Annotated in this window: 51 protein-coding genes and 1 pseudogene; 23 read left to right on the top strand and 29 right to left on the bottom strand. The window is 71.0% G+C overall.

All coding sequences use genetic code 11. From position 1 onward, the window contains the following. From VQ02_RS11925 to VQ02_RS11915, 3 genes are all read left to right on the top strand, one after another. On the top strand, nt 1-841 hold an 841-nt coding region (locus tag VQ02_RS11925; protein ID WP_048444415.1), incomplete at its 5' end, for an ABC transporter permease. Beyond that, nucleotides 838-1,638, top strand: a complete 801-nt coding sequence (locus tag VQ02_RS11920; RefSeq protein WP_048444407.1) for an ABC transporter permease — start codon at nt 838-840, stop codon at nt 1,636-1,638. The genes VQ02_RS11925 and VQ02_RS11920, both read left to right, overlap by 4 nt. 4 nt (nt 1,639-1,642) lie before the next feature. Beyond that, nucleotides 1,643-2,581 (top strand): polysaccharide deacetylase family protein, encoded by a 939-nt coding sequence (locus tag VQ02_RS11915; protein WP_048444406.1) that lies wholly within the window; start codon nt 1,643-1,645, stop codon nt 2,579-2,581. 152 nt (nt 2,582-2,733) lie between these two features. On the opposite strand, the gene VQ02_RS11910 is transcribed toward VQ02_RS11915, so the two are convergent. Then, nucleotides 2,734-3,111: a hypothetical protein gene (locus VQ02_RS11910; protein WP_053080344.1), complete on the bottom strand. Its 378-nt coding sequence runs from the start codon at nt 3,109-3,111 to the stop codon at nt 2,734-2,736. Nucleotides 3,112-3,440: 329 nt separating this feature from the next. Here VQ02_RS11910 and VQ02_RS11905 point away from each other — a divergent pair, with 329 nt between their 5' ends. The 4 genes from VQ02_RS11905 (at nt 3,441) to VQ02_RS36995 (ending at nt 10,219) form a co-directional block, all read left to right on the top strand. After that, nucleotides 3,441-4,709: an NHLP bacteriocin system secretion protein gene (locus VQ02_RS11905; protein ID WP_048444405.1), complete on the top strand. Its 1,269-nt coding sequence runs from the start codon at nt 3,441-3,443 to the stop codon at nt 4,707-4,709. Then, on the top strand, nt 4,706-6,913 hold the full coding sequence (locus VQ02_RS11900; protein ID WP_342447818.1) for an NHLP family bacteriocin export ABC transporter peptidase/permease/ATPase subunit: 2,208 nt from the start codon (nt 4,706-4,708) through the stop codon (nt 6,911-6,913). Before VQ02_RS11905 ends, VQ02_RS11900 begins: the two co-directional genes overlap by 4 nt. Further along, on the top strand, nt 6,910-9,762 hold the full coding sequence (locus VQ02_RS11895; RefSeq protein WP_048444404.1) for an NHLP bacteriocin export ABC transporter permease/ATPase subunit: 2,853 nt from the start codon (nt 6,910-6,912) through the stop codon (nt 9,760-9,762). The genes VQ02_RS11900 and VQ02_RS11895 overlap by 4 nt, the downstream gene beginning before the upstream one ends. 310 nt (nt 9,763-10,072) lie before the next feature. Beyond that, entirely contained in the window at nt 10,073-10,219 is a 147-nt protein-coding gene (locus VQ02_RS36995) for a hypothetical protein (protein WP_157080597.1), read from the top strand. Between the two features lie 455 nt (nt 10,220-10,674). Here VQ02_RS36995 and VQ02_RS36990 read toward each other — a convergent pair whose 3' ends face one another. The 3 genes from VQ02_RS36990 to VQ02_RS11885 all read right to left on the bottom strand — a co-directional run bounded on the left by VQ02_RS36990 (nt 10,675) and on the right by VQ02_RS11885 (nt 13,552). Then, nucleotides 10,675-11,226, bottom strand: a complete 552-nt coding sequence (locus VQ02_RS36990) for a hypothetical protein (protein ID WP_157080596.1) — start codon at nt 11,224-11,226, stop codon at nt 10,675-10,677. Between the two features lie 264 nt (nt 11,227-11,490). Beyond that, nucleotides 11,491-11,997: an Ivy family c-type lysozyme inhibitor gene (locus tag VQ02_RS35565; protein ID WP_167350726.1), complete on the bottom strand. Its 507-nt coding sequence runs from the start codon at nt 11,995-11,997 to the stop codon at nt 11,491-11,493. 445 nt (nt 11,998-12,442) lie between these two features. Next, nucleotides 12,443-13,552, bottom strand: coding sequence for a GntR family transcriptional regulator (locus tag VQ02_RS11885; RefSeq protein ID WP_083469172.1), 1,110 nt, complete (start codon nt 13,550-13,552; stop codon nt 12,443-12,445). Between the two features lie 117 nt (nt 13,553-13,669). Here VQ02_RS11885 and VQ02_RS11880 point away from each other — a divergent pair, with 117 nt between their 5' ends. The 5 genes from VQ02_RS11880 to VQ02_RS11860 all read left to right on the top strand — a co-directional run bounded on the left by VQ02_RS11880 (nt 13,670) and on the right by VQ02_RS11860 (nt 18,709). Then, nucleotides 13,670-14,713 carry an Ldh family oxidoreductase gene (locus VQ02_RS11880; RefSeq protein WP_048444412.1) on the top strand — a complete coding sequence of 348 codons (1,044 nt, stop codon included), beginning with the start codon at nt 13,670-13,672 and terminating at the stop codon, nt 14,711-14,713. Between the two features lie 163 nt (nt 14,714-14,876). Beyond that, nucleotides 14,877-16,196 carry an ABC transporter substrate-binding protein gene (locus VQ02_RS11875; protein ID WP_048444402.1) on the top strand — a complete coding sequence of 440 codons (1,320 nt, stop codon included), beginning with the start codon at nt 14,877-14,879 and terminating at the stop codon, nt 16,194-16,196. An 8-nt stretch (nt 16,197-16,204) separates the two neighbouring features. Then, nucleotides 16,205-17,101 carry a carbohydrate ABC transporter permease gene (locus tag VQ02_RS11870; RefSeq protein WP_048444401.1) on the top strand — a complete coding sequence of 299 codons (897 nt, stop codon included), beginning with the start codon at nt 16,205-16,207 and terminating at the stop codon, nt 17,099-17,101. A gap of 2 nt (nt 17,102-17,103) precedes the next feature. After that, on the top strand, nt 17,104-17,928 hold the full coding sequence (locus VQ02_RS11865) for a carbohydrate ABC transporter permease (RefSeq protein ID WP_048444400.1): 825 nt from the start codon (nt 17,104-17,106) through the stop codon (nt 17,926-17,928). Nucleotides 17,929-17,932: 4 nt separating this feature from the next. Beyond that, nucleotides 17,933-18,709, top strand: coding sequence for an SDR family NAD(P)-dependent oxidoreductase (locus tag VQ02_RS11860; protein ID WP_048444399.1), 777 nt, complete (start codon nt 17,933-17,935; stop codon nt 18,707-18,709). A gap of 131 nt (nt 18,710-18,840) precedes the next feature. Here the strand turns inward: VQ02_RS11860 and VQ02_RS11855 are convergent, their stop codons facing one another. Continuing rightward, nucleotides 18,841-19,722, bottom strand: coding sequence for a LysR family transcriptional regulator (locus VQ02_RS11855; RefSeq protein ID WP_048444398.1), 882 nt, complete (start codon nt 19,720-19,722; stop codon nt 18,841-18,843). 149 nt (nt 19,723-19,871) lie between these two features. On the opposite strand from VQ02_RS11855, the gene VQ02_RS11850 reads away from it, so the two are divergent. Further along, on the top strand, nt 19,872-20,525 hold the full coding sequence (locus VQ02_RS11850; protein ID WP_048444411.1) for a hydrolase: 654 nt from the start codon (nt 19,872-19,874) through the stop codon (nt 20,523-20,525). A gap of 505 nt (nt 20,526-21,030) precedes the next feature. Here VQ02_RS11850 and VQ02_RS36985 read toward each other — a convergent pair. Continuing rightward, nucleotides 21,031-21,291, bottom strand: coding sequence for a hypothetical protein (locus VQ02_RS36985; protein WP_157080595.1), 261 nt, complete (start codon nt 21,289-21,291; stop codon nt 21,031-21,033). An 89-nt stretch (nt 21,292-21,380) separates the two neighbouring features. On the opposite strand from VQ02_RS36985, the gene VQ02_RS11845 reads away from it, so the two are divergent. Further along, nucleotides 21,381-23,081, top strand: coding sequence for a sigma-54-dependent Fis family transcriptional regulator (locus tag VQ02_RS11845; RefSeq protein WP_053080343.1), 1,701 nt, complete (start codon nt 21,381-21,383; stop codon nt 23,079-23,081). Here VQ02_RS11845 and VQ02_RS11840 read toward each other — a convergent pair. Then, nucleotides 23,071-23,616, bottom strand: a complete 546-nt coding sequence (locus tag VQ02_RS11840) for a hypothetical protein (protein ID WP_048444397.1) — start codon at nt 23,614-23,616, stop codon at nt 23,071-23,073. The two genes, VQ02_RS11845 and VQ02_RS11840, sit on opposite strands and share 11 nt — an antisense overlap. A 192-nt stretch (nt 23,617-23,808) precedes the next feature. On the opposite strand from VQ02_RS11840, the gene VQ02_RS11835 reads away from it, so the two are divergent. The 8 genes from VQ02_RS11835 (at nt 23,809) to VQ02_RS11800 (ending at nt 31,878) form a co-directional block, all read left to right on the top strand. Then, nucleotides 23,809-24,687: a branched-chain amino acid ABC transporter permease gene (locus VQ02_RS11835; protein WP_048444396.1), complete on the top strand. Its 879-nt coding sequence runs from the start codon at nt 23,809-23,811 to the stop codon at nt 24,685-24,687. Continuing rightward, nucleotides 24,684-25,706: a branched-chain amino acid ABC transporter permease gene (locus VQ02_RS11830; RefSeq protein ID WP_048444395.1), complete on the top strand. Its 1,023-nt coding sequence runs from the start codon at nt 24,684-24,686 to the stop codon at nt 25,704-25,706. The genes VQ02_RS11835 and VQ02_RS11830 overlap by 4 nt, the downstream gene beginning before the upstream one ends. An 85-nt stretch (nt 25,707-25,791) precedes the next feature. Beyond that, nucleotides 25,792-27,063, top strand: coding sequence for an ABC transporter substrate-binding protein (locus VQ02_RS11825; protein ID WP_048444394.1), 1,272 nt, complete (start codon nt 25,792-25,794; stop codon nt 27,061-27,063). Nucleotides 27,064-27,379: 316 nt separating this feature from the next. After that, complete coding sequence (locus tag VQ02_RS11820; protein WP_048444393.1) at nt 27,380-28,129, top strand: ABC transporter ATP-binding protein; 750 nt, start codon at nt 27,380-27,382, stop codon at nt 28,127-28,129. 1 nt (nt 28,130) lies between these two features. Then, nucleotides 28,131-28,832: an ABC transporter ATP-binding protein gene (locus VQ02_RS11815; RefSeq protein ID WP_048444392.1), complete on the top strand. Its 702-nt coding sequence runs from the start codon at nt 28,131-28,133 to the stop codon at nt 28,830-28,832. A gap of 58 nt (nt 28,833-28,890) precedes the next feature. After that, nucleotides 28,891-30,096, top strand: a complete 1,206-nt coding sequence (locus VQ02_RS11810; protein WP_048444391.1) for a Tm-1-like ATP-binding domain-containing protein — start codon at nt 28,891-28,893, stop codon at nt 30,094-30,096. Nucleotides 30,097-30,100: 4 nt separating this feature from the next. Then, on the top strand, nt 30,101-30,943 hold the full coding sequence (locus VQ02_RS11805) for a phosphoenolpyruvate hydrolase family protein (protein WP_048444390.1): 843 nt from the start codon (nt 30,101-30,103) through the stop codon (nt 30,941-30,943). Next, nucleotides 30,943-31,878, top strand: a complete 936-nt coding sequence (locus VQ02_RS11800; RefSeq protein ID WP_048444389.1) for an SRPBCC family protein — start codon at nt 30,943-30,945, stop codon at nt 31,876-31,878. Before VQ02_RS11805 ends, VQ02_RS11800 begins: the two co-directional genes overlap by 1 nt. Nucleotides 31,879-32,014: 136 nt before the next feature. Here VQ02_RS11800 and VQ02_RS11795 read toward each other — a convergent pair whose 3' ends face one another. Both VQ02_RS11795 and VQ02_RS35560 read right to left on the bottom strand, forming a co-directional pair. Continuing rightward, nucleotides 32,015-32,428 carry a CopD family protein gene (locus VQ02_RS11795; protein ID WP_048444388.1) on the bottom strand — a complete coding sequence of 138 codons (414 nt, stop codon included), beginning with the start codon at nt 32,426-32,428 and terminating at the stop codon, nt 32,015-32,017. Then, complete coding sequence (locus VQ02_RS35560) at nt 32,425-32,730, bottom strand: DUF3817 domain-containing protein (RefSeq protein ID WP_280818939.1); 306 nt, start codon at nt 32,728-32,730, stop codon at nt 32,425-32,427. The genes VQ02_RS11795 and VQ02_RS35560 overlap by 4 nt, the downstream gene beginning before the upstream one ends. Before the next feature lie 241 nt (nt 32,731-32,971). Between VQ02_RS35560 and VQ02_RS11785 the strand changes: the two genes are divergently transcribed. After that, on the top strand, nt 32,972-33,955 hold the full coding sequence (locus VQ02_RS11785; RefSeq protein WP_048444387.1) for a GlxA family transcriptional regulator: 984 nt from the start codon (nt 32,972-32,974) through the stop codon (nt 33,953-33,955). Between the two features lie 114 nt (nt 33,956-34,069). On the opposite strand, the gene VQ02_RS11780 is transcribed toward VQ02_RS11785, so the two are convergent. From VQ02_RS11780 to VQ02_RS40005, 20 genes and pseudogenes are all read right to left on the bottom strand, one after another. Beyond that, nucleotides 34,070-35,053 (bottom strand): NAD(P)H-quinone oxidoreductase, encoded by a 984-nt coding sequence (locus tag VQ02_RS11780; RefSeq protein ID WP_048444386.1) that lies wholly within the window; start codon nt 35,051-35,053, stop codon nt 34,070-34,072. A gap of 61 nt (nt 35,054-35,114) precedes the next feature. Further along, on the bottom strand, nt 35,115-36,032 hold the full coding sequence (locus VQ02_RS11775) for an MBL fold metallo-hydrolase (RefSeq protein WP_048444385.1): 918 nt from the start codon (nt 36,030-36,032) through the stop codon (nt 35,115-35,117). Continuing rightward, nucleotides 36,029-37,588 (bottom strand): class I adenylate-forming enzyme family protein, encoded by a 1,560-nt coding sequence (locus VQ02_RS11770; RefSeq protein WP_048444384.1) that lies wholly within the window; start codon nt 37,586-37,588, stop codon nt 36,029-36,031. The genes VQ02_RS11775 and VQ02_RS11770 overlap by 4 nt, the downstream gene beginning before the upstream one ends. A 13-nt stretch (nt 37,589-37,601) precedes the next feature. Further along, complete coding sequence (locus VQ02_RS11765) at nt 37,602-38,816, bottom strand: NADH:flavin oxidoreductase/NADH oxidase (protein WP_048444383.1); 1,215 nt, start codon at nt 38,814-38,816, stop codon at nt 37,602-37,604. Continuing rightward, the gene (locus VQ02_RS38140) at nt 38,813-40,189 is read right to left on the bottom strand and encodes an MmgE/PrpD family protein (RefSeq protein WP_053080342.1); all 1,377 of its coding nucleotides are present in this window, start codon (nt 40,187-40,189) and stop codon (nt 38,813-38,815) included. Before VQ02_RS38140 ends, VQ02_RS11765 begins: the two co-directional genes overlap by 4 nt. A gap of 32 nt (nt 40,190-40,221) precedes the next feature. Next, nucleotides 40,222-40,977 (bottom strand): aspartate/glutamate racemase family protein, encoded by a 756-nt coding sequence (locus tag VQ02_RS38135; protein ID WP_048444382.1) that lies wholly within the window; start codon nt 40,975-40,977, stop codon nt 40,222-40,224. Nucleotides 40,978-41,003: 26 nt separating this feature from the next. After that, nucleotides 41,004-42,212, bottom strand: a complete 1,209-nt coding sequence (locus VQ02_RS11750) for an NADH:flavin oxidoreductase/NADH oxidase (protein WP_048444381.1) — start codon at nt 42,210-42,212, stop codon at nt 41,004-41,006. Between the two features lie 86 nt (nt 42,213-42,298). Continuing rightward, nucleotides 42,299-43,357 (bottom strand): LacI family DNA-binding transcriptional regulator, encoded by a 1,059-nt coding sequence (locus VQ02_RS11745; protein WP_048444380.1) that lies wholly within the window; start codon nt 43,355-43,357, stop codon nt 42,299-42,301. Beyond that, on the bottom strand, nt 43,354-44,241 hold the full coding sequence (locus tag VQ02_RS11740) for an MBL fold metallo-hydrolase (RefSeq protein ID WP_048444379.1): 888 nt from the start codon (nt 44,239-44,241) through the stop codon (nt 43,354-43,356). Before VQ02_RS11740 ends, VQ02_RS11745 begins: the two co-directional genes overlap by 4 nt. Before the next feature lie 192 nt (nt 44,242-44,433). Beyond that, nucleotides 44,434-45,789, bottom strand: coding sequence for an MmgE/PrpD family protein (locus tag VQ02_RS11735; protein ID WP_048444378.1), 1,356 nt, complete (start codon nt 45,787-45,789; stop codon nt 44,434-44,436). Between the two features lie 7 nt (nt 45,790-45,796). After that, nucleotides 45,797-46,975 (bottom strand): acyl-CoA dehydrogenase family protein, encoded by a 1,179-nt coding sequence (locus tag VQ02_RS11730; protein ID WP_048444377.1) that lies wholly within the window; start codon nt 46,973-46,975, stop codon nt 45,797-45,799. A gap of 8 nt (nt 46,976-46,983) precedes the next feature. Continuing rightward, nucleotides 46,984-47,937: a hydroxymethylglutaryl-CoA lyase gene (locus tag VQ02_RS11725; RefSeq protein WP_048444376.1), complete on the bottom strand. Its 954-nt coding sequence runs from the start codon at nt 47,935-47,937 to the stop codon at nt 46,984-46,986. Nucleotides 47,938-47,940: 3 nt separating this feature from the next. Further along, entirely contained in the window at nt 47,941-48,735 is a 795-nt protein-coding gene (locus tag VQ02_RS11720) for an enoyl-CoA hydratase/isomerase family protein (RefSeq protein ID WP_048444375.1), read from the bottom strand. Further along, nucleotides 48,732-49,868, bottom strand: a complete 1,137-nt coding sequence (locus tag VQ02_RS11715; RefSeq protein ID WP_245239703.1) for a CaiB/BaiF CoA transferase family protein — start codon at nt 49,866-49,868, stop codon at nt 48,732-48,734. Before VQ02_RS11715 ends, VQ02_RS11720 begins: the two co-directional genes overlap by 4 nt. Before the next feature lie 41 nt (nt 49,869-49,909). Further along, complete coding sequence (locus VQ02_RS11710; RefSeq protein WP_048444373.1) at nt 49,910-50,602, bottom strand: ABC transporter ATP-binding protein; 693 nt, start codon at nt 50,600-50,602, stop codon at nt 49,910-49,912. Further along, entirely contained in the window at nt 50,586-51,353 is a 768-nt protein-coding gene (locus tag VQ02_RS11705; protein WP_048444372.1) for an ABC transporter ATP-binding protein, read from the bottom strand. The genes VQ02_RS11710 and VQ02_RS11705 overlap by 17 nt, the downstream gene beginning before the upstream one ends. Beyond that, nucleotides 51,350-52,402, bottom strand: coding sequence for a branched-chain amino acid ABC transporter permease (locus tag VQ02_RS11700; protein ID WP_048444371.1), 1,053 nt, complete (start codon nt 52,400-52,402; stop codon nt 51,350-51,352). The genes VQ02_RS11705 and VQ02_RS11700 overlap by 4 nt, the downstream gene beginning before the upstream one ends. After that, a complete protein-coding gene (locus tag VQ02_RS11695) occupies nt 52,399-53,265 on the bottom strand; it encodes a branched-chain amino acid ABC transporter permease (protein WP_048444370.1) in 867 nt (288 codons plus the stop codon). The genes VQ02_RS11700 and VQ02_RS11695 overlap by 4 nt, the downstream gene beginning before the upstream one ends. Nucleotides 53,266-53,279: 14 nt before the next feature. Beyond that, entirely contained in the window at nt 53,280-54,455 is a 1,176-nt protein-coding gene (locus VQ02_RS11690) for an ABC transporter substrate-binding protein (RefSeq protein ID WP_048444369.1), read from the bottom strand. A gap of 508 nt (nt 54,456-54,963) precedes the next feature. Further along, nucleotides 54,964-55,113 (bottom strand): annotated as a pseudogene (locus VQ02_RS40005) (IS3 family transposase); the annotation flags it as partial. Nucleotides 55,114-55,174: the final 61 nt, after the last annotated feature.

The raw sequence follows: 55,174 nt of genomic DNA, 5'->3' as shown, positions 1-55,174 counted from the left end.
GCCGCTCCCCGTCCGGGCCGATCCGGTGGCGCTGCTGGCGCTCCCGGCCTTCGCCTACCTCGCGGCGGCCTATGGCTGGCCGCTCCTCGTCCTGCTCGGGCGCAGCCTCTCGGGCCCGCAGGGGATCAGCCTCGCGCCGCTCGGCCAGTTCCTGTCCGATCCGTTCAGCTGGCGGGTGATCGGCAACACGGTGCGGACCGCGCTCCTCGTCACCCTCGTCTGCCTCCTCGCCGGCTATCCGGCGGCTCTCGCCCTGGCGCGGGCCCGCGGCGCGGTGCAGGGGCTCCTGCTCCTGTCCGTCATCCTGCCGCTCTCGGTCGGGGTCGTGGTTAAGGCCTATGCGTGGCAGATCGTGCTGCGCCGCGACGGGGTGATGTCGCAAGCCCTCGTCGGCCTCGGGATCTGGGACGCGCCGCAGCGCCTGCTGTTCACCGAGGCCGGGCTCGTCATCGGCGCCGCCAACGTCTTCCTGCCGTTCATGATCCTGCCGATCTACGCGGTGATCCGCCTGATCGACCCGCGCCTGCCCGAGGCCGCCGCGACCCTGGGGGCGAGCCCCCTGCGCCGCTTGCTCACCGTGACCCTGCCCCTGACCCTGCCGGGCATCGTCTCCGGCGTCGCCTTCGTGTTCTCCCTCGCGGTGTCGATGTACGTCGTGCCGAGCCTCGTCATCGGCGACCGCTTCCAGACCCTGGCGACGCTCACCGGCCGCGCCTTCCTGTTCATGCGCGACGAGCAGCTCGGCTCGACCACCGCGGTGATCCTGCTGGCCGTCGCGGTCGCCGTCGTGGTGGGCTCGACGGCGCTCGCCCGGCGCCTCGGCGGCGGAGGGCACGCATGACCGCGATCGAGCGCACGGCCCTCGCCGTGGTCTGGATGCTCGCTGCCGCCTCCGCCGTCTTCCTGATGGCGCCGCTGGTGGTGACGGTGGCGGTCTCGTTCGGGTCGAGCGCGGTCTTCACCCTGCCGCCGCCGTCCTGGTCGACGCGCTGGTACGAGCGGCTCTGGGCCTCGCGCGACCTCTGGCCCGCGGTCTGGACCTCGCTGCGGATCGCGTGCCTCGCCACCGCCCTGGCGCTGGTCCTCGGCACGCTCTGCGCCATCGCGGTGGTACGCGGGCGCTTTCCCGGGCGCGAGGCCCTCGTCACCTTCCTGATCTCGCCCCTGATGCTCCCCGGCCTCGTCGTCCGCATCGCGATGCTCCAGGGTTTTCGCGCGGCGGGCCTGCGCGACGTGGGTCTGAGCCTGCTGATCGCCCACGGGGTGATCACGCTGCCCTACGTCGTGCGCACCGTGGTGGCGGCGCTCTCGCTGTTCGACTTCACGCTGATCGACGCGGCCCGCACCCTGGGCCTGTCCTACCCGGCGGCCGTCCTGCGCGTGCTGGTGCCGAACCTGGCGCCGGCCTTCCTCACCTCCGGCCTGTTCGCGTTCCTCGCCTCGATGGACAACTACCCGATCTCGATCTTCTTCACCGACGCCTGGACCAAGACCTTGCCGATCCAGATGCTGCAATATGTCGAGGAGCGGCCCGACCCCACCGTCGCGGCGATCTCGACCCTGCTGATCCTGCTCGCCGTCGCGGTGCTGATCCTCGGCGACCGCCTCGTCGGCCTGCGCCGCCTGGCCGAGGTCTGACCCGATGGCGGATCCGGCTCACGATCGCGACTTCCGCGGCTACGGCGGGCACCCGCCGGCGGTCGCCTGGCCGGGCGGCGCTCGCCTCGCCGTCTCGGTCGTCGTCAACGTCGAGGAGGGGGCGGAACTCTCCCTCGGGATGGGCGACGAGCGCAACGAAGCCGTTTACGAGGTGGTGGAGGAGGTCGTCGGATCCCGCGACCTCTGCATGGAATCGCATTTCGAGTACGGCACGAGGGCCGGCTGGCCGCGCATCCGGGCGCTGCTCGCGGCCTACGGTGTGTCCGCGACCCTCAACGCCAACGGGCGCGCCGTCGCGCTCTCGCCGTGGCTGGCGCGGGAGGCGGTCGCCGACGGGCACGAGGTCGCGGCCCATGGCTGGCGCTGGGAGCGCCACGCCGGCATGGGCGAGGCCGAGGAGCGGGCGGCGATCGCCCGGGCCGTGGCGGCGATCCGCGGCGCGACCGGGCGCGCACCGGTCGGCTGGCACACCCGCTCGGCCACCTCGGTCAACACCCGCCGGCTGCTGCTGGAGCATGGCGGCTTCCTGTACGACTCGAACGCCTACAACGACGACCTGCCCTACCTCGTCCCGGGGCGGCAGGGGTCGCCCCATGGGCGCCCCCACGTCGTTCTGCCCTACGCCTTCGACACCAACGACATGCGCTTCCAGCGCGGCAGCGGCTTCGTGTTCGGCGACGATTTCGCCCGCTACTGCATCGACGCCTTCGACCGGCTCTACGAGGAGGGGGCGGTCGCGCCGCGGATGCTGTCGGTGGGCTTGCACCTGCGCATCATCGGCCGGCCCGGCCGCATCGGCGGGCTCGAGCGCTTCCTCGCCCACGCGGCCGCGCGGGAGGGCACCTGGTTCGCCCGCCGCGACGCCATCGCGACGCATTGGCTGCGGGAGGCCGCCGGTCTCGCGCCGTCGGACGCCGCCTGATCGACCGGAGGACCTGGGCCGCGCATCCTCGGGTCCTGGACGTGTCGCGCCGCGGCGGACGGCGGACGGCGGGGCTCGCCGGCGCCACCGATCGAACACGCTCGGCCATCTCCGCTGCGTGAGCCCCAGGTCGGCGAGCGCTGGCCGCAGCCTCACAGCTGCGGCTGGATGGCCCGCAGGGTCGCGGCGGTGCCCTCGATGAACCGGAGTGCGACGCGGACCTTCTCGGCCGCCAGCGGCAGGCGGGCGCAGCGGGTCGAGAGGTCGTCCAGCCGGCGCTGCTCGATGTCGAGGATCTTGAGCGCGTTCACGACCGCGAAGCGGATCACGTCCTTCACCGCGTCGTCATCGCCCGCCTCGACGAGCTGCCCCTCGATGGTGATGAGCGACTCGTAGCCGCGCAGCTCATCCGAGATCTGCGTGAGCGCGCGCAGGGTCTCGCGGACGCACTCGCCGTCGGCGGCCGGGAGATCGGAGCGCTCAGCCGTCCGCGCGACCTCGCTCAGCACCTCCGCGTAGCGGGGCTTCATCTGGGCAATGCTGGCCCGATCGCCATTGCTCAGGATGCGGGCCGGGACCGACTGTGCGGAAAAGACAATCAACGCTGCCACTGCGACCGCGTGCAGGTGGAATGCCCGCTGCAACGACGGACGCGGCCGTTCGATGCGAGCGGCGATCGAGGAGGCCCGGCGTGTGATCTGCATCGGCGGTACTTGTCCACGACCGGGCCCGGACTGGATCCGGCGGCCCAGCCTAGCGCTGGCCTTTGGAATTGTCTCTAATACACTCGCCGTGTCGCCCGCCAGTCGGTCGTCGCCTCCGTGAGATCGTGCGAGCCGTGCGCTCGGGTGGGGATCCCATGAGTTCGTCATCTCAGCAGATCTTTCGGGCCCGCGCCCTCGAGCGCATGGCCTCGCCCGAGCAGCTCGACCATCTCGTCCGCGTGACCAGGCCGGCCGACTGGGTGCTGGCCGCCGTCATCGCCCTCGTGCTCGCGACGGCCGTGACGTGGAGCCTGGTCGGCCGGATCCCGACCCGCGCCGCCGGTGAGGGCATCCTCGTCGGCGTCGGCGGCCAGGTGGTCGACGCCGTCTCGGGGGCCGGCGGCCGCCTCGGTGCGATCGCGGTCGCGGTCGGCGACCGCGTGGCGCTGGGCCAGCCGATCGCCGAGATCATCCAGAACGAGATCGAGCAGCGCTACCGCAGTGCCACGGAGGTGTACCGCGAACGCGAGCGCGACCATGCCGACCTCAGGAGCAAGATCGCGAGCGAACTGCAGACGAAGGCCGCCAACTTCGTCAAGGTCGAACGCGCCTTCGACCAGATCGTGCAGGCGACCGATCAGCGGATCGACTACCTCGCCACCGAGGTGCGCAACCTCGAGACCCTGCTCGCCAAGGGCATCACGACGCGCCGCACCGTCGAGGATCGCCGCCGCGAGCTCATCGATGCGCGCCAGCGCCGCGAGGATGCCCAGAACGAGCTGCTGAAGCTCAAGGTCCAGAAGACCGACCTCGAGGTGCAGCGCGACCGCGAGATCCAGGAATCGCAGTTCCGCATCAACGACGCGCGCCGGCAGATGGAGCAGATCGGCGGCGAGCTCGGCCGCAACACCCGCGTGGTGAGCCCGATCGCCGGCCGCGTCCTCGAGATCAAGGTCTCGCCCGGCTCCGTGCTGGGCGTCGGCACTCCGGTCGTCGCCGTGGAGACGGAGGGGCAGTCGCTGGAAGCGATCGTCTACATCCCGGCGGACAAGGGCAAGCAGATCCGGCCCGGCATGGAGGCGAGGCTCGAGCCGAGCACCGTCAAGCGCGAGGAGTACGGCACGCTCGTCGGGACGGTGATGTCGATCTCGGACTTCCCCCTCACCCCCCAGGGCATGCTGGCGGTGCTGCACAACGACACGCTCGTCTCGCGCTTCTCGCGCGAGGGCGCACCGTACGCCGCCCTGATCCGCCTGCAGCCGGATCCGGCGACCGCGAGCGGCTACCGGTGGGCAGTCGGCCGCGGCCCCGACCAGCGCCTGAGCAGCGGTACCCTGACCCGGGCCGAGATCACGACGCGCGAGCAGCGGCCGCTCGACCTCGCGCTGCCCACGCTCAAGCGCCTCACCGGGATCGCCGGCTGACGTCATGCGGAGCGCCATGGACGACCACCCGGCGGGCGGGCGCGCGCCGATCTCCCTCGGCCGGACCCCGGTGCGCGCGACGCCGAGCGTGCTGCAGATGGAGGCGGTCGAGTGCGGCGCGGCCGCCCTCGCCATCGTGCTCGCCTTCCACGGCGCCTGGGTTCCCCCTCGAGGAGCTGCGCGTCGCCTGCGGCATCTCGCGCGACGGCAGCACGGCGAGCAACATCGTCATGGCCGCGCGCGGCTACGGGCTCGCGGCCAAGGGCTACCGTCGCGAGCCCGCGACCCTGCAGGACCTGCCGATGCCCTGCATCCTGCACTGGAACTTCAACCACTTCGTCGTGCTCGAAGGCGTGCGCGGCACCCACGCCTTCATCAACGATCCGGCCGAGGGGCGCCGCCGGGTCACCGCCGAGGAACTCGACCTCGCCTTCACCGGCGTCGTTCTCACGATGGAGCCGACACCGGCCTTCCGCCGGGTCGGGCGCCGGCCGCAGGGCTGGCGCCTCCTGCTCCGGGAGCTGCGCGGCTCGCGCGCGGCGCTCGGCCTCGTCGCCGCCGTGAGCCTGGCCCTGGTGGTCCCCGGCATCGTCATCCCGGGCCTCACGAAGGTCTTCGTCGACGAGGTGCTGATCCAGGGCGCGACGGGCTGGCTCGTGCCCCTCCTGATCGGCATGGGCCTGACGGCGCTGCTCCGCGCCGTGGTGACGGCCCTGCAGCTCTCGCTGACGCTGCGGTTGCAGACGAAGCTCGCGGTCGTGATGACCAGCCGGTTCCTGTGGCACGTGACCCGGCTGCCGATGGCGTTCTTCGCCCAGCGCCACGCCGGCGACATCGCGAGCCGCAACGGCGTCAACGAGGACATCGCCCGCCTGCTCTCGGGCGGGCTCGCCAGCCAGGTGCTGGGCCTGGTCTCGCTCGCCTTCTTCGCCGCCGCGATGGCGGCCTACGACCTGCCGCTCACCGGCATCGCGGTCGGCCTCTCCCTCCTCAACCTGCTGGTGCTGCGCCTGATCGCACGGCGGCGCGAGGATCTGAGCCGGCGCCTCGCGGTCGAGCGCGGCAAGCTCGTCGCGGTCACCGTCGCGGCCGTGCGCGGCATCGAGACCCTCAAGGCCAGCGGCCTCGAGGACGAGGCTTTCGCCCAGTGGACCGGGATCCAGGCCAGAGCCCTCAACGCCGAGCAGGCGCTCGGCCCGTCGTCCACGCTCCTCGACGTCGCGCCCGCGCTCCTCGCCGGCCTGACCACGGCGGCGATCCTCAGCGTCGGCAGCGTCCGCGTGATCGAGGGCGCCCTGACGCTGGGCGGCCTCGTCGCGTTCCAGTCCCTGACGGCGAGCTTCTCCGAGCCGATCGGCGCCCTCGTCGGACAGGCAGGGACCATCCAGGTCGTGCGGGGCGGCCTCGACCGGCTGGAGGACGTCTACAACTACCCGGCCGATGTCCTGCCGAGGGCGCCCGCGGAGCCGTCCGACCCGCCGAGGCTCGCCGGGCGCGTGGAACTGGCCGGCGTCTCGTTCGGCTATGCGCCGCTCAAGCCGCCGCTCCTGACGGAGCTGTCGCTGTCGGTCGAGCCCGGCACCCGCGTGGCGCTCGTCGGCCTCTCGGGCAGCGGCAAGTCGACCCTCGGGCGGCTGATCTGCGGCCTCAACCGGCCCTGGTCGGGGCAGGTGCTCCTCGACGGCAAGCCGCTCGGCGAGATCCCGCCCGACGTCTTCGCGAATTCGGTGGCCTACGTCGACCAGGACATCGTCCTGTTCGAGGGCACGGTCCGGGACAACCTGACGCTGTGGGATCCGACGATCTCCGAGGCCGACCTGTCCGAGGCGCTGAAGGATGCGGCGATCCACGCCGAGATCGTGACCCGGCCGGGAAACTACGACTGCGCCGTGATCGAGGGCGGCGCGAACTTCAGCGGAGGCCAGCGCCAGCGGCTGGAGATCGCCCGCGCCCTCGTCGGCAATCCGGCCGTGCTCGTGCTCGACGAGGCGACGGCCGCCCTCGACCCCGTGACCGAGCGGGTGATCGACGACAACCTGCGCCGGCGCGGCTGCACCTGCATCATCATCGCCCACCGCCTCAGCACGATCCGGGATTGCGACGAGATCATCGTCCTCGATCGGGGTCGGATCGCCGAGCGTGGCCGCCACGAGGACCTGATCGCGCGGGCGGGCCTCTATGCCCATCTGGTGGCGCAGCGATGACGGCGGTGGCGCCCGCCGCGCCGGCATCGCGGATCGCGCTCGACGGACGCCATCCGGAGCGGCTCGACGGGCGGGCGCAGTCGCTGCTGATCGCCCGCGGGCATGCCGACGTCTTCCTGATCTCGGCATCGGGCGAGGCGCGCCGGCACCTGCTGCGCGCCGAGGCCGGGGATCTCCTCCCGCCGCTGCCGGCCTGGCCCGACGGTGCGAGCCGGATCGTCGCGGTCGGCGTGCCCGGCACCGAGGCGGAGCAGCCCGCCCTCGCGGACGCGCTCGCGGCGGGATCCCTCGAGGCCTGGATCCTGCGCCTGTCCACCCTGATCGTGGGCGCGCATCCCTCGTGGGAGATGCGCGAGATCCAGGGAGCGCCGCAGAGCCTGGAGCCTGGCGAGCGCCGCCGCGGCCCTGCCCGATCGGTGCGCTGGGTCGCGGTCACCGCGGGCACGGCACGCCTCATGGGGGGCGAGCCCGGCGAGGCGACCGGTGGCCCGTGCCTCCCGCTCGCGTCGGGATCCTGGCTGGAGGCCGGTCCGCAGGGCTGCACGATCGCGCCGGCCGAGCCGCCGGCCGGTGGCGCGTTGCGGCAGGCCCTCGACCGCTTCCACGCCTGCGCCTTCGCCGGACTCGCGCAGGCGGAGGCGACGCGGCTGGCGGGGGAGCGGGGCCGTCTCGCGCGCCGGTCGCGGATCGACGCGGCACGCGCGTCCGACCTGTTCGAGCGGCTCGCCGGGCTGGTCGTGCGCCGGCCGACGGCCGGCGGACCGCCCCTGGACGGGGGCGACGCCCTTCTCGCCGCCTGCGCGCTCGTCGCCGCGACGCTTCCCGCCGAGCTCACGCGACCGGCCGCTCGCGCGCGGCGCCCGGAGGGATCGGAGGATGTCTTCGCGGAGGTCCTCGATGTGGCCCGGGCTTCGCGCCTGCGCGTGCGCCGGACGCTGCTGCGGGACGCGTGGTGGCGGAGCGATCTGGGCGCGCTGCTCGCGTGGCACGGGGCGGCGGCCGATCCGGTCGCGCTGCTGCCGGACCGGCGGGGCTACGTGATGGTCGATCCGTCCGGCGGTCAGCGGCGCCGGGTCGACCGGGCCCTCGCGGCCGGGCTCATGCCCGAGGCCGTGACGTTCTACGCGACGCTGCCGGCCCGGGTGCTGCACCGGCGCGATCTCCTCGCCTTCGTGGCCGCCCCGGCCCGCAGCAACCTCGCCCGCATCGCCGTGGCCGCGCTGATGATGGCCGCTCTGTCGCTGGTGATCCCCCTGATCACCGAGGCGCTCGTCAACTCGGCGGTGCCGCGCAGCCAGCTCGACCAGGTCGCGGTCTGCGCGGCCGCGCTCGCCGTCGCCGCGATCGCGAGCGCGGCGATCCAGGTCTCGGAGAACCTGGCGATCCTCCGGCTCGAGGGCCTGATCGACTGGACGCTCCAGGCCGCGATGATCGACCGGATGCTGCGGCTGCGCGCCGAGCTGTTCCGCGACTACACGGCCGGCGACCTCGTCGGCCGGGTGATGGGCGTGGACGCGGTCCGGCGCGTCCTGACCGGCCAGAGCCTGCGCAACCTGTTCGCCGGCATCGCCTGCGCGATCAGCATCGGCCTGATGCTGTACTACGACGTGCGGCTCGCCCTGGTGGCGGTGGCCCTCTCGCTGGTCCGGAGCCTCCTCATTACGCTCGCCGCCGCGATCAGGCTGCGCCACGAGGGGCGTCACTTCGAGATGCAGGGGCGAGAATCGGGCTTCATCCTGCAGCTCTTCTCAGGAATACCCAAGTTGCGGGTGGCCAACGCGACGGTGCGCGCGCTGTCGGTCTGGTCGGGCCTGTTCACCGCCCAGAAGGCCCATCACGTCGCCGCGCAACGCGTCGCCAACCGCCTCGCCGTCGTCGAGGCCGTCTTCCCGACCTTGGCCACGATCGCGATCTTCGCGGCCGCGATCGGCTTCGGCAGCACCCTGACGAGCAACCTCGGCGCGTTCCTGGCCTTCTTCGCGGCCTTCGGCCAGACCATGGCGAAGATCGGCGCCTGGGCGACGGGCGTGGGGGAGGCTCTCGTGGCGATCCCGCACGTCAGGCGCATGCGTCCGCTGCTCACGGCCGAGCCGGAGAGCTCCGACGACCGCAAGCCGGCCGGGGATCTCGCCGGTGCGATCGAACTGTCGCGCGTGACGTTCCGGTACGGCGCCTCCGGCCCTCCCGTCCTCGACGACCTGTCGCTGCGCGTCGCGCCGGGCGAGTACGTGGCGATCGTCGGCCCGTCGGGCGGCGGGAAATCGTCGCTGTTCCGCCTGCTCCTCGGCTTCGAGCATCCCGAGGCGGGCGCCGTCTTCTACGACGGCAAGGCCCTCGACACGCTGGACATCAGCACGGTGCGCCGGCAGCTCGGCGTGGTGCTTCAGAACGGACGGCTCACGACCGGCAGCCTCTACGAGAACATCTGCGGCGGCGTGCCGCTCCCCATGGACCAGGCCCTGGAAGCCGCCCGCCTCGCCGGGCTCGAGGCCGACATCCAGGCCATGCCGATGGGCCTGCACACGATGGTCGCCGAGGGCGTGAACACCCTCTCGGGCGGACAGCGCCAGCGCCTCCTCATCGCCCGCGCCATCGCGCGGCGTCCGAGAATCCTGCTGCTCGACGAAGCCACGAGCGCGCTCGACAACGCGTCGCAGGCCGTGGTGAGCGCGTCCCTCGGAGCGCTCAACGTCACGCGCATCGTCATCGCGCACCGGCTCAGCACGGTGCGCGAGGCGGACCGGATCGTGGTGCTGGTGGACGGGCGCATCATCCAGTCCGGCAGCTTCGCGGAATTGAGTGCCGTGCCCGGAGTCTTCGCGCAATTCGCCGAGCGGCAGCTTCTGTAAAATTGACGACTTTGCGATGGGCCTGATATGCCGCATGACCTGCTGCGCCATGACTGGGCAATGAAATATTTGCAAGCTTCGAGGACCGCTTCGTTGCTTGGAGGGAGCGGCGCGCAGGGGCCGTCACTGCCGGAGACTGCGCTGCCCGATCCCGTGTTCTGCTCTGACGTAACCCTTACAGGGCCGTTGAGTTGGTCGCGCCAGTCGAGCGCGACGGAACGGGCGGCAGGTCGTGCGGCACCGCACCTCGTTCCGCAAGAAACCCGTCTACTGATGATTGTGCCAACCACATCGGCAACGGAGCCCGACCATGATCAAGATCTTCAAGAAGAAGTCGACCGAGCGGAAGCAGACGTCGGACGAGACGGTCATCTCGGACGCGGCGCTGTCCCAGGCCGCCGGCGGTCTGAACCCGCAGCCGCTGCCGCCGCGTTGGGGCGGACGGCGCGGCTTCTGAGCCGGCGATCATCTCGACGGGATTCGATGACAGTTCGATGCCGGACGGCCTCGCGCAAGCGGGGCCGTTCTGCTTCGGCATGACCGCTCCGGATCGGCCGCTCCGGAGATCGTCGGCGATTTCGGGCGGCCCGCCGGCTCCGGGCCTCGCGACACTGAGATTCCAAAGCAGAGGCGGCATTGCCGCTCAGGTCTCCATCCTCGAGGCCGGGGGCTTCGACGGTCCGCGTGACGTGCGGGCGTTCCGCGAGCGTGGCGGCGAGGTGCAACTGGTCGAGGTCATGGACGCACGCAGGAGCACCATCGGCGCGAGAATGGGAATTTCGTATTCTCCGCCGAGCCCACTGTCATAAGCCAGGCTCATGCAAGCCTTGTCGAGCGGATCTGCCTCTACCTACGATATCTCCTGCATTGCGCGTATCGAATTTCAACCGAAGCAGAATGACTTGCAATCACTCAGTTGGATGTGTCGCAAAATAAACGAGTTTGACCGTCTTTTTCTTCGAGTGTGACGGACTGATCGGCTCCAGTTTCGCCTGCTTGTACGCGCTGTTTTATGAGGCGTGAGGCGGTTCTGATGTCCTTTCCCAGCACTTTGTTCACCTCTGATTTCGACTCCGCAAATCGAATCGTGGTGACGTTGATGCCGTTCTCGTTGCCGAAAGCGAACTCGATCGCTGCGACCGGCAACGATCGGAACTTGCCGGAGACCGGAACAATAACCTCGGTATAGTCTCCTTTGTTCTTGGCGGTTATCGAACCCAGGGCGGGTGCAATGGTGGCTGGCACCGCGATGGGTGCGTTCGGGTTCACGCGCTTGCCGGTCGAGTCGTAACCATGCCGGGCCGCGACCGAGCGCCTGAACTGGTCGAAGGACTTCGAGCCATAGCATGTGGGCAAGAGCCCATTGAGCAATGGATCAAGCACGATCGGGGTTCCGGCTCGCGCCGGCACCGCAAGGCCAAAAAAGCAGGCAAGTACCGCGCCGACAACAACACCCCACCGCATGAGTGCCTCCAAGGATAGATGCGATTCTAGCGTTCAGAGCCTGTTTGACGTTCTGGACAATGTGAGCACCCTCTTTGTCATTCCGGGGCCGCGCAGCGGAGCCCGGAGTGCCGAAGGCACGCCCAGACACTGAGATGATATTGAATAAGGCGGATTGCGTTCCGCTCTATTATGAACATCCTAACATTCCGGGCTCCGCTGCGCGGCCCCGGAATGACATGCGGGGCGTCAAATCTGCAGAATCCAACCGAACAAGATTTCACGCTAAATTTTTGACAACAGGCTCGTCAATTTTGATTTCATGGGATCGCTCGGTTCTCCGAAATAAATGTAAGATACATTGCGAGATGGAAACGTGATTTTTCTATGCACCATCCATATTTGGCGAGTCCTCTTGTTGACCAGTATCACAATACTATTATCAAGGCAATCATGGGGCTGGCACCCATCATCCTTGAAAAATTGCTCGCTGTTGATGCTAATGGTTTCCAGTGGTCCTCGCAATCCGTCGTGCCGGATGATCCACCCATCCTCCTTCCTGAATTTGTGACCGCTTATGATCTTTGACCAATTCTTGCGAACTTCCGGTCGCTTAACGAGGTCGGAAAAATATGGATCTTTTGCGAATGCAGGGCTGTTGAGCAGCATGAGAGCTGCAACGATCTTTTTCATCTTTGACTCCCGCCTGCCTGTGCGCAGCAGTCGAGTCTGGTTGTGGAACTTGGTCAACATCGCAAAGAGGCGGCCAGCGACACGGGCGGCCTTAAGCATTTCGGGAATCAGCTCCGGAAATCTGGGAGGCCTCGAACGCCCCCAGATCCGAAGGTCCATCACCCCGGGCCATCGCCCGCGTCATCGACGGCAGCGCCTCCGGGACACGCAAGCGGAACCCGGCCTCGAACGGCACGGTCCCCGGGCGAGTGCGGCCGGAGATGCGGTCTGCCCGGTGACCATCCGCTAATTCCGGCCACCGACGCGGCCCGGCGCTCCGAGCGTGCCAGGTGCCTCGGCCCCGGCCCGGTCCGGCCGGATCGGTCCGCGCGGGCTTGCCCCAGGCGCGTCGCCGCCACCGATGGCGGCCGGTCGGTCCCGGCTGCTCCAGCGAAGCCGATCGGCTCTCCGGTGAACCCGATCTTCCTCACGGCTCCGCACATCCCCTCCGGGCGTGCGGAACCGGAAAAGACGCGACTTCAGGCTGCAAGGCCACCGGAGGACATCATCCCGGAAGCGGCTTGAGGTAGGGGAGGGGATCCGGCCGCGATCCGCGCTTGACCGCCTGGAGCCGCGCGTTCGCCCGCGCCAGCGAGGCGCGCAGGTGGGCTTCGAGCGCGACCGTGGCGTGGGCGGTGTCGCCCGCGTCGAGGGCGCGCAGGATCTGCAGGTGCTCCGGCAGGAACGGCTCCGTCGGGTAGGGCGCCGGGTTCCAGCGGTAGAGGAAGCTGTGGGCCACGAGGAGCGACTGGTAGAGGCGGACGGCGTCGAGGAGCGTGCGCTGCGGGCAGTAGCCCAGGATGGTGCCGTGCAGGTCCGCCTCGAGGGCGTCGAGGGCGGGGCCGTCCAGCGCATCGGCGTGCGCGACCGCCGCCTCGATCCGGGCCCGGGCGCCGGCCACGACGTGGCGTGGCACCAGGGGGGCGGCCTTGGCGAGCGCGAGCGGCTCGAGCGTCCAGCGCAGCTCGTAGAGTTCGGCGACGTAGCCCGGCGTCAGGCCCGGGGCGTACCAGCGCGACCGGTCGTCCTTGCGGATCACGCCCCGCTGGTGGAGGCGCGCGACCACCTCGCGGGCGACGGTGCGGCTGACGCCGTGGTGCTTGGCGAGGTCGGCCTCGACCACCCGCCACGCGGACAGGGCCGTGCGCGAGACGATGTTCAGCTCGACCTCGCCGTAGATCCGCTCCCAGCTCGCCGTCGAGGAGAGCCGGACGGGCGCTGCCGCCGCGGCTGCGTCGTCCGCGCCGGCGTCGACGGTCCGGACGACGTAGCCGCGGCCCTCGCCGCGGGAGACGAGCCCGGCCTCGGCGAGGGCGGCGAGGGCCTGGCGCACCGGGGCGCGGCTGACCCCGAACTCGGCGGCGACGCGTGACTCGAGCAGGCGCGTGCCGGCCGGGAGCCGGCCCGTGCGGACGCGCTCCGCCAGGACGTCGAAGGCTTGGGCGTGAAGCCGCGCCGCTCCTCCCGCCCCCGAGGGCTCTCGCTGCCGGGCATCGTCGACCGCAGTGATGGGCGTACTCCCGCGCCTGATCCCTCCTCTCCAGCTTCGCCGGCCCGGGGAGGATTGCCAAGTGCCCCGCGGTGCGATGAGATGTCGACTGCATGCATTGGACATTAATCGGGAGGGTCGGATGATCGGTCGTCTTGCGAGGTGCCCCCGGGCCGGGCGTGGCGGATGGCGGCGATGAGCGGAGAGCCGGCCCCCGGGCCACCCGTCGCCCCGCTCTTCGCCATGGCGGATCTGGCCAGCTTCGCGCGGGCGGTGCTGCGTGCGGCCGGCGCCGACGAGGAGAGCGCCGCCGCGGCGACGCGGGCGATGGCGCACGCCTCGCGCCTGGGCGTCGACAGCCACGGCATCCGGCTGCTGCCGCACTACGCGACCGCGATCGCGGGCGGCCGGGTGAACGGGCGTCCGCGCCTGCGCTTCGAGGAGGACGGGGCCGTGGCGCGGCTCGACGCCGATCACGCCCAGGGGGCCCGCGCCACCTACGCGGCGATGGCGCGCGCCGTCGACCTCGCGGGCCGGTACGGGATCGGCGCCGTGACCATCCGCAACTCGTCGCATTTCGGGGCGGCGGGCGCCTTCGCGCTCGCCGCCGCGGAGGCGGGCTGCATCGGGTTCGCGACCTGCAACTCGGACAGCGTCGTGCGCCTGCACGACGGCGCCGAGCGGTTCCACGGCACCAACCCGCTCGCCGTCGCGGTCCCGGTCGAGGACGGTCGTCCCTGGCTCCTGGACATGGCGACGAGCGCCATCCCGTATAACCGCGTGCTGCTCTACCGCAGCCTCGGGATGGCGCTTCCGGCCGCCACCGCGTCGGACGCCGAGGGGCGCGACACGACGGACGCGGAGCGGGCGGAGATGCTCGCCCCCCTCGGGGCCGCCTTCGGCTTCAAGGGCGCCGGCCTCGCGGGTCTCGCGGAGATCCTCAGCGCGGTTCTGTCCGGCATGCGGCTGAGCCACGAGATCGCCCCGATGGCCGGCCCGGACTTCGCGCGGCCGCGGGAGATGGGCGCCTTCGTGCTCGCCCTGCGTCCCGCCGCCTTCGTCGATCCGGGCATGTTCCGCGCCGGGATGGCGCGCTACCTCGCGGCCCTGCGCGGCTCGCCGGCTGCGGCCTGCCCCGTCATGGCGCCCGGCGACCGCGAATGGGCCGAGGCCGAGCGGCGGGACCGCGACGGCGTCCCGGTCGATCCGACGACCCTGGCCGCGCTCGCCGCGCTCGCCGGCCGGTACGCGCTGCGCATGCCCGAACCCCGCCCGGGTGCGGGCTGATCCGCGCCCCGGAGCGCGCCGCGCCGGAATGTTAGTGCTTGTCAGCGCCGGCGCGCTCTGCTGAGATGCGAATGAACAATGTATGCACCGGCCAGAGAAGCCGGACGCACCGCCGCCGCGCCGCCCGATCAGGCGCCGTGGCGGCGGGCCCAGGGAGGACGCGATGAGACAACCACGGACGCTGACACGCCGGCATGCGCTCGGCGTCGCGGCCGGCGCGCTCGCAGCACCCGTCGTCGCGCGGGCGGCCGCCCCGGTCACGCTGACCTATTCCGACTGGCACCTCGCCGAGCCGGTCTGGGGCCGGTCCCTCGCCGAGGCCTTCGCCCGGTTCGAGAGCGAGAACCCGGACGTGAAGATCCGGCCCGAGCCGGTGGCCTACGGCCAGCGCGACGTGCGCTACGCCACCGCCTTCCGGGGCGGCCGCGGGCCCGACGTGTTCGCCCTCGATTCCAACCCGGTCAAGCAGTTCATCCGCGAGGGCTGGCTCCTGGACCTGACCCCGTTCCTGGAGAAGGAGGGGGGCGCGGCCGCCTGGGCAGGCCAGTTCTACGAGCCCACCATCAAGGTGGTCAGCGAGAAGGGCGGCCTGTTCGGCGCGCCGCAGACCTACGTGCCGATCGTCCTGTTCTACAACAAGCCGATGCTGGAGAGCGTCGGGGTCGCGGGCGCGCCGGCCACCTGGGAGGCGTTCCGCGACGCCGCGAAGCGGCTGACGGCGCCGAGCAAGCCCGGCGGCCCGGTCGATCGCTGGGGCACCACGATGGTGCTCGGCCAGGGCGGCTTCGACCTGCGCTTCCCGGTGGTCCTGCGCGGCTTCGGCGGCGACATCCTCAGCCCCGACTACACCCGCTCGCGCCTCGACGAGCCGGCGGCGCGTGAGGCGTTCTCCTACGTGGTCGGGCTGATCAACGACGACAAGGTGATGCCGCCCGGGGTGCTGCAGGTCGACGCGAACGCGGCCCGCCAGTTCCTGGCGACGCGGCGGATCGGCATGGCCTTCGAGGCGGCCTGGGCCTACCCGATCACCGCCGAGATGAACAAGGACCTCGACGCCTGGAACACCCTGCAGGTCGCCCCGGTGCCGATGAAGGAGGCGGGCGCGAACCACATCCGCACCACGCTGAACATGAAGTCCCTGCACATCAACCCGAAGTCGCCGAACGCCGAGGCGGCCTGGCGGCTCGTGCGCTTCCTCACCGACCGGCAGCGGGCGGAGAAGTGGTACCTCGACAACAACCTCCTGTCGCCCCGGCGCGCGGTCAACGCGGAGTTCCCGAAGATCCGGGAGAGCGCCTCGGCCCGGCTCATGGCGCAGGAGCTCGACCACGCCGCCTTCATGCCGCTGATCCCGCAATGGCCGGAGATCAACGAAACCTTCCGCCAGAGCCTGCACGCCGCGGTCACGCGGACGAAGACGCCGGACCAGGCCCTCGCCGACGCGCACAGGCAGGTCGAGACGATCCTGCAGCGCAAGACCTGAGGCGCGCGATGCGGCCATCATCGGGCGCGGACGCCGCCGGCGCCGACCGGGGGGAGCGCTGGCTCCCTTTCCTGTTCGTCGGGCCGGCGATCCTGCTGCTGCTTCTCGTTCTCGGCCTCCCGGCCGTGACGGCCCTGCTCCAGAGCTTCAACATGGTGTGGGTGCGGGAGCCGGGCTTCTCCCTCGACGCCTACCGGCAGCTGGCGACGGATCCCCAGTTCGCCTCCACCCTGTCCACGACCGCGCTCTATGTCGGGCTCGTCGTGTCGCTCCACCTCGCCATCGGGCTCGCGGTCGCCCTGGCGCTGAACGCGGACCTGCCGGCGAAGTGGCTGTTTCGGGTCGCCGCCATCCTGCCCTGGACCGTGCCGGACGTGATCAGCGGCATCATCTGGCGCTTCGTCTTCGACACGCTGCCGGGGATGGCCAACGCGATCCTGCTGCGGCTCGGCGCCGTCGACCAGCCGGTCGACTGGCTGGGCTCGCCGTCGCTCGCCTTCTTCGGCGTCGTCACGGCCGAGGTCTGGCGCGGGTACCCGTTCGTCATGCTGATCCTGCTGGCCGGCCTCCAGGCCATCCCCGCCCACCTCTACGAGGCGGCGGCGATTGACGGCGCCGGGGCGTGGCAATCCTTCCGCTACGTGACGCTGCCAGCTTTGCGCAACATGGTCATCATCGCCGTGGTGCTCGACGTGATCTGGGAGGCGCGGCTCTTCGGCACCGTCTACGGCATGACCGGCGGCGGGCCGGGCGACGCGACCCAGCTCGTCTCCACCCTGACCTTCCGGCAGTACTTCGAGTTCTTCAACCCGGCCTACGCCTCGGCGATGGCCGTCGTGCTGGCGGTGACGATGCTGGTCGTCGCGATTCCCTACCTGCGGGTGACGATGTCGAGGAACGCCTGACGATGACCGGCCTGCAGCGGCCCTTCGTGGTCCTGATCCTGGGGCTGATGCTCCTCTACAACCTCGCTCCGTTCTACTGGGTGATCTCGTCCTCGCTGAAGCCGCCGCTCGAGGTGATCGACTTCCCGGCGACGCTGTGGCCGCGGCAGGCCACGGTGGAGGCCTACGCCAAGATCTGGCAGCAGGAGGGCTTCCCGATCTACTTCCTGAACAGCCTGATCACGTCGTCGGGCACGGCCCTGATCTCGTCGCTCGTCGGGGTGTTCGCGGCCTACGGCTTCTCGCGCTTCGCCTTCCGGGGCAAGCTCGCCCTGATGGCGATCCTGCTCACCAGCCAGATGCTGCCGGGCGTTCTGCTGGTGGGTCCCTACTTCGAGCTCCTGAGCCGGGCGGGCCTCTACGACACGCGGCTCGGCCTCGTCCTCGCGCTCTCGACGATCACGCTCCCGTTCAGCGTCTGGATGCTGAAGGGCTACATCGACACGATCCCGCCCGAGATCGACCAGGCGGCGATGCTCGACGGCGCCTCGCGGCTGCAGGTGCTCACGAAGGTCATCCTGCCGAACGTGATGCCGGGCCTCGTGGCGACCGTGACCTTCGCGTTCCTGCTCGCCTGGGGCGACGTGCTCTGGGCCCTGTGCCTGATCCAGGACCAGGCCCGGCAGCCGATGACCCTCGGCGTGCTCAAGATGTTCGGGCAGTTTCGGGTCGAGTGGGCACAGATCATGGCGGCGACCCTGGTCGCGACCGCGATTCCCTCGTGCCTCTACGTCCTCCTGCAGCGCTACCTCGTGCAGGGCTTCGCCGGTTCCGCAGTCAAGGATTGATCCCATGCTCCCCGTCGGCTCGACCTCCCTGTCGCTCTCCGGGATGACGGCCCTGGTGATCGGCGGCTCCAGCGGCATCGGCGAGTCCGTCGCCCACGGCTTCGCGCGGGAGGGCGCCCGGGTCGCCATCGCGGCGCGCCGCCCGGACAAGCTCGGGGCGGCGCTGGCGCGGCTCGAATCCATCTGCCCCACGGCGCGCGCCTACGAGGCCGACGTGACGGAACCGGGCGCCGTGCAGGCACTGGCCGAGAGGGTCTCGGCGGATCTCGGCGCGGTCGACGTGCTGATGAACTGCCAGGGCATGACGATCATCAAGCCCGCCCTCGACTTCACGCCGGACGAGTTCGCGCAGGTGGTCGCCACGAACCTCACCAGCGTCTTCCACGCCTGCCAGGCCTTCGGGCGGGGGATGGTGGCGCGGGGCGGCGGGGCGATCATCAACGTCGCCTCGCTCGCCGCGCATCGCGGCTGGCCGAACGCCTGCCCCTACGCGGTGGCCAAGCACGGCATCGTCGGGCTCACCACCTCGCTCGCCGCCGAATGGGCGCGGCACGGCGTGCGGGTCAACGCGATCTCTCCCGGCTTCTTCATGACCGAGCTCAACCGCGAGAAGATGCCCCAGGCGCGCAAGGACGCGGCCCTCATGCGCTCGCCCGCCGGCCGCTTCGGCGAGTTGCAGGAACTCGTGGGGGCGGCCGTCTACCTGGCCTCCCCGGCGGCGAGCTTCACCACGGGGACGGTGATGAACGTGGACGGAGGTTACCTGGCGGGCGGGATCTAGATCCTCTTCCCAGGAGGTGGATGCCGGTTCCTCGAACAAGATGCGGTGAGGTCCGGTTCCGCATTCCGGTCGCGCGTCATGACTGAGCCCGGACGGGCAGCCTGTCCGGGCTTCCAGTCATGGCCGCGAACTCACGCACCATGCGAAGCCTCGTCGAAGCACGCGATCAGCCGTTCGGCGAGGATCCTGACCTTCGGTGCGAGATGCTGATCCGGCGGGCGGACGACGTAGATCCCGGCCGGTGGCGGCGGATAGCGCGGCATCACCGGAACGAGCGTGCCGGAGGCCAGGAATTCACGGGTCAGGCCATCGGGGAGATAGGCGATCCCGAGCCCGGCTGCCGCGGCCGCAACGAGCGCTGAGCCGTTGTCGGCCTTGAACCGTCCTTGCGGGCGAACCGTGATGATCCTGTCACCGTCCATCAGCTGCCAGGATTCGGTGCCCTGCAAGAGCGCTTGATGCGCGAGCAGATCGTCCGGCGTTTCAGGCGACCCGTGTGCTGTGATGTATTCTGGACTTGCCACCAGCTTTACGTAGAGCGGTCCGACGCGCCGCGAGAGAAGGGTGGAGTCCGGCAGATAGCCGACCCGGATCGCGCAATCATACCCTTCTGCGATCAGATCGACGAAGCGATCGGTGTAGCACGTGTGGATCTGGAGGTGCGGGTGGCGCCGCGCCATGTCCGCGATCACGGAAGCGAAGTGAGTCGGGCCGAAGGACAGCGGCGCGGCGACCCGCAGGCGACCCCGAAGCTCGCCGTCGGGCAGGATCGTCCCCTGGGCGGCATCGATCTCGGCGCAGGCTCTCGCGGCATGATCGCGGAACGTGGCCCCGGCTTCCGTGAGAGCGGCGCCGCGGGTGGTCCGCGCGAGAAGCTGCACGCCGAGCTCCGCCTCGAGCCTGATGAGCCGCCGGCTGACGACCGATTTGGAGACGCCGAGCCGGCGCGCAGCGCCCGACACGCCCCCGGCCTGGGCGATCTCCACGAATGTCCGCAGCTCTTCGATATCCACGTCGGCGTTCCCCGTTGCGCGACACAGCGTGGCACGAACGAGCACTACCGTCTCTCCACTTGGGCTGACAAGGTTCCGTCGGGCAGTGCGCAGTCGGCGCACGTCTTCCGTAACTCAATCTCATGCACGACGGCAGCAAAATGACGCTCATGACCTTGCGCAACGGCCTTGATTCGCTTCTTCGTCCTGAAGATTCGGTGCTCGTTCTGATCGACCATCAGCCTTACCAGCTCGCGAACGTGAACAGCCACGAACCGCAGATGGTGATCAACAATACGGCGGGCCTGGCGAAGGCCGCCAGGGCCTTCGGCGTCCCGACGATCCTGACGACCGTGATCGCCGAGCGGGGCGGCCTGCTCTTTCCCCAGATCACCGACGTTTTTCCCGGCCAGGAGGTGATCGACCGGACGTTCATCAATACCTGGGAAGACAGAAGGGTCGTGGACGCGGTCAGGGCGACGGGCCGCAAGCAACTGATCATCGCAGGGCTGTGGACTGAGGTCTGCGTCGCGATGCCGACGATCCAGGCCCTCGGCGAGGGCTGGGACGTGACGGTGGTCACCGATGCGTCGGGGGCGGTCTCGGTCGAGGCTCACCAGGTCGCCATTCAGCGCATGATCGCGGCCGGTGCGAACATGATGACGTGGCTGGCGCTGGCGGCGGAATGGCAGCGCGACTGGGCTCGGACCGAACAGGCCGTCGCGCTGACGGAGGTGATCACGCAGCATGCCGGCGGAAGCGGCATCGCCTACCTGTGGGAGCAGCAACTGCTCAACACGCCTGTGCCCGGCAAAGCCGGGTGACCTCAGCGGGGATGGCGGGCATGGGCGTGAGGCCTCGCGAGAGGATGACGGCCCATCCAGCTTCGTCGTCCCCGCCTGCGCGCTGACCGGAGCGCTGACAGCGACGGCCTGCCTATCCCGCGCTCTTACAAGCCTCTGAGAAACCCGAGGCGGTTCATTGCGCCCTACCCGGCCTGCCCGTGCCGGGACGCTGCACCGGATCGGGCAGGACGTCGCTGGGCACCCCGGCGCAGGTCCGGGTGATCCGCTGGGCCGTGCGCCCCGGCAATGATGGCGCTCGGGATCAGGGGAGCAGCGGATTGAGCACGGGAGCGAGCGCCAGGCCGAGGACGAAGGCGGCCATAGCCATGCGGCGGAACTGATTCGACGTGACCATGTGAGCCTCCAAGGCGACTGCATTCAGCCGGCGTTGCGAGTGCTCGTACCCGTCGGTGATTGCGTGCGTGTGTTGTGCATCGGCGCGAATTGTTTCGTCGTGCGGCAACGCACGACGGCCTACGAGATCTCAGATCATCGCGTGGGCGAAGAACAGCGCGATACCCGTGCTGGTGACACGACCAATCAGGATCGGATCGTCGCCGATCTGCTCGCACGACAGGGCGAGCCTCTGTCGTCCCTCCATCCGGTCTCGATCATCGTGCTGACGGTAGGCAGGTTGTGAGGGTTCGACGGGTGCGATCGCCTGCGGGACCGACGCGCCGGTTTCGCCAGCGTCGGCGACCTCGACCCGTTCCCGGTGTCCCGCAGCCCGGCCCCGGCGCGACACGGGGACGACCGGACGCGCGGCCTGGTCTATGCTGCGGCGGTCCTCCGCATCGCCCGGGGATCACCGCGCCGGGACCTCGACCGCCGATCATGCCAGCGCCGGCCCTCTTCCACGGACGCCCCGCCAACGACCTGCTGATCGGTGCGGCGATCGGGCTCGGCATGACCGCGCGGGCGAGCGTGCAGGGCGGGGCCGATTTCCTGCTCGCCCTCAATGCCGGGCGCCTGCGGGTGATGGGCGCGGCCTCGATCGCGGCCCTCTTCCCGATCCGCGAGGCGAACGGCTTCACGGACGCCTTCGCCCGCGGCGAGATCCTCGGCCGGGTGTCGGTGCCGGTGTTCTTCGGCGCCGCCGCCTTCGATCCGCGGCTCGACATTCCGGCGCTCGTCGCGCGGCTCGCCCGGGCGGGCTATGCCGGCATCGCCAACTTCCCGACCGCGATCCATTTCGAGGGTCGGTTCCGCGCGACGCTCGAGAAGGCCGGCCTCGGCTACGCGCGGGAGATCGCCCTCCTGCGCGCCGCCCGCGCCGCAGGCCTCGCCACCTTCGGCTACGCCAAGACCCGCGAGGAGATCGAGGGGCTGCTGGGCGCCGAGGTCGACATCCTCTGCCTCAACTTCGGGTGGAACGCCGGCGGCTCGCTCGGCATCGACGGGGTGCCGCTGGACGAGGCCGCCGACCGGGCGCGGCGAGTCTTCCAATGGGTCCGGCAGGCCAGGCCCGAAATAATCTGCGTGGTCGAGGGCGGGCCGATCGTCGATTCCGCCAGCATGATCCGGGTCTGCGACGAGGCGAAGGCAGATGGCTACGTCGGCGGCTCGACCCTCGACCGGCTGCCGCTCGAGATGTCGGTGATGCAGACGGCTTCCGCCTTCAAGACCGCGAGCCTGCTGCGGCCGGCCCGGGACGAGGCGCAGCGCGAGCACGCCCGCATCACGGCGCTCGCCGGCCTCGTCGGCCAGTCCGAGGCGATCGCCCGCCTGGTCGAGCGGATCGCCCGCCTGGTTGCCACCGACCTCGCCGTGCTGGTGCGGGGCGAGCCGGGATCGGGCCGCACGACGGTCGCCCGCGCCGTCCACGTGGCGAGCCGGCGGCCCGGGCCGTTCTTCGTGCTCGACGCGGCCGACCCGGAGATCGGCGAGGCGCTGTTCGGCGACGGTGCCGGGCGGCCCGGCGCGCTCGAGGCCGGTGACGCGACGGTGGTGGTGGAGGCGGTCGGGCTCCTCCCGGCCGCCTTGCAGGAGCGCCTCGCCCGGGTGGTCGAGCAGGCGATCGTCGGCCGGTTCGGGCGCGAGGAGCAGCGGCGCGCCCGCCTCGTCGTCACCGCCACCGACCATGCCGGCATCGTCCCGGCCCTGCTCGCGCGGATCGAGGCCGGGCAGGTCGACGTCCCGCCCCTGCGCGACCGCCCGGAGGACATCCCGCTGCTCGCACGCGCGATGCTGCGGGGCCTGACGCGCCGCGAGGGGCGACAGGCCCCGGCCGTCATCGAGCCCGCCGTCTACCGCCTGCTGATGACCCGGGACTGGCCGGGCAACCTGCGCGAGCTGCGCTCGTTCCTCGCCCGCGCGGCGGCCGAGAGCCCGGACGGGACGATCCGAAGCGACGGCGTCGCCCGGCTCTGCCAGGCCCCCGCCGAGACCCGGCCCGGGCCGGTGGCCGACGAGCGCGCCTGGATCGTCGACGCCCTGCGCCGCAACCGCTTCCGCCGCGCCGAGACCGCCGCCTTCCTCGGCCTCTCGCGAAAGACCCTCTACAACAAGATGCGCCGCTACGGCCTCACCGAGTGAAGGGCGCGCGAGTGAACGGCGCGAAGGTCCGGCAGCCGGAGCCCAGCGCCGGGATGGCGAGGACCGGCGCGATCCCGGCGGCGGCGAGCGCGGCCGCGAACCCCGCCGAGGCGGCGCAGCCGACGGGCTCGAGGCCCGCCGCGCGCAGGCGCAGCAGCGTGGCGATCTCCTCCTGTGGCCCGTATCCCACCGCCGCGATGGTCCGGCCGGTCTCCCCGTCGACGGTCTGGATGCTCGGATAGTTGGCGACCCGCCGCAGGCCGGCGGCGAGCAGGACCTCGGCGAGGTCCGGGACGCGCAGGAAGGGATCGACGCAGAACAACGCAGCGACGGGCGCCGGGCCGTCGCCGATGGCGCCCGCCGCCAGGCAGGCGGTCAGGCCGCCGTTCACGTCGCAGACTGGCAGCAGGGCCAGAAGGTCGAACAGCGCCTCGGGCGCCCCGGCGAGCGCCGGCAGGAACAGCGTCCGGGCCCGCTCGGCCGGGACGAGCCCCTCGAGCGTCGCCCGCAGGGTCAGGGGAGCTGCGATCTCCAACGGCACTCTCCCCGGTCTTGCGCTCACTGCTCCGGCATCGGCACGACATCTACCCAATCTTACCCGTCCGGTCATCTCCGCTGACTGGACTTGCGGGGTTCCCGGGCGGACAGTGTCGTCAACACCCGACGCCAATAAACGGGTCTTGACCGTGATCGCGACGCGCGACTCGGCAAAAGGGGAGGTTTTCCGATGGCGCTCGCCGCCACCGTGGTGCTGAACGGGCTCACACTCGCCGCACTCTACTTCGTGGTCGCCTCCGGTTTCGCGCTGATCTTCGGCCTGATGCGCACGGTCAACATGGCGCACGGTTCGCTCTACCTGGTGGGCGCCTATTTCGCCTACGCGGTGTTCGAGCCGCTCTACGACCGCGACGCGTGGTACGCCTGGTACCTGGCGGTGCCGGTCGGCATGGCGGCGGCGGCGCTGGCGGGGGCCGCCATGCAGACGCTGCTGCTCGGCTGGATGCAGGGCCAGGAGCTGCGGCAGGCCCTCGTCACCATCGGCGTCTCGATCGTCGTGGCCGACCAGCTGCTCGCCCATTTCGGCGGAACGCCGCGGCAGTTCTTCGCTCCCGACGCGCTGTTCGGCACGACGGAGCTACCCCTCGTCGGCCGCTACCCGACCTTCCGGCTGGTCCAGATCGCGGTCGCGGTCGCGGTGGGCCTCGGCCTGTGGCTGCTCCTCGCCCGGACGAAGCTCGGTCTCATGGTGCGGGCGGGCGTCGACGACCGGACCATGCTCGCCGCCTGCGGGGTGAACGTGCCGCGCGTGGCGCTCGCGGTCTTCGCCCTCGGCGCCGCGCTCGCCGGCCTCGGCGGCGTGATCGGGGCGACGGCCCAGCCGCTCGCGCAGGGCATGGACGGCCGCTTCCTCCTCACCTCGCTCGTCGTCGTGATCGTCGGCGGCATGGGCTCGGTGCCCGGCACCGCGGTCGGGGCCGTGCTGGTCGGCCTCGCCGAGCAGATCGGGCAGGCTTTGTTCCCCACCTACGCGGTCATACTCACCTTCGGGCTGATGGTCGCGGTGCTCGCGGTGCGCCCGCAGGGGCTGATGGGGAGGCCCGCATGAACGCCCGGCTCTCGCTCCCGGCGCTCGCCGTGCTGCTGGCCGCCCCGCTCCTCCTCGGGCTCGTCCTGCCGCAGGCCCAGGCGCAGTTCTGGACCGTCAACATCCTCGGGCGCTCCCTGGTCTACGGCATCGTGGCCCTGTCGCTCACCTTCCTCGCCACCTATGGCGGCTTCGTCTCGCTCGCGCAGATGACGGTGGCGGGCATCGCCGGCTACGGGGTCGCGATCCTGGTCGAGGGGGCGGTGCCGGGCATCGTCGGGGGCCTGCCCTACGGCCTCGCGGTCCCGGCGGGCCTCCTCGCCGCTACCCTAGCCGGGCTCCTGATCGGGGCGGTCGCGGTGCGCACCCGCGACATCTACCTCCTGATGATCACCCTGGCGCTGGCGATGGCCGTGTCGCGCTTGGCGGAGTCGAACATCGACTGGTTCAACGGCTACGAGGGCATCCGCAACGTCGTCGGGCCGACCCTGTTCGGCGTGCCGTTCCGCCAGCCGCACCTGTTCTACTACGCGTCGCTCGCCGCGGCGGCGCTGCTCTACGCCGGCGTGCTCTACCTCGTGCGCACCCCGTTCGGGCTCGTGCTCCAGGCGATCCGCGACAATCCCCGTCGCGCCGCGGCTCTGGGCTACGACGTGGCGCTCCACCGCATCGCCGCGTTCGGGGTCGCGGGCTTCATCGCCGGCTGCGGCGGCGTGCTGACCACGATCTACAACATCGGCATCTCGCCCGGCTCGATCGGGCTCGGCGCCAGCGTCAACATCCTCATCATCAGCGTCATCGGCGGGCTCGGCCACCCGGCCGGCGCCTTCGTGGGCTCGCTGATCTTCGCGGTCTTCGACACCTTCGCGGCCTCCCTGTACGACCGCGACCGCTTCAACACCCTGATCGGCCTCGTCTTCCTCGGCATCGTGCTGGTCTCGCCGGACGGGATCGTCGGACTCGTGCGCCGCATCCCCGGCCTGCGCCGGCTGCCCCGGCCGAGGCCCGACGCCGCCCCGCGGGCGGCCGGGACCGGCTGAGGCGAAACGGCATCAGCGAACGAGGCCCGGCGGGGACGGCCCCGCGCGCCGGGCCCGGGAGATCGGGGCCGATGGAGGACGCACGATGACGACGCTGACCCGCCGCCAGGCGCTCGCGGGCTTGAGCACCGCCACGCTCGCCGGGGCCTTCCCGGCCCCGGCCGTCGCCCAGAACGCGCCGATCAGGATCGGCGGGCTCACCACCCTGGAGGGGCCCTTCGCCACCGGCGGCCAGGACTCGTTCCGCTGCGTCCAGATGGAGCTGGAGCGGATCAACCACACCGCTGGCGGCCGGCGCATCGAGTTCATCCGCGAGAGCTCGAACGCCCGCGCCGACGTGGCGCTGGCCCGCGCCCGCAAGCTCGTCGAGCAGGACGGCGTCGACATCGTGCTCGGGCCGCTCTCGGGCGCCGAGGGCATCGCGCTGAAGGACTACTCCGCGACGCTCACCGGCAAGACCATCGTCAACGGCTCCTCGGCCGCCGCCGACACCACCCTGCGCAACCCCTCGAAGAATTTCTTCCGGTTCTCCACCGACGGCACCCAGTGGATGGCCGGCGTCGGCAACCACGTCCGCAAGACCATGGGCATCGAGGAGGTCTGCGTCGTCGCCGGCGACTACGCCTTCCCGTACGCCCAGGTGTTCGGCTTCAGCCTCGAATATTGCCGCGCCGGCGGCCGCGCGACCTACCTGTGGTCGCCGCTGGGCACCACCGACTTCGCCTCGCAGATCGCCCAGATCCCGAAGAGCGCCGGCGCCCTGGTGGTGGTCCATGGCGGCACCGACGGCCTCGCCTTCATGACCCAGTACGCGCAGGCAGGCGGCAGCCTGCCGATCGTCGGCGGCTCGATCATGGCCGACCAGACCATGATGTCGGCCCGTGGGCCCCACCGCAAGCTGATGATCGGCATGGTCAGCGGCGGCCCGATCGCCGACGTCAACGAGGATCCGAACTGGAACGACTTCGTCGCCCGCTACCGCAAGCGCTGGGCGAACGAGGGCGGGTTCCAGTCGCCGTCGATCCACGGGGTGAACTACACCACGAACCTCCAGGGCATCCTCGGCGCGCTGGAGGAGGTGCGCGGCGACCTCTCGGGCGACCAGAAGGCCTTCCAGGCGGCGCTGGCGAAGCGCCGCTTCAAGAACCCGATGGGGGCCGAGGTCTTCCTCGACCACAACCGGCAGGCGGTGTCCGACATCTTCCTGACCAAGATCGAGGAGCGGGAGGGCAAGCCGGTGACGGTCGCCTTCGCCCGCGCCCCCGCGATCAACCAGACCCTCGGGGTGCCGGAGGACCGCTTCCTCGCCCTCGGGGCGCCCTCGCGCGGCAATACCGGCTGCATCGCCGGGACGTGAGCGGAGAGCCTTGCGCGCCCGCCGCCGATGAGGCGGCGGGCCTCGGAGCCGGGTCGACGTGTCTTCGCATCGACCTCCACCCTTTCCCGGACGACCGAAGCGATAGCGGAAGGAGATCCGGGAACCGGCACAAGACGTCGCGAAGCGCCTGCATCTCTGCCACGCCGCAATCTATGGAGCCGCTTCGCGGCACATCTTACGGCTGGTTCCCGGATCTCCTTCCGCTGACGCTTCAGTCGTCCGGGAAAGGGGTGCGGGAAAAGGATGAGTGTCACGCTCGATATTGCCTCGAACATCAAAAAGGCCTCGAAATGCCATGACCCTCGAACCCGCCCTCGAGCTCACCGGAATCGGCCGCCGCTTCGGCGCGCTGCACGCGGTCCGCGGCGTCACCCTGCGCGTGGCGCCCGGCGAGCGTCGGGCGGTCCTCGGCCCCAACGGCGCGGGCAAGACCACCCTGTTCAACCTCGTCTGCGGCGACTTCCCGCCGACGGAGGGGCGGATCGCGTTCTTCGGCCGCGACATCACCGGCCTGCCGGCCCACCGGCGCACGCGGCTCGGGATCGGGCGGACCTACCAGACCTCGCTGCTGTTCAACGGGCTGTCGGTTCTCGACAACCTCTACCTCGCGGTGCGCGGCGGCCGGCCGGGCCGGTTCTCGTTCCGCCGTCCCGGGCGCGGCGACCCCGACCTCGCCCGCGCCCGGGCGCTCGCCGAGCGGATGCGCCTGACGCACCTGGAGGAGCGGCCGGTGGCGGACCTCTCGCACGGCCAGCGCCGGCAGCTGGAGGTCGGGATGGCGCTCGCCTGCGACCCGAAGGTGCTGATGCTCGACGAGCCCGCTGCCGGCCTCTCGCCCGGCGACCGGCCGGAATTGCTGGCGCTGCTGCGGGGCCTGCCGCGCAGCCTCACCCTGGTGCTGGTCGAGCACGACATGGACGTGGCCCTGCCGGCCTCGGACATCGTGACCGTGATGAAGGACGGCGCGGTCGCCGTGGAGGCGACGCCCGACCGGATCGGCTCCGACCCGACCGTGCAGGCGATCTATCTCGGCAAGGGACATTAGGATGCTCGTGGTGCGCGACCTCCACGTCCGCTTCGGGCAGGCCCACATCCTGCAGGGCGTCGACCTCGCGGTCGGGCCCGCGCCGCTCGCGATCGTCGGGCGCAACGGCATGGGCAAGACGACCCTGTGCCAGGCGATCATGGGCATGGTCGCGGGCCGGGGCGAGATCAGCCTCGACGGCACCGATCTCGCCGGGCGGGCGCCGAACCGCGTTGCCCGGGCGGGCGTCGCGCTGGTGCCGCAGGGCCGGCGCACCTTCCCGTCGCTGACCGTCGACGAGCACCTGCGCCTCGTCGACCAGGGCCCGCGCGCCCGCTGGACCCGGGCGCGGGCCTACGAGACCTTCCCGCGCTTGGCCGAGCGTCGGCGCAACGGCGGCACGCAGCTCTCGGGCGGCGAGCAGCAGATGCTCGCCATCGCCCGCGCCCTGCTGATGAACCCGCGGCTCGTCATCATGGACGAGCCCTCCGAGGGGCTCGCCCCGGTGATCGTCGACCATCTCGCCGAGGTGCTGCGCGGCCTAACCCTGGAGGGGATCGGGCTCCTCCTGGTCGAGCAGAACCTGCGGATGGCGACGGCGGTCTGCGAGCAGGTCGCCGTGATGGTGACCGGCCGCATCGCCGCGACGCTGCCGGCGGCCGAGCTCGCCGGAAACGAGGATCTGCAGCGGCGCTACCTCGGCGTCGCTGCCGGGCACCACTGACGACAAGAACGATCGAGGCAGCAGCGATCGAGGCAAGAACAATCAAGGGAGGAGCGGGATGAGCGTCGTCTACGTCGTCGGGACCTGCGACACCAAGGAGGCCGAGCTGCTCTACGCCCGCGACGTCGCGCGGGCGGCGGGCGCGCGGGCCGTGCTGGTCGATGTCGGCACGCTGGGCGCCTCGGCGCTGGCGGACGTGCCGGCGGCCGAGGTCGCCCGTCATCACCCGGACGGCGCGGGCGCGGTGCTCGGCGGACGCGACCGCGGCGCGGCGGTCGCCGCGATGGCGGAGGCGCTCACCCGCTTCCTCGCGACCCGCGACGACATCGGCGCGGTGCTCGGCCTCGGCGGCTCGGGCAACACCGCCCTCGTCACCCGGGCGATGCGCGCCCTGCCGGTCGGCGTGCCGAAGCTCGTCGTCTCCACCGTCGCCTCCGGCCACACCGCCGATTACGTCGGGCCGAGCGACATCGCCCTGATGTACGCCGTCGTCGACATCGCCGGCCTCAACGCGATCTCGCGCCGGGTGATCGGCAACGCCGCCCACGCGGCCGCCGGGATGGCCCTGCGCACGCCGCCGCAGGCGGCGGCCGACAAGCCCGGCCTCGGCCTCACGATGTTCGGCGTGACCACGTCCTGCGTGACGCAAGTTCGCGAGGCGCTCTCGGCCGAGTACGAGACCTACGTCTTCCACGCCACCGGCACCGGCGGCCAGTCGATGGAGAAGCTGGCCGAGTCGGGGCTGCTCGCCGGCCTTCTCGACATCACCACCACCGAGGTCGCCGACCACCTGTTCGGCGGCGTCTTTCCCTGCACCCCGGACCGCTTCGGCGCCGCGATCCGCGCGCCTCTGCCCTATGTCGGCTCGGTCGGGGCGGTGGACATGGTGAATTTCGGCCCCCGCGAGACCGTGCCGGCGCATTACCGCGACCGGACCCTCTACGTCCACAACCCGCAGGTGACGCTGATGCGCACCACCCCTGAGGACAACCGCGCGATCGGCGCGTTCATCGTCGAGCGGCTCAACCGCATGGAGGGACCGGTGCGCTTCCTGCTGCCCCTCCGCGGCGTCTCGGCGATCGACGTGCCGGGGCTGCCCTTCCACGACCCGGAGGCCGACGCCGCCCTGTTCGCGGCGATCCGCGACGGCTGGCGCGCGGCCCCGAACCGGCGGCTCGTCGAGGTCGACGCCGCCATCAACGACCCCGCCTTCGCGCAGGCGCTCGTCGCCGCCTTCCGCGACGCCGTGCAGGAGAGGACCTGAGACCATGCCCCGCCACGCCCGCCGCGACCTGCTGGCGAAGTTCCACGCCATGATCGCCCGGCGCCAGCCCATCATCGGGGGCGGCGCCGGCACCGGCCTCTCCGCCAAGTGCGAGGAGGCCGGCGGCATCGACCTCATCGTGATCTACAATTCGGGCCGCTACCGCATGGCCGGGCGCGGCTCGCTCGCCGGGCTGCTCGCCTACGGCAACGCGAACGAGATCGTGAAGGAGATGGCCCGGGAGGTGCTGCCGGTCGTGCGCCACACTCCGGTCATCGCCGGGGTCAACGGCACCGACCCCTTCGTCATCATGGACCACTACCTCGACGAGCTGATCGCGCTGGGGTTCTCGGGCGTCCAGAACTTCCCGACCGTCGGGCTCATCGACGGCACCTTCCGGGCGAACCTGGAGGAGACCGGCATGGGGTTCGGGCACGAGATCGACATGATCCGCCTCGCGCACGCCAAGGACCTGCTCACCACGCCCTACGTGTTCAGCGCCGAGGAGGCGGCCGAGATGGCGCGGGCGGGGGCCGACATCATCGTCCCGCATATGGGCCTCACCACCGGCGGGGCGATCGGCGCCGAGACGGCGCTGACGCTCGCCGACTGCCCGGCGCTGATCGAGGCCTGGGCCGAGGCGGCGCGGCAGGTGCGCCAGGACGTGATCGTGCTCTGCCACGGCGGGCCGATCGCGACGCCGGAGGACGCGGCCTACGTGCTCGCCAACACCCGCCTGTGCCACGGCTTCTACGGCGCCTCCTCGATGGAGCGCCTGCCGGCCGAGACGGCGCTCACCGAGCGCACCCGCGCCTTCAAGACCATCGCCTTCCCGGAGACCCGCTGATGGCCCGCGCCTACGCCTCCACGATCATCGACGCCCCGGTCGAGACCGTGTGGTCGCTCATCCGCGACTTCAACGGCCTGCCGTCCTGGGTGCCGGGCATCACCGACAGCCGGATCGAGGACGGCCTCGACGCCGACGTGGTCGGCTGCGTGCGCGCCTTCCGCCTCCCCGACGGCACCCTGGTGCGCGAGCGGCTGCTCTCCCTCGACGATCACCGCTACAGCTTCAGCTACAACTTCGAGACGCCGGCCTTCCCGGTGACGGACTACCTTGCCCGCGTCACGCTGATCCCGGTCACGAACGGCGACGGCACCTTCGCCGAGTGGGAGGCCACCTTCGACGAGCGGCCCGAGGATGCGGGCACCTACGCGGCGATCATCGCCGACGGGGTCTTCAAGGCCGGATGGGACGCCCTGAAGGCGAAGGTCGCCCGCGAGCGGCCAGGGGCCCCCGCGGGCGCCGTGCGCTGGCAGGGCCTGCCGCCCCACAAGGTGTTCTGCTCCTCGGTGATCCCGGCGCCGGTCGAGGCCGTCTGGGCGACGATCCGCGACTTCGCCGGCATGGCGGACTGGCACGAGGGCATCGCGCGGATGCACATGCTGGGCGGCGTGCGCCCGGACAAGGTTTCGGGTGTGCGCGACTTCCTGTTCGGCGAGGGGCACCTCAACGAGGAGCTGATCCAGCTCTGCGACCGGACGCGCTCCTACACCTACCGCATCACCAGGAGCCCGATGCCGTGGCTGCACTACGTCTCCGGACCGCGCCTGCGGCCGGTGACGGATGGCGACCGGACCTTCGGGACCTGGTTCGGCGACTGGACGGCCGCGCCCGCCGACGACCTCGTGCTGATCCCGCAGGTTCATCACGGCGTCTACCAGAAGGCCTTCGACACCGTGGCGGCACGGCTCGCCCGAGGGCCTGCCGCAACCGCGTGAACCGGCCGCCGCGGGGGACGTGGGGCCTGTTCCGAGCGGGAATCGTCCGAAACAGGCTCCACGGGTCGATCACGCCTGGATTCAGGCGACGGGCGAGAGGACGCGGCGAGAGGAAGCGACTGGGGTCCGGCTCCCCTCACGGCTTGATCACGGCGAGAACGGCGATGATGACCACGGCCGGCACGACGAGAGCTGAGACCCGCACAGGCTTGACGCCGTGCCCCATGGCGAGCCGCCGTACCTGTCCCGACTGGAGGCCGTGGACGGCGGACAGAACGACGACGAGGACCAGTTTCGCCCGGAGCCAACCCTCGGCGAACCAGCCGCCCGAGACGGCGAGCCCGAGGCCGAAGGCCCACACGCCCAGCATGGCCGGCACCGTGACCACCCGATCCCATCGCCTCAGAACCGGGGCGAGGGGGGCGATCCGGTCCGCCGCCGCTCGTCCGGCCGCGAGGAGCAGGCCACCGGCGACCACCCCGCCGACGAACAGCAGGGCGCACGCGACGTGCAGCGCCTTGAGCCACGGATAGGCGTCCGCCAGGGTCATCTTCCCTGTCCTCGATCAAGCCGTGCCGAGGCGCGGCCGACGATGGGGCCGGCCGCAAGGAAACCGGCCACGGGAACGAACGCTGCCAGCGCCAGCCGGGCCGCCTCGCCGCGCGACAGCAGCCCGGCGCCGAGCGCCTGGAGAACGAGCCAGAGGTAGGTCACGAAGGCGAAGCCGTGGACCGGGCCGAGGACGCGGACCGCCGTCGGCCAGTCCCCCAGGTGCTTCAGGGGAACGGCGGCGCCGACGAGGAGGAGGAGCGTCGTCGCCTCCGCCACAGCGGCGATCCTGAGCCATCGCAACGATCTCAGATCGGCGTGCCCACCCCCGGCCGTCGGGACGGCCGAACCCGCTCGGTCGGGCCCACGACGCCATCCAGTCTGCCAGCGATCCGTGCCCAAGATGCGCCTCCGCGTCGGTTGCCAGACCGGGGTATCCGACAAGGTCGGACCACCGTGAGTGGCGGAAACGACATCGATCGATTGCTTCCTGCCAATCGCCCCGTTTGGTAGGGAGTGGCGGGCAGCAGAGGGCAACGGCGTCATGGCGCACGTCGTCGGCGTGTTGGCGTTGCACGGGGTCGTACCTGTCGACCTGTCGATCCCTTGCGCGGTCTTCGACCGCGTCCCGGGGGCCAATGGCGCGCCTTTCTACGAGGTTCGGGTCTGCGGCGAGGCGCCGGAGGTCCGCGCGCGGCCGTTCGGGTTGCGGGTCCCCTATGGCCTCGACGCGCTCGTCTCGGTCGACACGCTCGTCGTCCCCGGCATCGAGGATCCGACCACGCCGGTCGCACCGGTCGTGGTGACGGCGATCCGGCAGGCCTGGGCAGCCGGCGCGCGGATCGCATCGATCTGCTCGGGGGCTTTCGTGCTCGCCGCAACCGGATTGCTGGACGGACGACGCGCCACCACGCACTGGCTCGCTGCCGGCGATCTCGCAGGGAGGTACCCTGCCATCGACGTGGATCCGAACGCCCTCTTCGTCGATGAGGGACGCATCATCACGTCGGCCGGTGCCTCGGCGGGCTTGGACATGTGCCTGCATCTCGTGCGGCGCGACCTCGGCCAGGCGGCGGCTGCCCATGCTGCCCGGCTCGCGGTCGCCCCGCTCGACCGGGACGGCGGACAAACCCAGTTCATCCGCCACGAGCCGCCGCGCACGAGTGCGAGCCTCGCGCCCGTGCTCGAATGGATGCTGAAGAACGTCGCCCGGCCCCTGAGCGTCGCGGCCATGGCAACCCATGCGGGCATGAGCGAGCGCACCTTCGCCCGGCGCTTCCAGGAGCAGACCGGGACCACGCCGATGCGGTGGTTCCTCTCGGCCCGGATCAGGCGGAGCCAGGAATTGCTGGAGAGCGACGGCGCGTCGGTTGACCAGGTGGCCTTGGCCAGCGGCTTCGCGTCACCGGTCACCTTCAGATCAAGCTTCCGCAAGCTGACCGGGATCAGCCCGACGGCCTACCGGGCACGGTTCAACGCTGAGCGCCGACCGGCTCACGACAAGCCGTTTGATGCCAAGAATGGTTGAACGATGCAGCAGGATTTGCGGGCATCTTCTCCCGTGCATCGCGCTGAGATGTGAAGGCACGATCGATTTTCTAAGGAGAAAATTCAATTTCGCAATTCGTCGTGCTGAAATCTCTCAGATCCTGAGCACGATCTTCCCGAAGTTGTCGGCGGATTCCAGCATGCGATGAGCCTCTGCGGCCTGGGCGAAGGGCAGGACGGCATGGATCGCCGGGGTGATGCGGCCGCCGATCAGCTCCGGCAGCCAGCGTTGCCGGAAGCGCTCGACGACGGCCGCCTTCTCGACGGCCGAGTGCGGTCGGAGCGTGAAGCCGCGAAGCTGCAGCATCTTGAGAAGCACCGCGGCGACGTCGAGCTGGCAGGCGCCGGAGCTCAGGAGCCCGACGAAGGCCAGCCGCCCGCGCCAGCGCAGGAGCGAGACGTGGCGGGCGAGATAGGCGGGCCCGATGAAATCCTCCACCACGTCGATGCCGTCGGGATGGATCTCGCGAAGGGCGTCCGCGAAATCCACGCTGCGGTAGTTGATGACGTGGGGGATCCCCCATTCGCGCAGGCGACGCGCCTTGTCCTCCCGTCCGACGGTCGCCACGATCTCCGCCCCGACGGCTCTCGCCATCAGGACCGCCGTGCTGCCGACCGCACTGCCGCCGGCATGGATCAGCACCCGTTCGCCCCGGGCGAGGCGGGACAGCTCGAACAGGGTTTCGTGCGCCGTGCAGAAGGTCTCGATGACGGAGGCCGCGCGCACGTCGTCCCAGTCGGCTGGCACGGCGACGACGTGGCGGTGGTCGGCCACGGCGTAGTCCGCGTATCCGCCGCCGGGCAGGAGCGCGGCAACCCGCGTCCCGGGGGCGATCCCGTCGACCTCCGCCCCCGCCTCCATGACCGTGCCGCCGCACTCGACGCCGAGCACGGGGTTCGTTCCCGGCGGGAGCGGGTAATGCCCGGCGCGCTGCATCGCGTCGAGACGGTTGACGCCGACGGCACCGATCCGGATCAGCACCTCGTGGGGCGCGGGGCGTGGCCGCTCGGCCTGCTCGAAGCGCAGCGCGTCCGGGCCGCCGGGCACGGGGGCGTGGCAGATGCTCATGGTCGGCATGGCTTTGTCCTCGGCGCTGTCCTTAAAGCCGCGGTGGAAGTCGGGCCCGTGGGGCGCCCCGTCAGCGATCGAGGGACGCGCCTCGGCCGGGATGCGGCGCGTGGAACCACTGCTCCTGGACGAAGCGGAACGCGCCGACATGGCCCGGCCGGATGCGGGCGAAGCCGGGGAAGTGGATGTGCATGCCCGCCACCAGGAGATCCTCCTCGACGCAGCGCTGCAGGATGCGCCGCCGCGAGACCGCGCCCGCCGCGCTGTCGGTGTCGAAGATCATGCCGACGCCCGGATCGCCGAGCTGGACCTCGGGGACGTGCACGGTGTCGCCCCAGACGATCATGGCCTCGCCGCGCGACCGCAGGATGTAGCAGGTGTGCCCCGGCGTGTGGCCGGTCGAGGGGACCGCCGTGATGCCGGGGAGCGCCTCGTGCTCGTGCGAGAACCGGCGGACCGCGCCGTCGAGGTAGGGGCCGAGCTGGACGCGCCCGGCATCGAAGTAGACCCGCTTCTGGCGCTCGGTCGCCCCCGCCTTCGCCGCATCGTCGAACCAGTGGTCGATCTCCGCCTGATGGACGTGCACCAGCGCGTTCGGAAACAGCTTGCGCCCCGTCGCAGGATCCGTGAGGCCGTTCGAATGATCGGGATGGACGTGGGTCAGCAGCACGTCGGTGATCGCGCCAGGGTCGATCCCGAGCCCTCGAAGGAGGCCGGGCAGGTGGCCGCAGGTCGGCCCCATGATGTCGCCCGAGCCGCAATCGACGAGGATGGTGCGGGTGCCGTCGCGGATCAGGAAGGCGTTGATCGAGACCACGGGCGGCACTGTCCTCCCGTCGTCCTGCAGGAAGCGCGCGAGCTTGGCGTGATCGCCGTCGCGCATGATCTCCAGCGTGTCGTAGGCCACGTAGCCGTCGCACAAAGCGGTCACGAGAACGTCGCCCACCAGGCGATGGTAGACCGCCGGCACCTGGGAGAAGGGGGTCATGTCGCGTCTCCTTCCGGCCCGGCGACGAGGGCGGGCTTGGCGACGAGAGCGGGCCTGGGCGTCTCGACGAGGTCGTGGGTCTCCATCAGGCGGCGGCGGAGTTGCGCCCGCGCGATCTTGCCGATCGCGTTGCGCGGCAGCGTCTCCACGGCGGCGAACAGGCGCGGCCGCTTGTAGGACGTCATCGCGTCCAGTGCCGGGCCGAGGCGCGCGCGCCAGTCATCGGGCGGACGCTGCGCGACGAGCGTGACGATCTCGCCCCAGTAGTCGGACGGGGTGCCGAGGACGACGAGTTCCGTATCCGGGAGGAGGGGCGCGAGGGCGCGCTCGACCTCGTCGGGCGAGACCTTGTAGCCGCCGCTCTTCATCATGTCGGATTGCCGCGCGACGAGGAAGAGACGGCCGCGCGCGTCCACGAAGCCGATGTCGCCGGTGTCGTGGAACTCGTCGGCGGCCCGCAGCTTCCGGCCCTCGCGCGTCATGTAGCCGGCCGAGAGATGCGGGCTCATCAGGTGGATCGCCCCGGTCTCGCCGCGCGGGAGGCGGGTGCCCGCCTCGTCGCGGATCTCGACCCGGACGCCCGTCGCCGGCCAGCCGACGCACAGCCCCTCCGCCGGCGCCTCGGCGTAGGCCGCGGCGGTCTCGGGGGGATCGAGGACCGTGATCGGGTTGAAGATCTCGCTCTTGCCGTAGGTCACGCGGACGATCTCGCCGAAGCGCTCGACGGCGCCGCGGTAGGCGAGCGGCGTCAGGGGCGCCGTGCCGGTCAGGATCGTGCGCAGCTTCGGCACGAGGTCGCGATGCTCCGGGCGAGCCCAGGCATCGAGGAGCTTGGCGAGCACCGTCGGCGGGGCGAAGACCTCGGTGATCTCGCCGGAGGCCAGGAGCGGCAGCACCAGAGCCGGGTCGACGCCGCGCAGGAGATGCACGCTCGCCCCCTGCGCGAGGTAGGCGAAGGTGAGCAGCGAGCTGCCGTGCGAGAACGGCGTCATCAGGAGGACGCGGTTCGCCCCGCCCGGCACGAAGGGCAGGGAGGCGCGCAGCATCAGGGTGCCGGTCCACCGGCCATGATGCGTGTGGATCGCGCCCTTGGCCGGGCCCGTCGTGCCGCTGGTGAAGACGATCCGGCTCGGGGCGTCCGGATCGACGTCCGGCCAGCCTTCCGGCTCGAAGGGGTGCGCCCCGATCCCGCGGACGTCCTCGCGAGGCACGTCGAGGTCGAACGGGAGCCGGTCCGCGCCGTCCACTAGGATCAGCCTGGCGCCCGTGCAGGCGAGGGCGTGCGCGACCTCGTCGGAGCTCAGCAGCGGGTTGACGGGGACCTCCGTCGCCCCGGCGAGCGAGACGGCGTAGCTCGCCGATGCGGCGAGCGCCGAGTTGTGGAAGATCGTCGCCACGAAGTCGCCCGGGCCGAGGCCGCGGCCCGCGAGGCGGCGCGCGATGCCCGCCGCGACATCGAGCACGTCCGCGATCCGGTGCGGCCCGTCCGCGTCGACGATCCCGATCCGGTCGCCGTAGCGCTGGTAGGTCGTCGCGAGCTCGTTGCCCCAGTTCATCCCGTGCCCCCTCTCATCCCGCCGCCTCGGCGAAGCGTTCCGGCCCGAGCGGATCCTCGCCGTTCGCGTCGAGCGCGCGCGCCCACTTGTCCAGCCACCAGCCGTAGGGCTCGGGCCAGGACGCGAAGTCCCGCTCCACGCCCATCTCCCAGGCGGCGTGGTGGGCCCAGAACGGGTCGAACAGCATCTGGCGCCCGATGCAGACGAGGTCCGACCGCCCCTCCCGGAGGATCCGCTCGGCATGGGCCGGGGTGCGGATCATGCCGACGGCGGCCGTGGGGATGCCCGCCTCCCGCCGCAGCCGGTCGGACAGCGCGACCTGGTAGCCGGGGCCCCGCGCGAGGTTCGAGTTCGTCGCGCCAGCCCGCATGTTGCCGCCGGACGAGCAGTCGATGAGGTCGACGCCCGCGTCCTTCAGCTCCCGCGCGAGGACGACGCTGTCCGCCTCCGTCCAGCCGCCCTCCATCCAGTCCGTCACCGAGAGGCGCGCGAAGAGCGGCATCGCGGCGGGAAGCATGTCGCGCAGGCGCCGCACGACGGTGAGGGGCAGCCGCATCCGGTTCTCGAGCGAGCCGCCCCAGCGGTCGGTGCGATGGTTCGCGATCGGGGACAGGAAGCTCTGCAGGAGGTAGCCGTGGGCGAGATGCAGCTCGAGGAGGTCGAAGCCGGCGAGGACCGCGCGCCGCGCGCCGGCGACGTAGGCCTCGATCACGCCCTCGATCTGCGCCTCGTTCATCGCGACCGGAACGAGCCAGCCGTCCGAGAGCGGCACCGCCGAGGCGCCCATGGGATAGAGCGGCTCGCTTCCGGCGGCGAGGTCGCGCTCGCCGATCGGGCCGTTGCCCTCGTGCGCGCGCTGCTGGCCGCCCTTGCGGCCGCCGTGGCTGATCTGGATCGCCGTCTTGGCGCCGTAGCGCTTCATCTCGCCGACGAGGTTCGCCATCGGCTCGATCTGGCTGTCGGCCCAGAGACCCGGATCGCCGTTGCTGACCCGGCCCGACCGCGTGACGAAGGTCTGCTCCATGATCACGAGGCCGGCGCCGCCCATCGCCATGCGCTGGTAATGGGCGAACTGGAAGGGCGTCAGGCGGCCGTCCTCGGCCGCGTAGGTGCCCATCGGCGAGACGACGATCCGGTTCTTGAGCGTCACGCCGCGGATCGTGAAGGGCTGGAAGAGGAGCGGCCGGCCCTCGCGCCCGCCCTCCTCGCCGGTCGCGGAGACCGTCATCGCGCGAGCGCCAGGATGTCGTGGAGCACGGTGCCGAGCGCGAGGCTGCCGGCGCCGTCGAGCTCGTCGAACAGCCGTGCGCCGAGCGCGTGGGCGGCGCCCGGGGCCGCGCCGAGCGCCGTCAGGCGCCTGTCGAAGACGTCGAGCGTGCGCGCGCGCGTCAGGAAGATCAGGTCCCGCGGCATCTGCGAGGAATGGGCCTCGCGGCGGGAGCCGTCCTTCATCCGGATGGTGATGCGGGAGTCGAGCGCCCCGCCCTCCGCGTCCGGCACCACGGTCGTCCGCCGCACGAGACCGAGGATCACCGGATCGTCCCGCAGGCTGTTGCCCATCTCGTAGGTGATGTCCCCGCGCGAGAGCATCGCCGAGACGGCGAAGGCGGTGCTGGCCTGGGTCTGCACCAGCCGCTCGTACGGGCCCTTGAAGTTCGTGCCGGGATAGACCGTGTAGGGCTCCCAGAGCGTGACCTCGATCGACTCGACCGCGGCGGGGTCGAGCCCGTCCCGGTGAAGCTTCTGCGCCGCCATCGCGGCCGGCATGTTATCGCCGAGCGTCGCGTAGGGCTTGCACATGATCCCGCGCATCGCCGCCGGGTCGGGCGGCGTCGACCAGACCTCCGGCGCGCGCTCCATGCCGGCGACGGTCGCGAGGAAGCCCTTCGGACCGTCGAGGGCCTCCGGCGCGCCGACGACGCCGGCGGCGGCGAGGCAGGCCGCGATCAGCCCGCCCTGTGCCGCCCGGCCGTTCTGGACGCGCCACTCGTCGGCGCCGGCCCGCACGGGCTCGAGGGTTCCCCCCGTGGTGGACGCCGCGATCGAGACCGCGGAGGCGGCGCGCTGCGCGTCGAGGCCGAGCACGACGGCGGCGCCCGCCGCGGCGGCGATCGTGCCGAGGGTCGGGCTGGTCCGGAATCCGCGGGCGATCAGCCGGCGCGCGACGACCTCGTCGCGTCCGAGCCAGTTGATCGTGCTGTAGCCGGCGACGAGGGCGCGGAGCGCGGATTCGAGGCTCGCCCCGTCCCGCTCGGCCAGGGCGACGACGGCCGGCGGCACGAGGGAACCCGGATGCGTCCAGGAATCGTGGTCGGTGTCGTCCTGGAAATGCGCGTGCGCCGCGACCCCGTTGGCGAAGGCCGCCTCGCTGGGGGCGAGGCGGATTCCGGACGCCCAGGCCGATGCCGCGCCGTCGCTGTCGGGGGCAAGCGCCCGCGAGAGGGCGATCGCCGCCCGGGTCGTCGGCTCGTCGCGCGCCGAGAGCGACAGGCCGAGCGTGTCGATGAGGCACATCAGCGCCTTCTCGCGGATGTCCGGAGCGAGCGGTCGCGACGCGAAGCTTCCGAGATAGTCGCCGAGGATGCGTCCGGCTGGCGTCATGTCAGTGTCTCCCCTTATTCTTGTGCCGGACGTCAGCCGCGGCTGTAGGCCCAGGCCCGGCTGACCTCGAGCCCGAGCCCCCGGCGCAGCCGCACGAGGGACAGGGCGTGGCTCCAGGCGGCGGCGAAGACGTCGAGCACCACGGCCTGGTCGATCCGGCGCAGGCCCTGCTTGGCGAAGATCTCGGCCATCACGCCCTCGGCCGGCACGATGACCTCGGCCCCGTCGGCGATCAGCGCGCGCGCCGTCCGCGTGAAGGCCTCGATCAGGGCCGAAGGGTCGTCGCGCGCCGCGATCAGCGCGTACTCGTCCATCCCCGGATCCAGCGCGGTGACGGCCTGGACTCGGGCCTCGAGGTGGTGCTTGGCCACCGAGAGCTTCGTCATGTAGGCGACGTTCGGGGCGTTGGAGATCAGCGCGATCCGCGTGCCCAGCGAGCAGCCGACGAGGAGCGACGCCTCCGTCAGGGAGACGACGGGGATGTCGACCGCGGTGCGCATCTCGCGCAGGTAGGGCTCGCTGAACGAGCCGATCACGAAGGCGTCGTAGCCCTGCCGCTCCGCCTCCACGGCCTGCTCGACGATCGGTCCGAGCACGCGATGGTAGAGGTGGGCGTTGCCGAGCGCGTCGCTCGGACTGAGGTCGCCGTAGGTTCCCTCGGGCAGGCCCTGCACGTGGATCTCGGCCTCCGTGCTGAGGAAGGCCCGGGCATGGGCCTCGATGCCCCGCTTGTAGGCCGCGATGCGGCTCAGCTCGTTCACGGATTGGTGCCATATGCGCGTGGGCATTCCGCTCTCCCGTTCCCGCTCGATCCTCAGGCCGCGGAGCTCTCGCGACGCGCTTGCGTCGTCGCGGGCGCGAAGACCTCGGGCCCCATCGGCCGCTCACCGTTGGCGGAGAGCGCCCGGCCCCACTTCTCCAGCCACCAGCCGTATTGCGGAGGCCAGTCGGCGAAGCCGTCGTTGACGCCGAGCGCCTCCGCCGCGTGGTGGGCCCAGAACGGATCGAACAGCGCCTGGCGGGCGATGCAGATCAGGTCGGCCCGCCCCTCCTGCAGGATCCGCTCGGCGAATTCCGGCGTGCGGATCATGCCGACGGCCGCGGTCGGGATGCCGGTCTCCGCCCGGATGCGCTCGGCGAACGGAACCTGGTAGCCCGGTCCCCGCCCCAGGCTCGCATTGGTCGCACCGACGCGCAGGTTGCCGCCCGACGAGCAGTCCACGAGGTCGATCCCGGCCTCGGACAGGGCGCGCGCGAGGATGAGGCTGTCGTCGATCGTCCAGCCGCCCTCGATCCAGTCGGTGGCCGAGATGCGGGCGAAGAGCGGCATGGAGGACGGCACGACCGCCCGGACGGCGCGCACCACCTCCAGCGGGAAGCGCATGCGGTTCTCGAGGCTGCCGCCGTAGTCGTCGTCGCGCTGGTTGGCGAGCGGGGAGAGGAAGTTCTGCAGCAGGTACCCGTGCGCCATGTGGACCTCGATGAGATCGAAGCCCGCCAGCACCGCGCGCCGCGCCGCCGCCGCGAAGGCGTCGCGCAGACCCTCGAGCTGACCCCCGGTGATCGCCTCCGGCGTCCGCCAGCCCTCGCCGAGCGGCAGGGGCGAGGGCGCGAGCGGCACCCATTCCTCCTCGCCCATCGCGAGGTCGCGGTCGGTCAGCGGGCCGTTGCCGCGAAACGCGCGCTGCATGGAGGATTTCCGGCCGCCATGGTTGAGCTGGATGCCGGCCTTGGCCCCGTAGCTCTTGATGTGGCTCACGAGGGCGCGCATGTCGCCGATCTGACCGTCCTCCCACAGGCCCGGATCGCCGTTGGTCACGCGCCCGCGCCGGGTGATCGAGGTCTGCTCGATCATCACTAGGCCCGCGCCGCCCATGGCGAAGTTGGCGTAGTGGGTATGGTGGAAGGGCTGGAGGCGGCCGTTCTCCGCCGAGTAGGTGCCCATCGGCGAGATGACGACGCGGTTCTTCAGCGTGACGCTACGCAAGGTGAACCCGGAGAACAGTTTGACGTCGGAGCCCATTGCGTTTCCCTCCCCATTGTCGTGTTGGCCCGAACGGGATCCGCGCCCCGTCGGCCGTGTCGTCGTGCCCGCCGCCCGCGAGGGGCTTACGGGCCTTCGGCCGCCTCTTGCCCGCGGGGCGGGGCGCAGGACGCCTGCGGATCGAAGGTCGTCGGGATGAGGACGCGACGCGGCTCGTCCCGGCTGCCCCGGATGATGTGGTCGAGGAGCAGCGACGCGGCCGTCGCCCCGACCTCGCTCTGCTCCCACCCGACCACCGCGATCGGCGGCTGGTGCAGGTCCGAGAGGTCGTTCCGCCCCGAGGCGACCACCGAGATGTCGCCGGGGATCGTGAGGCCGTGCGTCCGGATCGCCCGCAGGACGCCCGAGAGCATGTCGATGCCGCCGGCGATGATCGCCGTCGGCCGCTGCGACAGGCCGAGCAGCGCCGAGGTCGCCCGGTAGGCGTGGTCGCGCAGGAAGCTCCCGGACACGACGAGGTCCGGCAGGGGCGCGATTCCCCGTTCGGCATGGGCGCGCTCGAAGCCGCGGACGCGGGAGACCGCGGGATGCAGCCCCATCGGGCCGGTCAGGAGCGCGATCCGGCGATGGCCGAGGCCGAGGAGGTGCGACGTCGCCAGGCGGGTTCCGCCCTCGTGATCGACGTAGACGGCGTCGCACCAGGGCGGCTGGTCCCGGTCGATCATCACGAGCGGAACCGGCAGGTCCCGGAGGATCTCCTCCATCTCGCCCTCGATCGGCGTGTAGGGTCCCATCAGGACGCCGTCGACCTGACCGCTCGAGAAGCTGCGCAGGAGCTTGATCTCGCGCTCGCGCCGGCCCTCCGAGTTCGAGATGAGGAGCGCGTAGCCGGCTTCGTTGAAAACGTTCTGCGCGGTCGAGACGAAGCCGCCGAGCTGGGCGATGTTGATCTCGCGCAGGATGCAGCCGACGGTGCGGGTGCGCCCCATCCGCATCGACTTCGCCGCCGCGTTGGGCACGTAGCCCAGCTCCGCGATCGCTTCCTCGACCGCCTTGCGGACCGCCGGCTTCACGTCGGACGCGTCGTTCACGACCCGCGACACGGTCCCCGTCGAGACGTTGGCGAGCTTCGCGACGTCGCGGATGGTGGGGACCCTCGGCGCCTTCTCTCGATGCCCGTTCATCGGATCTCGAACTGCCACTGCTCGGTTGCGACGCGGTAGCCCGTCCCCTCGCGCACGAGGTAGCCGAGGCCGGGGAAGTGGATGTGCATCCCCGCGACCAGCATGTCCTCGTCGTGGATGCGCCGCAGCAGCGCGATGCGGTTCGCGGCCGCCGTGTCGGGGTCGTAGTCGAAGCTCATCGAGACCTCGGGGCGCGCGACCTGGATCTCGGGAACGTGCGCGAGGTCGCCCCAGACGATCATCTGCCGCCCCTGCGAGCGCAGGAGGTAGGTCGAGTGGCCCGGCGTGTGGCCGGCGCATTCGACGAGCGTGATGCCCGGCAGGACCTCGTCGCCGTCATCGGCGAGGCGCAGATGCTCCGCCCGGTAGGGCCCGACCTGCTCGCGCGCCCAGCCGAAGTAGCGCTCGCGCTGGCGTGCATTGGCCCGCGCCATCGCCTCGTCCGAGAACCAGTGCGCGATCTCCTTGCGGTTCACGACCACGGTCGCGTTCGGAAATAGCCGCCGGCCGCTCGCTGCGTCCGTCAGGCCGCAGGAATGGTCGGGATGGCAGTGGGTGAGGAGCACGTGCCCGATCTCGGACGGCGCGACGCCGGCCGCCGCGAGGTTCGCGAAGAGCTTGCCCGCGGTCGGCCCGAACTTGTCCTGCGAGCCGCAATCGATCAGCACCGTGCCGGCCGTACCCCGCAGGAGGAAGCAGTTCACGGAGATCCGCGGCGGCGAGATCCGGTGGTCGCGTGCCATCATCCGGTCCACGTCCTCTCGCGAGAACTCCCGGAAGATGTCGTACCCCATCTCGACGTAGCCGTCGGACAGCGCCGTGACGAGGATGTCGCCGAAGCGGCGGTGGTAGACTCCGGGGATCTGCGTGTCTGGCAGGCTCATCGTGCACCCTGTGTCGTGACCGTGGCAGTTGCTGTACCGGCAGTCTCACGGTTCGTCGTAAGCCACTCCCCCTTCCCGGATCGCCGCCCACTTCGTTGCCGTCGTCCGGGAAAGGGGGCTCACGACAGGCCGTGAGCGTGTCGGCACGCGCGTGCGCCGGTGTCGTGTGCCGCGACGCGGTCGGGCGCTGCTCTAGTTCAGCGTGAGGTCCCGCAGGTCGCCGATGGCCTCGATGTCCCAGAGCGTCGCGAACAGCCTCGCGGCGCGTTCGGGCGGCAGCCGGATCTCCGCGCAGTCGCGGAACTTCGCCTCGAGCTCCTCGCGCTCGAGCTGGCGCTGCCAGGAGCCGCGCGCGTGCTCCACCGGCGCGTGGCGGTGCACCGTGCCGTCCTTCAGCGTCACCCAGACGAGGTCGTGCGGCGCCATGGGCATGTCGGTCCCGGCGCTCTCCTCGCTCGCCGTGACGTCGACCCGCTCGAGCATCGCCTGGATGTCGGGACGGCCGACGAAGCCGTCGGTGAGCTCCGCGAGACCGACCCGCCGCGCCAGGAGGGCGCTCGCCATCGCGAACTCCATCGAGAACTTCGCCTCGAGGCCGGTCCTGGGCCGGGTGTTGCGCAGCATCAGGCGCTGGGTGGCTCCGGTATGGACGTGGATGGTCTCGACGGCCTCGCTCGCGAGGTCGTGCTCGCTCGCGAGGTCGATCATCGCGTCGATGGCCCGGTGCGTGGCGTAGCAGGTCGGGTACCGCTTGATGTTCACGCCGAAGCGCTCGACCAGCCACTCCTCGCCGATGCGGAAGGCGGCGGGATCGAGGTCCGGCGCGCCGGACGGGGAGAAGGCCCTCAGGAACCCCGTCCGATGTTCGAGGGCATCGAGGCTGCCGGTGTAGCCGACGCTCGCGAGCCGCGCGGCCTGGATGCCCGACTGCGCCGTGCGCCCGGCATGCAGCGATTTCGTCATCGAGCCGAAATTCGCCACGAGCCCGGCCGCCAGCGACGCGGCGATGGCGAGCGCATGCGCGGTCTCCTCGGGCCCGAGCCGCCGCAGCCGCGCGGCGGCGGCCGCGCAGGCGAGCGTTCCCATCACCGCCGTCGGATGGAAGCCGCGGTCGTGCAGGTGGCCGGGCTCGAGTTCCGCGAGGTGGGCCCAGAGCTCGTAGCCGACGAGATAGGCGTCGATCGCAGCCTCGCCCGAGGCGGAGAGCGCGTGGGCCTCGGCCAGGATCGCCGGCACGAGGACGGTGCTCGGATGCCCCGCCAGCGCCACGTCGTCGAAGTCGAGGACGTGGGCGGCGACGCCGTTGACGAAGGCGGCCTCCGCCGCGCCGTAGCTCTGCCCGTCGACCGCCACGGGCGCCTCGTTGCTGCCGGGGACGGGCGAGGCGATCGTGGCGGCCAGCCGCACGGCCGGCTCGCCCGCGCCGGCGAGCATCACGCCGACGCAATCGACGAAGCCGATGCGCGCGGCGTGCCGCGCGCGCGCCGGAGCACCCGCACCGTCGAAGCGGGCGACGAAATCGGCGGCCTTCCTGGTGACGCTGTCCATGACCACCTCAGTAGGAACGCGGCATGCCGAGCACGTGCTGGCCGACATAGGCCAGAACGAGGTTCGTCGAGATCGGGGCGGTCTGGTAGATGCGGCACTCGCGCCACTTGCGCTCGATGCCGTACTCCGTGGCGTAGCCGAAGCCGCCATGCGTCTGCAGCGCCGTGTCCGCCGCGTTCCAGGTCGCCTCGGAGGCGAGGAGCTTGGCCATGTTGGCCTCCGATCCGCAGGGCTGCCCGGCGTCGAAGAGGGCGGCGGCCTTGCGCGCCATGAGGTCGGCGGCCTCGAGGGCCACGTGCGCGCGGGCGATCGGGAACTGGATGCCCTGGTTGGCGCCGATCGGCCGGTTGAACACGACGCGCTCGTTGGCGTAGGCCACGGCCCGCTGGATCATGTAGCGCCCGTCGCCCACGCACTCGGACGCGACCAGGATGCGCTCGGCGTTCATCCCGTCGAGGATGTAGCGGAAGCCCTTCCCCTCCTCGCCGACCAGCGCGGAGGCCGGGACGCGCAGGTCCTCGATGAACATCTCGGTCGTGTTGTGGTTCATCAGCGCCTTGATCGGGCGGATGTCGATCCCGTTGCCGCGCGCCTCGCGCAGGTCGATCAGGAAGACGGAGATGCCGTCCGTCTTCTTCTGGACCTGGTCGATGGGCGTCGTGCGGGCGAGCAGCAGGAGCAGGTCGGAGTAGCGGGCGCGGGAGGTCCAGACCTTCTGCCCGTTGATGACGTAGCCGTTGCCCTCGCGCACGGCCCGCGTCTTGAGCTGGGTGGTGTCCGAGCCGGTGGTCGGCTCGGTCACGCCGAAGGCCTGGAGCCGCAGCTCGCCCGAGGCGATCTTCGGCAGGTACTCGCGCTTCTGGTCCTCCGAGCCGTGCCGCAGGAGGGTGCCCATGATGTACATCTGGGCGTGGGCCGGGCTCGCCACGCAGCCGCAGGCGTTGATCTCCTCGAGGATGACGGCCGCGGCCCTGAGCGGCAGGCCGGCGCCGCCGTACTCCTCCGGGATGAGGGCGGCGAGGAACCCGCTCTCGGTCAGCTCGGCCACGAAGGCCGACGGGTAGCCCGATTCCTCCTCGAGCTTCGCCCAGTACTCCATCGGATACTTCTCGCAGATCCGGCGGACCGAATCGCGCAGCTCGGGATAGTCCTTGCCGATATCGAGCGTGACGTCTGGCTGGCTCATGTCTGATCTCACGAAGCGAGGGCGGGGGCTGCGGCCGTCCGGGGGGCGGTCGCGTAGGTCTTGGGGAGGCCGGCACGGGCGATCGCGCCGCTGTAGCGCTCGTCGCCGAGCCAGCCCTCCACGTCGCGGCGCAGCGCGAGGAGCGCCGGGATGTCGATGCCGGTGGCAAAGCCCATGCTGTCGAGCATGAAGGCGGCGTCCTCGGTGTTGATGTTGCCGGTCGCGCCGGGCGCGAAGGGGCAGCCGCCGAGGCCGGCGAGCGAGCTGTCGAAGGCGCGCACGCCCGCATCGAGCGCCGCCGCGACGTTGGCGAGGCCGAGCCCGCGCGTGTCGTGGAAGTGGCAGACCACCCGCCGCTCCCCCGCGATGGCCAGGATCGTCGGCAGAAGGGTCTTGACCTGGGCCGGGTTGCCGTAGCCGACGGTGTCGGCGACGATCAGCTCGTCGGCGCCGCCCTCGGCCACCTTCGCGGCGACCTCGAACACCCGGTCCGGATCGACGTGCCCCTGGAGCGTGCACCCGAAGCTCGTGGCGAGCCCCACGCCGAGCACGAGGCCGCGGCCGTCCTGCGTCCGCTTCAGGGCGACGATCCGCTCGAACTCCGCGATCGCCTCGTCGGTCGAGCGGCGCACGTTGGACCGGCTGTGGGCCTCCGAGATCGACAGGACGTAGTTGACGTGGGTGAAGCCGGCGGCGAGCGCCCGCTCCGCGCCCTTCAGGTTCGGCACGAGGGCCGAGGCGGTCACGCCGGAGAGCTCCGGCAGGGCGGCCGCGAGCGCGTCGGCGTCGGCGAACTGGGGCACCACCTTCGCGGGCACGAAGGAGGTCAGCTCGATCTCGCGCAGTCCGGCCTCCTTCAGCCGCAGCGCCCATTCGCGCTTGCGCTCCGTCGGCAGGAAGCGCGCCGCCATCTGGATGCCGTCCCGCAGGCCGACCTCGCGCAGGATCGCGTGTTCCGGCATGCGCTACACTCCCCGGAACTGCGGTTTGCGCTTCTCGTTGAAGGCGCGCACGCCCTCGTGCCGGTCCTGCGTCGCGACCATGCGGTTGTAGCACTCGATCTCGAAGGCGAGCCCGTCGGCGAGCGACATCTGCAGGCCGCGGTGGATCGACTGCTTGGCCTGGCGCACGGCGATCGGCGCGTTGCCGGCGATCCGGCGCGCGACGGCGAGGGTGGCCTCCAGCAGCTCTCCCTGGGGCAGGACGCGGTTGACGAGGCCCCAGTCGCAGGCCTCCCGCGCGGTGAAGGGCAGCCCCGTCAGGATGATCTCCTTGGCACGCCGTTCGCCGAGCGCCCGCGGAAGGTTCTGGGTGCCGCCGGCCCCCGGCATGATCCCGAGCGTCACCTCGGTCAGCGCGAAGCGCGCGCTCTCCGCCGCGTAGGTGAAATCCAGGGCCGCCGCGAGCTCGCAGCCCCCGCCGAAGGCCGCCCCGTTGATCGCGCCGATCAGGGGCACCGGACAGGCGACGACCGCGCGCAGCATCCGCTCGAACATGGCGTGCTGGCGCAGCCACTGCGCATCGGTCATGCCGTTGCGCTCCTTGAGGTCGCCCCCGGCGCAGAAGGCCTTCTCGCCGGCGCCGGTGACGACGATCGCCCGCACGCCGTCCGTCTCGAGCTGGAACCGCTCGAAGAGGTCGAGGAGCTCCTCGCCCATGCGGGTGTTCATCGCGTTGGCCGCCTGCGGCCGGTTCAGCCGGACCAGGAGCAGGTGGTCGTCGATCCGCTCCAGCCCGAGAGTCTCGAAGGTGGCGTTCATCCGTGATCCTGCAGAAGGCTTGCGTTGTGGGCGCCGAGGGCCGGCGCCGCCCCACCCGAGGTGGGGCGGACGTCGTCGATCGTGATCGGCAGCCCGACCCACCTGTGGCCCGCCCCTTCGGTGAGGATGCCGACGGCCTGCGTCTGCGGGTGGGCCCAGACCTGATCGATGCTGAGCAGCGGGCAGTTCGGCACCTGGGCGGCGTCGAGGGCGGCGCCGAGGGCCGCCGCGCTCATGCCGCGGATGGCGGCCGCGATCCGCGGTACGAGCTCGTCTCGCAGGAGCACCCGCTCGCGGTTTCGCGCGAAGCGGGGGTCGTGCCCGACCTCCGCGAGCCCCGGGATCGCCTCGCACAGCCGCGCGAAGAGCTTGTCGTTGCCCGCCGCGATCATCACCCAGCCGTCGCTCGCCTCGAAGGCCTGGTAGGGGACGATCTCGGCCAGGCCCGATCCCTGCGGCTTGCGCACCTCGCCCGAGACGGCGTGCGCAGCGAGCGGGATCGTCATCCAGGCGAGCCCGGTCTCGAAGAGCGAGGTCGACACCCGGGCGCCGGTCCCGGTCGCGCCGCGCTCGCAGAGCGCGGCGAGGAGGCCGATGACGGTCCACATGCCGGCCCCCATGTCCACCAGGGACACGCCGACGCGGACCGGCGCCCGGTCGGCCTCGCCGGTGATCGACATGATCCCCGAGCTCGCCTGGGCGAGCGGGTCGTAGCCGGGCTTGCGCGCCAGCGGGCCCGAGCTGCCGAAGGCGCCGATGTCGCACCAGATCAGCTCCGGCTTCTCCCGGCGCATCGCGTCCGCCTCGAGGCCGAACTTCTCGAGGAGGCCGGGCCGGAGGTTCTGGATGACGGCGTCCGATTCCAGGATCAGGCGCTTCAGCGCGGCTCTCTGCGCCGGGTCCGAGAAGTCGAGCGTCACGCTCTCCTTGGAGCGGTTGAGGGCGTGGAAGACGGTGGCGTCGTCGCCGAGGAAGGGGGGCCCCCAGCCGCGGGCGTAGTCGCCGGTCGCCGGGTTCTCGACCTTGATCACCCGCGCGCCGAGCTCGGCCAGGATCAGGCCGGCATAGGGCGCGGCCACCGAGTGGCCGAGCTCGAGAACGGTCAGACCGCCGAGTGGTGCGGTACGCTGCAAATCGCTTCTCCTCATCGGATGGTGGGAAACCGGAGCCGGGGTCACAGGTACTCCTCGGCGAGCGCGGCTCCCCTGATCTCCTCCGTCCGGCCCGAACGCCGGATCTGGCCGGAGCGCATCACGTGCCCGTACTGGGCGATGCGCAGCGCGGGACGGGCCATCTGCTCCGTCATCAGCACCGCGATCCCCTCGTCCTGCATCCGCCGGACCGCCGCAGAGATCTGCTGGATCCAGACCGGCGCGAGGCCGAGGAACGGCTCGTCGAGCAGGAGCAGCTTCGGCGCCCCGCTCATCGCGCGGGCGATGGCGACGAGCTGCTGCTGGCCGCCCGACAGCTCCCCCGCCGCCTGGGCCTGCCGCTCGGCCAGGAAGGGGAACGACGCCACGAGCCCGTCCCAGCGACGCCCCTGCTCGCGCGGCGCCAGGCGCACCGCTCCGGACAGCACGTTGTCCTTGACGCTCATGCTCGGGAAGACGCGCCGCCCCTCGGGCGAGTAGCCGATCCCGAAGCGGGCGCGGGCGTCGCTCGGCAGCCTGGCGATGTCCCGGCCCTCGAAGGTGATGCGGCCGCGGGCGGTGCGGACGAGTCCGATCACGGCGTTGATCAGGCTCGACTTGCCGGCGCCGTTCGCGCCGATCAGCAGGACGGTTTCCCCGGCGCCGACGTCGAGGTCGATCCCATCCACGGCGCGGGTGCCGCCGTAGGAGACGTGGAGATCACGAATGCTGAGCATCGTCGTCCTCCTCCTCGGCGCCACCGAGATAGGCGTCGATCACATCCTTGCGGCTCAGGACCTCGGCCGGCGGCCCGGCCGCGATCAGGCGGCCGCCGTCGAGAACGATCACCTGCGGGCACAGGCGCCGGATCAGGTCCATGTCGTGCTCGACGAGCAGGATGCCGCACTCGAACTCGCGCTGCGCGAAGTCCACGTAGGCGTCGATGTTGGAGCGCTCGGACTTCTCGAGCCCGGCGGCCGGTTCGTCGAGCAGCAGCATCTTCGGCTGCGTCGCCAGCGCCATGGTCAGGCCGAGCATCTTCTGGAGGCCGTAAGGCAGCACCTCGGCGTGGCGTCCCCAGCACTCGAGGAGCCCGAACCGGTCGAGCAGGGGCGCCAGGCGCTCGAGCACCGCGCGGTCGCGCTTGGCGAAGCGCAGGGCCGCGATCAGGTTGTCCTCGACGCTGGAGCCGGCGAAGATCGCGGTCTGCTGGAAGCTGCGGACCAGCCCCTGCCCCGCATTCGCGTAGACGGGACGGCCGTCGATTCGCGTGTCGCCGAGCATGACCCTGCCCGAACTCAGCGGCAGCCGGCCGGACATGATGTTGATCATCGTCGTCTTGCCCGCCCCGTTGGGGCCGATGACCCCGAGGAGGCCGGCCGGCGGCAGCGTGAAGCTCACGTCGTGGAAGACCTTGAGGCCGCCGAACGCCTTCGAGATGCCGTCGGCGCGCAGGGCGTCGGCGGGAATGGTCGGGTGCGCGCTCACGACTTCACCCCCCGCGCCGGAACCGCGGCGATGGTGGAGACCGGGGCGGCCGCCCCCGGGAGCGCCCGCCGCAGGCGCCCCACGGCCTTCGAGGCGAGCCCGATGATGCCGCCCCGCGCCACCAGCGTGACGACGATGATCAGGAGCCCGAACAGGCCCGGGGATAGCTCGCCCTTCAGGGCGAAGAGGTCGGTCGCCGTCACGAGGAGCGCGGCGCCGCCGAGCGTGCCGAGGATCGCGCCCTTTCCGCCCACGATGGTGTAGGTGATGTAGTTCACCGAGGACATCGGCGCGAAGGACGTCGGGTGCGCCGTGAGCAGCATGTTCACCAGCGCGAAGCCGGCGAGGCCCGAGACCCCGGCCGCGACCGAGAAGGCCAGCGCCTTGTAGCGCCAGCAGGCCAGGCCGAGGCTCTCGGCGAGCACGTCGTTCTTCTCGATCGCCGCGAACTCGTAGCGGAAGTACCGGGTGAAGAGCGCGGTGATCGTGAAGCCGGCGAAGGCGAGGCCGGCCGTGGTCAGCAGCACCTGGCTGTTGTCCATCAGCTCGATGCCGAAGAGGGTCACCGCCGGCATCCCCACGAGGCCGTTGGAGCCGCCGGTCAAGGGCGTCGCCTCGAACAGGAGGAGCTGGACGATCTCCGTCAGCACGAAGGTGACGAGGACGAAGTAGACCCCCTTCAAGCGCAGGATCAGCCAGCCGAGCGGGATGGCGCACAGCGCCGGCATGGCGAAGGCGGCGACCCCGAGCAGGATGGCGTCGGTGACGCCGAGCCGCAGGCTGAGCAGGGCGACCGTGTAGCCGCCAATCGCCATGAACGCCGGCACGGCGAAGCTCATCAGGTCCATTCGCAGCATGATGTAGACGCCCAGCGAGGCGGTGGCCGCGATGAGGATCAGGTTCGTCTGCGAGAGGATCTGCGGGTTGCGGGTGAGCACCGGCACCGCGAAGGCGAGCCCGACCACGCAGAGCGTTGCCCATTCGTAGCCGCCCAGGAGGGCGGGACGGCGCGCCTGCGGGAGGCGCGTGACTGCTGCCCGGTCGCTCATGCCCGCCGCACCTCCCTGCCGAGAAGACCCTGCGGGCGAACCACGAGGATGAGGAGGACGAGGACGAAGAGCGCGAGCGCCCCCTTCGAGCCGCCGAGGTAGACGGCGGCGTAGGCCTCGACCATGCCGACGATGAAGGCGGCGACCGTCGCCCCGGCGACGCTTCCGAGCCCCCCGAGGATGACGGTGAGGAACGAGAAGGCGAGCACCGGGTCGCCGACATGGGGGGCGAGCGCCAGAATGGGCGTGACGAGCGCGCCCGTCAGGCCGGCGAGGCCCGTGGCAAGCGCGAAGGCGAAGGGGAACAGCGCCCGCGTGCGCATCCCGAGCGCGCTCGCCACCGCCCGGTCCTCCGCCATGGCGCGCATCGCGCGCCCGATGCCGGAGCGGTAGATGAGCCAGTAGACCGAGACGATCGCCGCGAGGCAGACGCCGATGACGACCATGTTCGCGTAGGGGACGTAGGCACCGCCCGCGCGCCACACACCGGTGATCGGGAACGAGAACTCGGGCGATTCCGGACCGAAGACGAGAAGGATCGCGGTCGCCATGACGAGGTAGAACCCCATGGTGACCATGAGGGTCGCCTGATGGTCCTCGATCACGCGCTCGAGGATGACCGTCTCGAACAGCCAGCCCAGGGCCGCCGTGGCGATCGCCGCGGCGAGCACGGCGACCGGGAAGGGCAGCCCGAGCACGACGGAGCAGTAATAGGCGACGTAGCCGCCCATCACGTAGAAGCCGCCATGGGCGAAGTTGACGACGCCGAGGATGCCGAAGATCAAGGTGAAGCCGAGCGCCAGGAGCGCGTACTGGGATCCGAGGCTGATCCCGATCAGCCCCGTCGCAATGAGGTTGTCCATCGTTCCTCCGACGATCAGTCTTCTTTGACGGCGTCCGCGCGGATGTAGTCCTGGACCTTGCCGCCCCTGACCTGTCCGATCGCGAACGGGTAGGACATCTCCTGGTTGATCCCGAAGAACTGCTGACCGATCCAGTATCCCTTGCCGATGTTCTCGTCCTCGACCGGCAGCTTGCGCATGGCGTCGGCGATCGCCTGCGGCTTGTCGACCGACTGGGCGGCCTGCGCGGCCTTGACCATCATCCGCGCCGCGAACACCCAACGGAAGAAGTCGGCGTTCTCCGGGCGCGGGCTGCCCATCAGTTCCTGGTGCTTCTTCTCGAGCGCGCGCAGGCCCTCATCCATCGCAACGGGCTCGTACCAGAGGAAGTCCTTCAACACCTCGACGCCGCCGGCCACGCGGGCGATCTCCTCGAAGCCCGGGCCGCCGAGGCGAAAGATCGGCCCGTTGAAGCCGGCCTGGCGCAACTGCTTGATGATGATGCCGGCGTCGCCCGCGGGCGAGGACGCGAGGTCGATCGCACCGGGACTGGAGCGGAGCACGCGCGTGACGATCGGCGCGAAGTTGGTCGTGCCGCGCTGGTAGTATTCCTCGACGACGGTCACGCCCTTCTTCTTGAAGATCTCGGCATTGACGCCTGCGACGTCCGTGCCGCCTTGATCGTTCGGGGCGACGATGCCGACAGAGGAGAAGTTGAAGTGCTTGCGTCCCTCGTCGATGATCGGGCCGGCCCATCCCGACGGGCCCGGGCCGATGTGGAAGACGTTCGGCCAGCGCGGGCCGATCGAATCCCTGGCAAAGCTGTTGACCATCGCGACCATGCGGTTGCGGAGGGCCACGGGCTTCATCCCGGTCACCTCGGGCGAGCCGACGGGGCCGACGATCACGTTGATGCCCTCGGCGGCCAGCGCGTTCATGGCCGAGGCGGCTCCCTCGGCGGTGTACTTGGAGTCGATCGCCTTCACCGAGACGGTGCAAGGCTTGCCGCCGATCACGAGCCGGCGCTCCTGCGCCGTCTCCTTGGCGACGAACTCGAGCGCCCCCCGCAGGGCGATCCCCCATTGGGCGGCCGGGCCCGACAGGACGGCCGGTGCGCCGATCTTCAGTTCACACGCCGATACCGCACCGCAGAACGTGACGGATGCCAGCAATGCGCCGATCACGGCGCGCCGAGCGCGAAACGCCATCATGTCTCCTCCCGTGCAGCGCTCCCTCGAGCGCCGACTCGAGCCGCCAGAAGGCCTCTTCGTGCCTCTCGTCCGGATCGTGAGGCATCCTAGGGGCGGGGTGCAGGCTCTGTCAATGAAACGTTTCAAAAATCTGGAATGGCGCGCGTCGCTCCGTCCGGCGGATTTCCTCGGCGCACATCATTCGCGGTGTGGCCCGGGCCCCAAATCGTCAGCTCTCATGCGCCGCGAAAGCAAAGTAAACATTGCAAAGCCTGGCCGTTTTTTGAAACGTTTCATGAAAACCGGCAGGGCCATGCTGACGGCGACGGAAGGGACGTCCGTCGTCGAGACGTCGACAAGCATCGACTGGAACTCGCCGGACCGGCGGAGTTAATGCAGCTCGCGCTTTCAACATCGTGCAGCAGAACGAGCGACACCCGTCGGCAATCCAGGGGCTCGCACTCTCGCCGCGAGTGTATTCGACACGACCGGTATTTTGGACCGGGCCGAACGAGAGGCTCCTGCATGGTGGTCGCCGGACGGCCCGATCCGGGACGGTGACGGGTGCGGGCGGCCGATGGCCCAAGGACGAGTGTGGCCTCACGCGGTTGTCCGTGTTCTGCCGGGGACGGATCACCGCTCACGATTCCTTGAGCGAGGAGACGATCCCCTGGTCGAGGGTCCGAGCCCCATCAGCCTGACCGCATGAAAGGCTGCTGAGGGTGGAGGCTGTGTGAAAA

The organism is Methylobacterium variabile (genome assembly GCF_001043975.1).
Lineage (GTDB): Bacteria > Pseudomonadota > Alphaproteobacteria > Rhizobiales > Beijerinckiaceae > Methylobacterium > Methylobacterium variabile.
This window is presented reverse-complemented; position numbering and strand designations above follow the sequence as displayed.

Bases quoted from the DNA above. Each gene is read 5' to 3' on its own strand.
- VQ02_RS11920 (WP_048444407.1), top strand. From the start codon at position 838: ATGACCGCGATCGAGCGCACGGCCCTCGCCGTGGTCTGGATGCTCGCT.
- VQ02_RS11915 (WP_048444406.1), top strand. From the start codon at position 1,643: ATGGCGGATCCGGCTCACGATCGCGACTTCCGCGGCTACGGCGGGCAC.
- VQ02_RS11910 (WP_053080344.1), bottom strand. From the start codon at position 3,111: ATGAAGCCCCGCTACGCGGAGGTGCTGAGCGAGGTCGCGCGGACGGCT.
- VQ02_RS11905 (WP_048444405.1), top strand. From the start codon at position 3,441: ATGAGTTCGTCATCTCAGCAGATCTTTCGGGCCCGCGCCCTCGAGCGC.
- VQ02_RS11895 (WP_048444404.1), top strand. From the start codon at position 6,910: ATGACGGCGGTGGCGCCCGCCGCGCCGGCATCGCGGATCGCGCTCGAC.
- VQ02_RS36995 (WP_157080597.1), top strand. From the start codon at position 10,073: ATGATCAAGATCTTCAAGAAGAAGTCGACCGAGCGGAAGCAGACGTCG.
- VQ02_RS36990 (WP_157080596.1), bottom strand. From the start codon at position 11,226: ATGCGGTGGGGTGTTGTTGTCGGCGCGGTACTTGCCTGCTTTTTTGGC.
- VQ02_RS35565 (WP_167350726.1), bottom strand. From the start codon at position 11,997: ATGCTTAAGGCCGCCCGTGTCGCTGGCCGCCTCTTTGCGATGTTGACC.
- VQ02_RS11885 (WP_083469172.1), bottom strand. From the start codon at position 13,552: ATGTCCAATGCATGCAGTCGACATCTCATCGCACCGCGGGGCACTTGG.
- VQ02_RS11880 (WP_048444412.1), top strand. From the start codon at position 13,670: ATGGCGGATCTGGCCAGCTTCGCGCGGGCGGTGCTGCGTGCGGCCGGC.
- VQ02_RS11875 (WP_048444402.1), top strand. From the start codon at position 14,877: ATGAGACAACCACGGACGCTGACACGCCGGCATGCGCTCGGCGTCGCG.
- VQ02_RS11870 (WP_048444401.1), top strand. From the start codon at position 16,205: ATGCGGCCATCATCGGGCGCGGACGCCGCCGGCGCCGACCGGGGGGAG.
- VQ02_RS11865 (WP_048444400.1), top strand. From the start codon at position 17,104: ATGACCGGCCTGCAGCGGCCCTTCGTGGTCCTGATCCTGGGGCTGATG.
- VQ02_RS11860 (WP_048444399.1), top strand. From the start codon at position 17,933: ATGCTCCCCGTCGGCTCGACCTCCCTGTCGCTCTCCGGGATGACGGCC.
- VQ02_RS11850 (WP_048444411.1), top strand. From the start codon at position 19,872: ATGACCTTGCGCAACGGCCTTGATTCGCTTCTTCGTCCTGAAGATTCG.
- VQ02_RS11845 (WP_053080343.1), top strand. From the start codon at position 21,381: ATGCCAGCGCCGGCCCTCTTCCACGGACGCCCCGCCAACGACCTGCTG.
- VQ02_RS11835 (WP_048444396.1), top strand. From the start codon at position 23,809: ATGGCGCTCGCCGCCACCGTGGTGCTGAACGGGCTCACACTCGCCGCA.
- VQ02_RS11830 (WP_048444395.1), top strand. From the start codon at position 24,684: ATGAACGCCCGGCTCTCGCTCCCGGCGCTCGCCGTGCTGCTGGCCGCC.
- VQ02_RS11825 (WP_048444394.1), top strand. From the start codon at position 25,792: ATGACGACGCTGACCCGCCGCCAGGCGCTCGCGGGCTTGAGCACCGCC.
- VQ02_RS11820 (WP_048444393.1), top strand. From the start codon at position 27,380: ATGACCCTCGAACCCGCCCTCGAGCTCACCGGAATCGGCCGCCGCTTC.
- VQ02_RS11815 (WP_048444392.1), top strand. From the start codon at position 28,131: ATGCTCGTGGTGCGCGACCTCCACGTCCGCTTCGGGCAGGCCCACATC.
- VQ02_RS11810 (WP_048444391.1), top strand. From the start codon at position 28,891: ATGAGCGTCGTCTACGTCGTCGGGACCTGCGACACCAAGGAGGCCGAG.
- VQ02_RS11805 (WP_048444390.1), top strand. From the start codon at position 30,101: ATGCCCCGCCACGCCCGCCGCGACCTGCTGGCGAAGTTCCACGCCATG.
- VQ02_RS11800 (WP_048444389.1), top strand. From the start codon at position 30,943: ATGGCCCGCGCCTACGCCTCCACGATCATCGACGCCCCGGTCGAGACC.
- VQ02_RS11795 (WP_048444388.1), bottom strand. From the start codon at position 32,428: ATGACCCTGGCGGACGCCTATCCGTGGCTCAAGGCGCTGCACGTCGCG.
- VQ02_RS11785 (WP_048444387.1), top strand. From the start codon at position 32,972: ATGGCGCACGTCGTCGGCGTGTTGGCGTTGCACGGGGTCGTACCTGTC.
- VQ02_RS11780 (WP_048444386.1), bottom strand. From the start codon at position 35,053: ATGCCGACCATGAGCATCTGCCACGCCCCCGTGCCCGGCGGCCCGGAC.
- VQ02_RS11775 (WP_048444385.1), bottom strand. From the start codon at position 36,032: ATGACCCCCTTCTCCCAGGTGCCGGCGGTCTACCATCGCCTGGTGGGC.
- VQ02_RS11770 (WP_048444384.1), bottom strand. From the start codon at position 37,588: ATGAACTGGGGCAACGAGCTCGCGACGACCTACCAGCGCTACGGCGAC.
- VQ02_RS11765 (WP_048444383.1), bottom strand. From the start codon at position 38,816: ATGACGGTCTCCGCGACCGGCGAGGAGGGCGGGCGCGAGGGCCGGCCG.
- VQ02_RS38140 (WP_053080342.1), bottom strand. From the start codon at position 40,189: ATGACGCCAGCCGGACGCATCCTCGGCGACTATCTCGGAAGCTTCGCG.
- VQ02_RS38135 (WP_048444382.1), bottom strand. From the start codon at position 40,977: ATGCCCACGCGCATATGGCACCAATCCGTGAACGAGCTGAGCCGCATC.
- VQ02_RS11750 (WP_048444381.1), bottom strand. From the start codon at position 42,212: ATGGGCTCCGACGTCAAACTGTTCTCCGGGTTCACCTTGCGTAGCGTC.
- VQ02_RS11745 (WP_048444380.1), bottom strand. From the start codon at position 43,357: ATGAACGGGCATCGAGAGAAGGCGCCGAGGGTCCCCACCATCCGCGAC.
- VQ02_RS11740 (WP_048444379.1), bottom strand. From the start codon at position 44,241: ATGAGCCTGCCAGACACGCAGATCCCCGGAGTCTACCACCGCCGCTTC.
- VQ02_RS11735 (WP_048444378.1), bottom strand. From the start codon at position 45,789: ATGGACAGCGTCACCAGGAAGGCCGCCGATTTCGTCGCCCGCTTCGAC.
- VQ02_RS11730 (WP_048444377.1), bottom strand. From the start codon at position 46,975: ATGAGCCAGCCAGACGTCACGCTCGATATCGGCAAGGACTATCCCGAG.
- VQ02_RS11725 (WP_048444376.1), bottom strand. From the start codon at position 47,937: ATGCCGGAACACGCGATCCTGCGCGAGGTCGGCCTGCGGGACGGCATC.
- VQ02_RS11720 (WP_048444375.1), bottom strand. From the start codon at position 48,735: ATGAACGCCACCTTCGAGACTCTCGGGCTGGAGCGGATCGACGACCAC.
- VQ02_RS11710 (WP_048444373.1), bottom strand. From the start codon at position 50,602: ATGCTCAGCATTCGTGATCTCCACGTCTCCTACGGCGGCACCCGCGCC.
- VQ02_RS11700 (WP_048444371.1), bottom strand. From the start codon at position 52,402: ATGAGCGACCGGGCAGCAGTCACGCGCCTCCCGCAGGCGCGCCGTCCC.
- VQ02_RS11695 (WP_048444370.1), bottom strand. From the start codon at position 53,265: ATGGACAACCTCATTGCGACGGGGCTGATCGGGATCAGCCTCGGATCC.
- VQ02_RS11690 (WP_048444369.1), bottom strand. From the start codon at position 54,455: ATGATGGCGTTTCGCGCTCGGCGCGCCGTGATCGGCGCATTGCTGGCA.